Here is a 57671-nt window from a genome sequence, read left to right on the forward strand (position 1 = left end):
GACGGCACCGGGTTCCGGGTCCGGACCGCGATCGGCACCGGGCTGTTCGACTTCGGGCACGCCGACGGGCCCGCGGACCGCGCGCTGCTGCAGCACCCGCTGGGGGTGGCGGTGCTGCCCGACGGGTCGGTCGCCGTCTGCGACACCTACAACGGCGCCCTCCGACGTTACGATCCGGCATCGAACGAGGTCGGCACGCTCGCCACCCACCTCGCCGAACCGTCCGGTGCGGCCGTGGTCGACGGGGAGCTGGTGGTGGTGGCCTCCGCCGCACACCGGCTGGAGCGGCCGGTGCCGCCCGGTGTCACCGCGAAACTCGTCGAAGGCGCATCGCAGCAGGTCACCCGCCCCGCCACCGAGATCGGCGGCGGCGAGGTGCAGCTCGCCGTGGTGTTCACCCCGCCGCCGGGCAGCAAGCTCGACGACCGCTACGGGCCCTCCACCCGGCTGGAGATCACCTCGACCCCGCCGGAACTGCTGGTCGAAGGCGCAGGCACCGGAACCGACCTGGAACGGCGGCTGGTGCTCGCCGACGGCATCGAGCACGGCGTGCTGCACGTCGTCGCGCAGGCCGCCAGCTGCACCGACGACCCCGCCGTCGAACACCCCACCTGCAACCTGACCAGGCAGGACTGGGGAGTGCCGGTGCGCGTTGCGCCGGGTGGCCCACAGCGGCTGCCGCTGGTGCTGGGCGGGATGGACGCAGGCGCCTGAGCGGCCCCCTGCGCGGCGGGCGCGTCGGGGCGGGCACGTAAACTTTTCGGGTGACCGATGCCAAGCTCGAGATCCAGATGCTGCATGACCGGGTCATGGTGCGGGTCTCTGCGGAATCCGGCGAACGCCGCAGCAGCGGCGGCATCGTGATTCCGGCGACCGCCCAGGTGGCCAAGCGGCTGCTCTGGGGCGAGGTCTTCGGGGTGGGCAGCCACGTGCGGGCCGTGAAGGTCGGCGACCAGGTGCTGTTCAACCCCGAGGAGCAGTTCGAGGTCGAAGTGCAGGGCCAGCCCTACCTGGTGATGCGGGAGCGCGACCTGCACGCCGTGGCCAGCGAGCAGATCGAACAGGGCACCGGCCTGTACCTGTGAGCCACTGATCCACCGCGAGCCGCGACCGGCACCCCTCCCAGGTGCCGCCGCTGTCGGGGTGAGGCGGGCAAGGCGTCCTTGACGGACGGCCCCGGCGCCTGTTCGCTGATGTACCCCACCGCACGACCGAACCGATGAAGGGGAAGCGGTGCCGGAAAACTACGACGTCTCATCCGGGGACGATCCGAACCGGAAACCGGCGGGCGATGCCCCCGGACCGGCGGAGCGGCCCGGCGCATCGGGCGGGTCCGCCGCGGACGCCACGCGGCCGAGCACCCCGGTCCCAGGAGCACCGGCGGAGTCCGCCGCGGAGCGGACCGCGCAGATCTCCGCGGAGCAGCTCGCCGCGGCCGGATCCGCATCGGCCCAGTCCGGATCGGCGCAGTCCGGATCGGCGCAGTCCGCATCGGCCCAGTCCGGATCGGCGCAGTCCGGGTCAGCTCAGCCCGGATCAGCCCAGTCCACGTCGACGAGCTCGACGGCGGAGTCGGCTCGGTCCGGTAGCTCGGCGGACGCCGTCGACCCGGCCGAGCGCGGCACCCGCCCGCTGTCCCAGCAGGCGGCCGCCGACGGCACGCAGCGCCTCGGCCAGGAGCCGCCGGAGGACGACGCCGAGCGCACCCAGACCATCCCGAAGGTCCCCGCCGAGAGCGGCGGCACCTACGCCTCGCCCACGGACTTCCTCGGCGCCCCCGGTTTCCTCGGCTCGTCCGAGACGACGAGCGTGCACCCGGCGGTGAGCGGCCAGGAGCCGACGGTGCAGGCCGCGGGCGGCTCGTTCGCCCCGCCGCCCACCCAGCAGATCTCGTACCCCGAGGTCGACTCGGAGCGCACCCAGAACATCCCGAAGGTCCCCGTCGACGCGAACTCGCCGTCGGCCGCCGGATTCGCGGGCGGGATCGGCGGCGGCTTCGCCGAGGACCCGCCGGAGCAGAGCGGCCCCAAGGACCGCCGCAAGCTGATCCGCGGCGGCATCGTGGCCGGGATCGCCGCCGGTGTCCTGCTGCTGCTCTACGTGGGCGACCTGACGTTCAGCAGCGGCACCGTGCCGCGCGGCACCACCGTCGCCGACGTGCACGTCGGGGGCCTCACCCCGGCCGCGGCGGAGCGCAAGCTGCGCGAGGAGCTCGGCCCGAACCTGCAGCAGCCGGTGCAGCTGCAGGCCGGGGACGCCACCGCCACCATCTCCCCGGAGCAGTCCGGGCTGACGATGGACTGGCCGGCCACCATCGAGCAGGCCGGGTCGCAGCCGCTGAACCCGTTCACCCGGATCGCCTCGCTGTTCACCAGCCGCGAGATCTCCCCGGTCAGCCACGGCGACGAGCAGCAGGTCGTGGCCGCGCTGGAGCAGGTCAAGCCGCGCCTGGAGCGCCCGGCCTCCGAAGGCACCATCAAGTTCGAGGGCACCACCCCGGTCGCGGTCGAGCCGGTCACCGGTCGTTCGGTGGACGTGCAGGTCGCCGCCGACCAGGTGATGGCCGACTGGGCGAAGGGCGGCGCGGTCCAGGTGCCGTTCACCGAGCAGGCGGTGCGCACCACCTCCGACGGCGTGCACCAGGCGCTGCGGAACGTGGCCGAGCCCGCGGTGTCCGGCCCGATCGCGATCAAGGGCGAGGGCCACGACGCCGCGCTCGCGCCGGAGACGGTCGCCGCCGCGCTGCGCTTCGAGTCGGACGGCAAGGGCGGGCTCCGCTCGCACCTCGACCTGCCGACGGTGATCGGCGGGGTCGAGCCGCAGCTGCTCGACACGATGAAGCCGGCCAAGGACGCCGAAGTGGCCCTCGAAGGCGGCCGCCCCGTGGTGCGCCCCTCGCTGGAGGGCCGCGGTGTGAACTGGGACAAGAGCTTCGAGAAGCTGCTGGACGTGGCCCGCAAGAAGCAGGACCGCACGCTGCAGGCCGTCTACGAGCAGCAGCCGCCCGCGTTCAGCACCGACCAGGCCAACGGCCTCGGCATCAAGGAAGTCATCAGCGAGTTCCAGACCGGCGGCTTCGAAACGGCCTCCGGGGTGAACATCCGGCGCACCGCCGAGCAGGTCAACGGCGCGGTGATCAAGCCGGGCGAGACGTTCAGCCTCAACGGCCACACCGGTCCGCGCGGCACCGCGCAGGGCTACGTGGAGTCCGGGATCATCGAGGACGGCCGTCCGGCGAAGGCGGTCGGCGGCGGCATCTCGCAGTTCGCGACCACGCTGTTCAACGCCTCGTACTTCGCGGGCGTGCAGGACGTGGAGCACAAGGAGCACAGCTACTACATCAGCCGCTACCCGGCGGGCCGCGAGGCCACGGTGTTCCAGAACCCGGACGGCAGCAGCGTCATCGACGTGAAGTTCAAGAACACCCTCGACAGCGGCATCATGATCACCACGGAGTGGACGCCGTCGTCGATCACGGTGAAGTTCTGGGGCACCAAGCAGTACGACGTGGGTTCCGAGACCGGTCCGCGCACCAACGAGAAGCCCCCGCACGAGAAGATCGTGCCGCCGGGCGAGCCGTGCAGCCCCAGCAAGGGCAACGGCGGCTTCACCGTCACCGACACCCGCACGTTGACCGACGTGCGCAACGGGAACGTGAAGAAGGAGAAGCCGAGCAAGACGGTCTACAACCCGCAGCCGATCATCCACTGCGGCGCACCGCCGGCCCCCTGATCGCAGCACCGACGAGGCCCCTCCCGGTTCCGGGAGGGGCCTCGTCCGCGTTCGGAGGCATCGATCGCGCCGCGGCCGGGCACCCGGCGGGGGAACGACGAACCCGACACTGGGAGCCATCGATGCGAGCCACCGTGATCCGCGGCGCGGGCGACGTGCACGTGGAAGAGGTACCGGACGCGGCGCTGCGGGAGCCGACGGACGCGGTCGTGCGGGTGGTGCTGACCTGCGTGTGCGGCAGCGACCTGTGGCCGTACAAGGGCATGGAGCGCGACGAGGACGGGAAGCGGATCGGCCACGAGTTCCTCGGCGTGGTCGAGGAGGTCGGGTCCGAGGTGCGCTCGGTGCGGCCGGGCGACCTGGTCGTCTCGCCGTTCACCTTCTCCGACGGCACCTGCGAGTTCTGCCGGGAGTCGCTGCAGACGTCCTGCCCGTCGGGCGGGGTGTACGGCGCCCCCGGCGAGGACGGTGCGCAGGGCGAGGCGGTGCGGGTGCCGCACGCGGACGGGACCTTGGTGCCGCTGCCGGTGCAGCAGGACGATCCGCTGCTGCCGTCACTGCTCACCCTGGCCGACGTGTTCCCGACGGGCCACCACGCCGCGGTGTCCGCCGGTGTGCGGCGGGGCGGTTCGGTGGCCGTGGTCGGCGACGGGGCCGTCGGCCTGTGCGGGGTGCTGGCGGCGGCCCGGCTCGGCGCCGACCAGCTGATCATCATGGGCAGGCACCAGGACCGCACCGAGCTGGCCCGCGAGTTCGGCGCGACCGACGTGGTGCCGGAGCGCGGCGACGAGGCCGTGCAGCGGGTGCGGGACCTGACCGGCGGCGAAGGGGTGCGCTCGGTGCTGGAGTGCGTGGGCACGGCCGAGTCGATGGCGACCGCGACCCGCCTGGTCCGCGACGGCGGCGCGATCGGCTACGTCGGCGTCCCGCAGGAGGGCGGCGGCCTGGACCTGCGGGAGCTGTTCATGCGCAACGTGCGGATCGGGGGTGGCGTGTGCCCGGCGCGCGCCTACGTCGAGGAGCTGCTGCCGGACGTGCTCTCCGGCGCGGTCCGGCCGGGCCGGGTGTTCGACCACGTCACCGACCTGGACGGGGTGCCGGACGCCTACCGGGCGATGGCCGACCGGAAGGCGCTCAAGGCGCTGGTGCGGGTCTGACCGGGGGAACCGCCCGGTCGTGAGAACGGGCGCGGGCGCCCCCGCCACCGAAGGGGACGCCCGCGCCGGTCCAGCGCCGGATCAGAACACCGACTCGTCCAGCTCCATGATGGAGTTGTCCGCGTTCTCCACGATCTTGCGGCGGCCGGTCAGCTCCGGCAGCACGTTCTTCGCGAAGAAGCGGGCCACCGCGACCTTGCCCTGGTAGAAGGGCTGGTCCTTCGCCGAGGCGCCCGCGTCCAGCGCGGCGAGCGCGATCTCGGCCTGGCGCAGCAGCAGCCAGCCGATGAGCAGGTCGCCCATGCTCATCAGCACGGTGACGGCGTGCTGGCCGACCTTGTAGATGTTGTTCACGTCCTCCTGCGCGGAGGTCAGGAAGCCGAAGACCGCGCCCAGGGTGCCCTGCGCGTCGTCCAGCGCCTTCGCGACCAGCGCGCGCTCCTCCTTGAGCCGGTCGTCCGCGCCCTCGGCCTCCAGCGACTTCTGCACCTCGGCGGCGAGGTGGCCCAGCGCTGCGCCGTTGTTGCGGACGATCTTGCGGAAGAAGAAGTCCTGCGCCTGGATCGCGGTGGTGCCCTCGTACAGGCTGTCGATCTTGGCGTCCCGGATGTACTGCTCGATCGGGTAGTCCTGCAGGTAGCCGGAGCCGCCGAGGGTCTGCAGCGACAGCGTCAGGTTCTCGTACGCCCGCTCCGAGCCGACGCCCTTCACGATCGGCAGCAGCAGGTCGTTGACCTGCTCGGCCAGCGTCACGTCCTCGCCGGTGGACTTGCCCTGGGCGATCTGGTCCTGGTAGGTCGCCGTGTACAGGTACACCGCGCGCAGGCCCTCCGCGTACGCCTTCTGCAGCAGCAGGATGCGGCGCACGTCGGGGTGGTTGGTGATGGTGACGCGCGGGGCGGTCTTGTCGGTGGCCCTGGTCAGGTCGGCGCCCTGCACGCGCTCCTTGGCGTACTCCAGCGCGTTGAGGTAACCGGTGGACAGGGTGGCGATGGCCTTGGTGCCGACCATCATCCGGGCGTACTCGATGACCTGGAACATCTGCGCGATGCCGTCGTGCACCTCGCCGAGCAGCCAGCCCTGCGCGGGCGTGCCGTGCTGGCCGAAGGTCAGCTCGCAGGTGGCGGAGGCGTTCAGGCCCATCTTGTGCTCGACGTTGGTGACGAAGGCGCCGTTGCGCTCGCCCGGCTCACCGGTGGTGGCGTCGAAGTGGAACTTGGGCACCAGGAACAGGCTGAGGCCCTTGGTGCCGGGCTTGCTCTCCACGCCGTCGCCCTCGGGGCGGGCCAGCACCATGTGCATGATGTTCTCGGTCATGTCCTGGTCGGCGGAGGTGATGAACCGCTTCACGCCGTCGAGGTGCCAGCTGCCGTCGGCCTGCTTGACGGCCTTGGTGCGGCCGGAGCCGACGTCGGAACCCGCGTCCGGCTCGGTCAGCACCATGGTGGCGCCCCAGCCGCGCTCGATCATCAGCTCGGCCCAGGCGCGCTGCTCCTCGGTGCCGTTCTTGTGCACGATCCCGGCGAACTGCGGACCCGCCATGTACATGTACACGGCCGGGTTGGCGCCGAGGATCAGCTCGGAGGTCGCCCACTGCACGGTCGGCGGGATGCCGTAGCCGCCGATCTCGTCGGCCAGGCCCAGCCGCCACCACTCGCCGTCCTGGATCTGCTGGTAGGACTTCTTGAACGACTCCGGCAGCGTGACCGAGTGGGTCTTCGGGTCGAACTTCGCCGGAGTGCGGTCGCCCTCCGCGAAGGACTCGGCGAGCGGTCCGGTGGCGAGCGCGTTGAGCTCGCTGAGCACACCGCGCACGGTGTCCTCGTCGGACTGCTCGAACGCCCCGGTGCCGAGCCGGTCCTGCACCTTGAAGAGCTCGAACAGGTTGAATTCGAGGTCGCGGACGTTGCTCTTGTAGTGGCCCATTTCGCAGGCTCCCTCTCCGCACTGATGATCCGAGCCGGCCCCGCTCTCCGGACATGGCCTTACTCGTCGGTAACTCCAGAGTATTACCCCGCAGTAACTTCTGTCGAGCGGGTGGGCCGGAAACCACCGGGAAGGCCCTGTGACATGCGTCGAACCGGGCATCTCGCCCGACGCGCGGCCGATCGCGCAACCCGGACGGCTTCACACGATCGCGTGGGACCCGCGAGCCCGACCTGCCCGGATCTCCACCTCGACATCCAATGGAGGGACCCACGCACCGGGCGCACCCACGCGCGCCGCGCCCGGCGAGCCCGATTCGCGGAGGTCGGCATGGATCGAAGAACAGCCCCCTACGGCGTGGCGGCGGCCGCGCTCGTCGCGCTCCTCGCAGGCTGCTCCGGCGGCGGCGACCACCAGGGCCAGGGCGGCCAGGAGGGCGAGGTGCCACCGGCACCGCCCGCCCAGCAGCAGCAACAGCAGCCGGAGCAGCAGCCGCCGGCCGCACCGGACCCCGCGGCCGCGAAGGCCGCGCTGCAGCAGCAGATCGACGAGGCCCTGAAGCAGAGCCCGATCACCTTCGACGCCGACAGCGCGAAGCTCACCCAGCAGGGCGAGCAGACCGCGACGAAGGCCGCCGAACTGGCAAAGTCGGCACCGCAGGAGCTGAAGTTCACCGTCACCGGCTACGTCGCCGACACCGGCAACCCGTCGCCGACCGACCAAGAGCTGTCCCAGCAGCGCGCGCAGGCCGTAGCCGACAAGTTCACCGAGGCAGGCGTGCCCCAGGAACGCCTGGAGGTCGTCGGCAAGGGCACCGCGGAAGGCGGCACCGAGCAGGACCGGCACGCGACGATCAGCGTCCAGTAGCGGCGACGATCGACCAGGAACGGGAGGGACGCCCGCCGGCTCCCTCCCGTTCGCGCGTCCGCACCCGGCTCAGCCGCGCGGAGCGTACATGATCACGGCGACGCCGACCAGGCACAGCGCCGCACCCGCCAGGTCCCAGCGATCCGGCCGGAACCCGTCCAGCAGCACGCCCCACGCCAGCGAACCCGCCACGAACACCCCGCCGTAGGCGGCGAGGATGCGGCCGAAGTTCGCGTCCGGCTGCAAGGTGGCGACGAACCCGTAGGCGCCCAGCGCGAGCACGCCGGCGCCCATCCACAGCAGGCCCTTGTGCTCGCGCACCCCCTGCCAGACCAGCCAGGCACCACCGATCTCGGCGACGGCGGCGAGCGCGAACAGCACGATCGAACGGAGCACGGTCACCCGGGCACGCTAGCCCGGACCGGCAGCGCCGCTCCGCGCGACCGCGGCCGGGTCAGGAGGGGCGGACGACCAGTTCGGTGAGGTGGGCGTCGGCGGTGGCGCGCACCGCGGTGCAGACCGGGCCCGCGACCGACTCCGGCGTCAGGAAGCGCTCCGGCCGGTACTCGCCGCCCTCGGCGGCGACGATGCCGCGCTGCATGTCCGTGTCCACGCGGCCGGGGAACACCGAGGTCACCCGGACGCCGTTCACGGCCTCCTCGGCGCGCAGCACGTCGGCGAAGGCGCGCAGCGCGAACTTGCTCGCCGCGTAGGAACCCCAGTTCGGCTTGGCGTTCAGCCCCGAACCCGAGTTGATCAGCACCACGTGCCCGGCGGACGCGCGCAGCGCGGGCAGCAGCAGGCGGGTGAGCTCGGTGACCGCGAACAGGTTCAGCTCGAACGTCCGCCGCCACGAGTCCACCGACACGTCCGACACCGCGCCGAGCTCCACCAGACCCGCGCTGTGCACCAGCACGTCCAGCCGCGCCACGTCCTGCACCGCCGCCGCCACCGCGTCCGGATCGGTCAGCTCCACCGGCCACGGGCGGGCCCCGTCGATCTCCGCCGCCAACTCCTGCAGCGCAGCGCCGTCCCGGCCGCCGAGCAGCACGTCGTGGGTCTCGGACAGGGCGCGGGCGGTGGCCGCCCCGATGCCGCGGGAAGCACCCGTGACCAGGGCGATCGGACGTTCAGACATGGTCTGAATCGTATCCGTCGCACGCGCGCGCACGATGGCCCGGGCGCCCGGTGGGCGGGCATGCCGGGGGAGAGCGCAACGAGGGCCTCCCGTGTTCGGAAGGCCCCCGCGCTCGCGGATGCGATCAGCGCACGCCGATCGCACCACCGTCCTCGCGCCACACCACCGCCACCGACGGCCGCGGCTGCGAGGTGCCGCCGTCCGGCCAGTGCGACGTGGGGTGCTGGGCGTCCTCGGCGTCCTCACCGGGGTGCTGCACGTTGACCGTGACCAGGTCGTCGAGGACCACCGGCCCGCAGGTCTCCGCGCCCACCGGCACGGTCAGGAACTGCTTCACCTTGCCGCGCTCCGGCCCGTCCACCGGCACCGCGAACAGCCCGTCGTTCGAGCCGAGCTCGTTGCCGTCGGTGGTGATCCACAGGTTCCCGAACCGGTCGAAGGTGACGTTGTCCGGGCAGGAGATCGGGCTGACCTGCGCCTTGTCGAAGCCGCCGAAGTAGGTGCCCGGATCGTTCGGGTCGCCGCACACCAGCAGCAGGTTCCAGCGGAACCGGGTGCCCGCGGTGTCGTCGGCGAACTCCAGGATGTGCCCGTGCTTGTTGCCGACCCGCGGGTTGGCCTCGTCGACCGGGGCGTTGTCCGCGGAGCCGCGGTTGCTGTTGTTCGTCAGCGCGCAGTACACGCGGCCGTTCACCGGGTTCGGCTCGATGTCCTCCGGCCGGTCCATCTTCGTCGCGCCGAGCGCGTCGGCGGCGAGCCGGGTGAACACGTAGACCTCTTCCGCGGTGAAGCCGGGCACGAAGGACTCGTTCCCGCTGACCAGCTTCAACCACTCACCGGTGCCGTCGAAGCGGCCGTCGGCGGGCAGCGCGCCCGAACCGTCGACCTCCTCGGCCGGGCTGTTGCCGCGGAACCGCGCCACGTAGAGCGTGCCGTCGTCGAGCAGCGCCGAGTTGTGCCGCCTCGCGTGCGCGCTGCGGCCCGGCTTGTACCGGCCGTTCGAGACGAACTTGTAGATGTACTCGAAGCGCTCGTCGTCCCCGGAGTAGGCGACCACCCGGCCGTCCTCGGCGATCTGGATGGTGGCGCCCTCGTGCTTGAACCGGCCCAGCGCGGTGTGCTTGACCGGGGTGGACGTCGGGTCGTTCGGGTCGATCTCCACGACCCAGCCGAAGCGGTGCGGCTCGTTCGGCTCCTGCGACACGTCCCAGCGGCGGTCGAAGCGCTCCCACTTGCGGTCGGTCTCGCCGGTGCCGATGACGTAGCGCCGGTAGCGCTCCGCCGCGACCGGCTCGGTGATCAGCTCGGAGTGGCCGAAGTACTGGTGGAAGTTCTCCTCGCCGGACAGGATCGTGCCCCACGGGGTGACGCCGCCCGCGCAGTTGTTCTGGGTGCCGAGCACCCGGGTGCCGGTGGGGTCGGCGGAGGTCTTGAGGAAGTCGCTGCCCGCGGCCGGACCGCGCACCTCGAACTCGGTGTTCAGCGTGATGCGGCGGTTGTACCGGCCGCGCCGGGCGACCAGGCCCTCGCCGCGCTCCTTCGCGACCTCCACGACGGACAGGCCGTGCGCGGCCCAGGCGATGCGGGCCTGCTCCTCGGTGGGGTTCTCCTCGTCGTAGTCCGGGAACATGTGCGACTCGGTGGTGTACTCGTGGTTGACCACGAGCAGCCCGCGCCTGCCGCTGCCGTCCAGCGGGACGAACCCGGCGAAGTCGTTGTTGTAGCCGAACTGCTGCTCCTGCGCCGCCGCCGACTGGTGGTGGAAGTCGAACTCGGGGGCGCCGTCGACGAGCGGATCGCCCCAGCGGATCACGATGCCCTGCGCGTAGCCCTCGGGGACCGTGATGCGGTCCTCCTGGTTCGGCGCGACCGGCGCGAAGTCGGTCCCCGGCACCGGCCGGCCGGTGGGGTGCGCGGCCTGCGCGGGAGCCGCCGCGGCCGTGCCGGACAGCGCGGAAGCGCCACCGATGGCCAGCGCCAGCACGCCGCCCGCCTTGAGCGCGCCGCGGCGGTCGAGGACGCTCGCCACGACGTCGCCGAAGTAGCCGTTGCCCGAGGTGTTCGGCGCGTCGTGCGCGCAGGCGTTGCCGCAGCGGTACTTGCAGGTGGCCGACGCCCGGCGCGCGGAGTGGTTCGACAGCAGTGGCAGCGGGACGACCCGCCCGCCGTCCGGTCGGGTGGACACACGGACCTCCAGGTGTCAGTCAGGAACACCTGGACGCTATGCCGATCAGGCGAGGTCCCCTGGACGTGCAGGTGAACAGCACCCGAACTCATGACGCTCGGTCGTCGGACACCCGTTGGAGCCCTTCCACCGCACCGCTGGACCGCGGCACCCCATCACCCTCCGCAAGGGGAATCCGGCGGCACGGCCCGCGACGCGAGCGGACCGCGCGCCCCCCCGCGGGGGTGCGAGCGGTCCGCTGCTCAGCCGGTGGTCAGAACTCCTCGCCGACGACGGCCGCCTCGGCCGGGACGCGGTGCGGATCGGTCCGCTTGCGCAGGTCCACCAGCAGCAGGCCCGCCGAAACCACGCACAGCACCGCTGCCACCGCGAACGGCGCGTGCGGCGAACCGAACCAGTCCGCCACGTGCCCGACCAGCGTCGCCGCGACCGCGCCGCCGAACCAGCGGCAGAAGTTGTAACCGGCGCTGGCCACCGAGCGCGGCGCGTCGCTGACACTCATCGCGGTCCCGGTGAACAGCGTGTTCAGCAGCCCGGAGGCGATACCGCTGAGGATCACCGCCACCACCACGACCGGCTTCGACCCGACCGCCATCACCAGCAGCAGCACCGCGTACAGCAGCACCGCGAGCACCGTGCCGCCCGCGTCACCGAACCGGGCGGCGAGCTTCGGCGCGAGCGTCACGCCCGCCACCGCCACGCACAGGCCCCAGCCGAAGAACACCAGGCCGACCGCGATCGCCCCGAACTCCAGCACGAACGGCGCCCACGCGAGCACCACGAAGAACGCGGCCGTGTAGAACGCGGACCCCAGCGCGGTGCGCAGCAGGCCGCCGTGCCCGAGGGCGCGCAGCGGGTCGAGCAGCCGCACCTTCGGCCGCGTCGCCGGGTCCTTGTCGTCGGCGGGCAGGAAGCCCGCCGAGAGCACCAGCGCGATCGCCATCAGCACCGCGGTGCCCGCGAACGGCCCGCGCCAGGAGATGTCGCCCAGCAGGGCGCCGAGCAGCGGCCCGGTGGACAGGCCGATGCCGAGCGCCGCCTCGTAGAGCAGGATCGCGGCCTGCTGGCCGCCGCTGGCCGCGCCGACGATCACCGACAGCGCGGTGGCGATGAAGAACGCGTTGCCCAGGCCCCACACCGCGCGCAGCGCCACCAGCTGCCCGATGGAACCGGCGACCGCGCAGGCCAGCGTGGCCAGCACGATCAGCACCAGTCCGGTGACGACGGTGCGCTTCGGCCCGAAGCGGGCGCTGAACGCGCCGGTCACGAGCATCGCCACCACCTGCACGCCCAGGTAGGACGAGAACAGCAGGGTGACCTGCTCGGGTCCGGCGTTCAGGGCTTGGGCGATGGACAGCAGGATCGGGTCGACCAGGCCGATGCCCATGAAAGCGATGACCGCGGCGAACGCGGTGATCCACACCGCTTTCGGCTGGCCCTTGAAGACGTCCAGCAACCGGACGTCGTGCGTGCCGCTCATCGGCCGCCACTCCTCAGCATCTCGGGGTGAGCCGTTCCGCCTCGCGCGTGCCGCCCACCGGGTAGTTCGTTCGCAATGCTAACTTTCTGGTGGTTCTCCGGCCAGCCGTCATGAGCAGGCACACAGCCCGGACGGCTCCATCCGCAGCAGTGCGACGCCGCGACCGGAGCAACCCGCCCGGCGCGCCACCGCCGCACCACTCCTGCACCACCGCCGCACCACCGAGCGGGACGCACCCGCGCCTCGGCTCCTACGATCGGCGACGTGACTCCCGCAGCCGTGCTCTTCGACCTCGACGGCGTCCTCGTCGACTCCGAACAACTCTGGGACCGGATCCGCCGCGACGTCGTCGCCGCCCACGGCGGCCGGTGGACCGACGACGCGACCCGGGCCATGCAGGGCATGAGCACCCCGGAGTGGGCCCGCTACCTCGTCGACGACCTCGGCGCGCAGCTCACCGCCGACGACGCCGCCGAGCGGGTCATCGCCGAGATGGCCCGCGTCTACGCCGCGGACGCGCCCGTGCTGCCCGGCGCCGCCGACACCCTGCGGCGCGTCGCCGAGCGGTTCCCCACCGCCATCGCCAGCTCCGCACCGCCGCGGATCATCCAGGCGTTCCTGGACAGCACCGGCCTCACCGTCGGCGCCACCCTCTCCAGCGAGCAGGTCGGCAGGGGCAAACCCGCGCCCGACGTGTACCTGGAGGCCGCGCGGCTGCTCGGCACCTCCGCCGCCGACTGCGCCGCCGTCGAGGACTCCAGCAACGGGCTGCGCGCCGCCACCGCCTCCGGAGCCACCGTGTTCGCGGTGCCCAACGCGCACTTCCCGCCCGCCGAGGACGCCCTCGCTGGCGCGCACCGCGTGCTCGGCGACATCACCGAACTCCCCGCCGCCCTCGACGAACTCGGCTGACCACCGGCCGAGCGCCCGCGGCCGAACGGAGCAACTCCACTCCCGACCCGTTGACCCTGCCCCTGGGACACGCCGTTGAGTGCTCTCGGGAGAACACCGAGGGATGAGGGGCAGGACATGGATCTCAAGCGGAGCGCGGCCCGGAGTGCGGCCGCGCTGATCGCGGCGGGCCTCGCGGGCTCGCTGCTGGCGGTACCGGCGTCGGCCGAGAACACCGCGCCGGAGCTGGAGTGGGGGCCGTGCCCGGCGGACGTGGTGACCGACCCGCTACCGGTGCAGTGCGCCGTGGTGCCGGTGCCGGTGGACTACTCCGACCCGGACGGCGCGCAGCTCGACCTCACGATCTCGCGGCTGGCCAGCCAGCACCCCGAGCAGCGGCGCGGCGTGCTGCTGCTCAACCCCGGCGGGCCCGGCGGCTCCGGGCTGTCCTTCGGCGCCGATCTGGCGAGCCGGGGTCTGCCCGCGAGCGTGCTGGACTCCTACGACCTGATCGGGATGGACACCAGGGGAGTGGGCCACTCCTCCCCGGTGAGCTGCGGCTTCACCGACGAGCAGGCGCGCTACGGGAACATCCCGCCGTACGCGGCGGACGACGCCGCGGTCACCGAGCGGGCCGAGGAGGTGCGCGTCATCGCAGAGCAGTGCGACCAGCACGACGACGGGCGGCTGAGCAGCCTCACCACCGCGAACATGGCGCGCGACCTGGACCGGATCCGGGCCGCGCTCGGCGAGGAGCAGGCGAGCTTCTACGGCGCGTCCTACGGTTCCGCGCTGGGCGCCGCGTACGCCTCGATGTTCCCGGAGCGGGCCGACCGGGTGGTGCTGGACAGCAACATCGGCGACACCGCGCTGGACCGGGACGGGATGCGCCGGTTCGCGCTCGGCGCCGAGCAGGCCTTCCCGGACTTCGCGGCGTGGGTCGCGCAGCGCGGCGACTCCTACGGCCTCGGCGGCACGCCGGAGGAGGTGCGGCGCACCTACTTCGACCTCGCCGAACGCCTCGACGCCCACCCGTTCGCCGGGGTGGACGGGGCGCAGTTCCGGCTGGCCACCTTCGTCGGGCTGTACGCCGAATCGACCTACGGCCGGACCGCGCAGCTCTGGCAGTCGCTGCGCGACTCCGACGAGGGCGCGGTGCGCGCGCAGCAACTCGCCGGGTCGGACACCTCGGCGTTGGACAACTCGCTGTCGGTGTTCCTCGCGGTGACCTGCAACGACGTCCCCTGGCCGGAGGACGTCGAGACCTACCGGCGCGACGTGGCCGCGGACCGGGCGGAGTTCCCGCTGTTCGGCGCGGCCGCCGCGAACGTGCTGCCCTGCGCGTTCTGGGCGCACGAGCCCGCCGAACCGCGGGTGCCGGTCCGCGCCGACGGGCCGGAGAACGTGCTCATCGTGCAGAACCGCCGCGACCCGGTCACCCCGCACCGCGGCGGCGAGCTGCTCCGGGAGAAGTTCGGCGACCGCGCACGGCTGGTCAGCGCCGACGAGGCCGGGCACGGCGCCTACGTGCTCGGCGGCAACGCCTGCGTGCTGGACGTGACCACCGCGTTCCTCGTGGACGGGGAGCGCCCGGCCCAGGACCTGTCCTGCCCGGCCGCCGGCTGATCGTCCCCGGTCCGGCCGGGCGGGTGGACCGCCAGGCCGGATCAGGCGGTGTTCAAGCGGTCCAGGCGTTCCCGGGCCGCGGTGGACACCTGCTCGTCGGGGTGGGCGGCGGCGACGACGCCGAGCACCACGTCGGCCCGCGCGTCCCCGGTCCGGGCGATCCCGTCGAGGACCGCCAGCTGGTCCGGGGTGGTGCGGGTCCGGAAGTCGGCGAGGAACGCGGCCGAGTCCTCGCGCGCGGTCACCGCCATCGCGTCCAGCGCCACCACCAGCTCGTCCCCGTCGCGCAGCTCCACGTCCCGCTCGGTCGGCCGCACCCGCAGCCACATCCGGGCGGCGGGCCCGCACACCGGGTCCTCGCGCAGCCCGCGCACCGCGGCCACGCCTTCGTCGCCGGTGTGCTCCAGCAGCCACAGCGCGCCGAGCCGCACCTCGGGGTCGTCGACGCGGCGCAGCAGGTCGGCGAGTTCCACGGCGGCCGCCGCCCGGCCGCGGAGCCCGACCCAGCCCGCGACGACCTCGCCCACCACGTCCGGCGGGCCGCCCGGCAGCGCGAGCACCACCACCTCGGCGGGCAGCGCCACCGCCTCCTCCAGCGTCGGGGCGATGAACCCGTACCCGCGCAGCGAGCCGTGCGCGGCCCACACGCCCAGCGGCAGCAGCTCCACCACCGTCCGGTCCGCCGAGCCGGGCGCGAACGCCTCGATCCGCTCCAGCAGTTCCGGCAGCTCGGTGCGGTAGCGGCGCAGCACGCCCAGCGGTTCCCAGAGCCGCAGCACCCGGTCCACCACGCGCGCCACCGCGGGCCGCGCGTCGGCCCGGTCGGTGATCGCGTGCAGCACCAGGCCCACCACCTGCTCGACCGGCACCGCGCCGGTGTCGGTGTAGAGCGCGCTGAGCACCGCCTGCACCAGTTCCGGGAACGCGTCCTCGCCGTCGAGCAGCCCGTCCAGCAGCTCGGCGTCCGCCCCGGCGACCTCGTCGAGCAGCACGAACGACTGCCACAGCCGCGTCCACAGCACGCCCGGTTCGGCCAGCAGCGGGGTGCTGATCGCGCTGCGCACCACCCGGCCGTCGAGGATCCGCACCAGGTGCGCGCGGTCCGCCCACGCCGCGGTGGCCGGTGCCAGGTCCGGCTCGCAGTCGAGCGCCGCGGCCAGTTCCGCCCCGTCGCCGAGCTCGCGGCCGGTGCCGGCCCAGCGCAGCAGCGCCGCCATCCGCGCGATGATCGGAGTGCCCGCCGCTTCGGCGTCCGGCGTCGCACCGTCGGGGATGCGCATCGGTGGCAGCCAGTGCACCGGGACGGGCAGCGGTTCCCGGTCGGCCCGTTCTTCGACGGTGCGCAGCACGGCCCGGTCCAGCTCGATCTCGCCGTCGTCCACCGCGGCGACGAACCGGGCGAACGCGCCTTTCGCGCCGAGGTCGACGCCGTGCTCCCGAGCGGCCAGCGACCAGAACTTCTCCGGCCCCCACTCGGCCGGTTCGGCCATCGCCGCCAGGAAGGCGGGCCGGGCCTCGTCGATCGCCGCGTGCAGCGCGGACACCGGGTCGCTGCCGGCCATCAGCAGCCGTTCCCCGGCGAGGAAGTCCACCCACTCGTGCAGCAGCTCCGGCACCGCCGCCCAGCGGGGCAGCACCAGGTGCCGGGGCACCACCTCGGTGAGCACCCGCACCAGGTCGGGCGCGGTCCAGCGGGCGAGCAGCCCGTCCCGCGCGCACTTGTCCCGCAGCAGCACGCCGAGCAGGTCGGGCGCGTCGGGGCGCGCACCGAACCGCTCGGACAGCGCGGCGGCGGAGGCGGCGAAGCCGTCCACCTCACCGTGCAGGAAAACGGTGCGCATCAGTTCGCCCTTCGCCGCGACCGGTACCGGATGTGCATCGAGGGTAGGGAGCGGACGTTGATCACTCCGGCAGCGCGTGCCCCGGCGTGTCGGCCCGGTGCGCCCGGTGTTCGCCCGCGGCGCGGTCGTCCGAGGTCACGGCGATCGGACGAGCGGCGGAAAACCGATTGTTCACCCACCCGGGCCGCACTAGCGTTCGCCGCATGCGGATCCGGGAGTTCGTCGAGGCCGACTGGCCCGAGGTGTGGCCGATCCTCCGCGAGGTGGCGCGCGGGCGAGACGTTCTGCTACGAGCGGGACCTGTCCGCCGAGCAGGCCCGCGAGCTCTGGCTGGAACGGCCGCCGGGCCGCACCACCGTCGCCGAGGTCGACGGGCGGGTGCTGGGCACCGCCAAGATGGGGCCGAACCGGGCAGGACCGGGCGCGCACGTGTCCACCGCGAGCTTCATGGTCGCCGCGGAGGCGCGCGGCCGAGGCGTCGGCGGCGGGCTGTGCGGGGATGCTCTGTCCTGGGCGCGCGGCGCCGGCTACGCGGGGATGCAGTTCAACGCGGTCGTCGAGTCGAACCGCTCGGCCGTCGCGCTCTACGAGCGGCTCGGCTTCGCGGTGATCGGCACCGTGCCCGGCGCGTTCGAGCACCCCGAGCTGGGCCGGATCGGCCTGCACGTCATGTACTGCCCGTTCTGAGCCCCGGTTCTGATCCCTCGTTCTGATCCAGGAGTGCTCGTGCCCGCCGAACGTCCCGCCCCGCCGACGACCGGCGCCGAACGACCGATGCTGCGCGCCTACCTGGACTTCCACCGGGCGACGCTGGCCATCAAGTGCGACGGCCTCGCGGACGAGGAGCTGCGCAGGCGGGCGTCCCCGCCGTCCGAGCTGAGCCTGCTCGGCCTGCTGCGACACCTGGCCGAGGTCGAGCGGGCCTGGTTCCGCCGCACCATCGCGGGCGAGGCCGTCCCGCTGGTGTGGTCCGCCGACGGCGACTTCCAGGCCGCCTACGACCCGAGCGGGTGCACCGGGGCGGAGGCGTTCGCCGCGTGGCGCGCCGAGGTCGAGCACTCCCGCCGCATCGAGCGCGAAGCCGAGTCCCTCGACGTCGTGGCCCGCGACCCGCGCTCCGGCACCGACGTCTCGCTGCGCCTGGTGCTGCTGCACCTGATCCACGAGTACGCCCGGCACAACGGCCACGCCGACCTCCTCCGCGAAGCGATCGACGGCACCACCGGCGCCTGACCGGCCATTCCGGAACGCCGCTCGCGAGCGAGGTGTCCTCGTTATCGTCCGCTGCATGGCGAATCCGCACGCGCAGGAGCCCTGGTCGGCCCGGTTCGACTGGGGGCCGGTCGGCGCCGAGACCTTGGCCGGAGCGTCCGACCTGGTCGCCGTCGTCGACGTGCTGTCCTTCACCACCGCGCTGACCGTCGCGGTCGACCGGGGGATCGAGGTCTTCCCCTTCCGCTGGCGGGACGAGCGCGCCGAGCGGTTCGCGCAGGAGCGCGACGCCGTGCTGGCCGTGGGCCGGTCGGCGGCGCGGCCGGGGCGGATCAGCCTCTCCGCCGGGACCATCCGAGCCGCCGGCCCGGTCCGCAGGCTCGTCCTCCCGTCGCCGAACGGATCGACGATCGCGCAGGACGTCGCCGCGACCGGCACGACCCTGATCGGCGTCAGCCTGCGCAACGCCACCGCCGCCGCGGAGTGGACGAGGAACCGGCTCGCCGCGGTGCGCGGAGCGTCCGTGTCGGTCATCGCCGCTGGTGAGCGCTGGCCGGACGGTTCGTTGCGCCCTGCCGTCGAGGACCTCTGGGGTGCCGGTGCCTACCTCGCCGCGCTCGACGCGCAGGGCTTCGGGTCGTTCGCACCCGAGGCGTTCTCCGCGGCCGCCGCCCACCGCGCGGTCGCCGGTGACCTGCCGGCGCGGTTGCGCGCGAGCGCGAGCGGGCGGGAACTCGTCGACGGGGGCTTCGCCGACGACGTCGAGATCGCCGCCGAGGTCGATGCGAGCACCGCGGTGCCCCTCCTCCGCGAGGAGAGCTTCACCGCGGCCTGATCCGGCCGCCGCCGGTGCGGCACGCCCTATTCCGGGGCCATGTCGACGAAGCGGCTGTAGTGCAGCTGGTGGGCGACGGTGATGGTGGCCTGGGGGCCGGCGCGGTGCTTGGCCAGGATCAGGTCGGCCTCGCCCATCCGGGGGTCGTCGCGTTCGAACGCGTCCGGCCGGTTGATCAGGATCACCATGTCCGCGTCCTGCTCCAGGGAACCGGATTCACGCAGGTCCGAGAGCTGCGGGCGCTTGTCGGTGCGCTGTTCGGGACCTCGGTTCAGCTGGGAGATCGCGACGACGGGGACTTCCAGCTCCTTGGCGAGCAGCTTGAGGTTTCGGGAGAACTCCGAGACCTCCTGCTGCCGGGATTCGACGCGCTTGCCGGAGGTCATCAGCTGCAGGTAGTCCACGACGACCAGCTGGATGTCGGCGCGCTGCTTGAGCCGCCGGGCCTTCGCCCGGATCTCCATCATGGTGAGGTTCGGCGAGTCGTCCACGTACAGCGGCGCTTCGCTGATCTCGCTCATCCGCCGCGCGAGCCGCGTCCAGTCGTCGTCGGTCATGCGGCCACCGCGCATGTCGCCGAGCCGGATGCGGGCCTCCGCGGAGAGCATGCGCATCACGATCTCGGTCTTGCCCATTTCCAGCGAGAAGATGACGCTGGCCAGGCCGTGCTTGATCGACGCGGTGCGGGCGAAGTCCAGGCCCAGCGTGGAGTTGTGCGTGGGCACCATGCCGCGGCCCGCGAGGTACAGGTGGTCGGGGGCGTCGACCTCGACGCAGCGCACCGGCACGCTCGGCACTTCGCGGAGGGCGACGATGCGGCGCGGCGGCTCGACGCGGTCCTGCCTGGCTTCCTTGTGCTCCGAGTTCTTCGCGGGCAGCCGGAACACCTCGTCCGGTCCGCTGTCGAACACGATCGCCACCCGGTCGAAACCGCCGGGTGCGGAGTCGGCGATCCGGGCGCCGCAGGTGTAGCCGAGGCCGAGCAGCAGCTCCCGCACCCGCACCGACAGCGGCTCGCTGATCTCCAGCCGCAGCCTGCCGTCGGCATCGACGGAACCGGCGGCGTCGAGCAGCCCGGCCAGCAGCGCGCGGCGCTGCTCCTCGCTGGCGCGCAGGTACGCGGGCGGCAGGTCGTGGTCGTCCCAGGAACCGAACCGGGCGAGCGCGGCGGGGATGTCCACGCCGAACTCGGGCTTCGGGGCGTCCGGCTCCGCGGCGCCCTCCTCGGCCGGGTATTCGACGACGGCGCCGACGGTGGTGACCTCGGCGTCCGCGGGTTCGGCGGCGTGCGCGAGACCGGCCTGCTCCAGCAGTTCCGGCGCGCCGCGCACCTGCCCGGACTCGTCGCCCGCGGCGAGCCACACGCCGAGCGCGTACGGCGCGACGGGCAGCTCGCGCTGCGGCAGCCGGAGGCCGGTGTGCGCGGGGAGTTCGTGGTCGGTGCCTGCGGCGGCGAGTTCGGCGGTGGTGCGGACCTGACCGTCGGAGAGCCGCCACTGGTGCTGGGCGTCGGCGACGAGGACACCGCCGTCGGAGAACTCGACTTCGAAGCAGGGGCGGTCGGTGAGCACCTCGGTCGCGCGCACCACCCGGATGGGCTGCCCGGACAGCCCGATCAGCTCGTCGCCGACGGCGACCTCGCCCATCGTGGTCCAGCCGCCGGGGGTGGGCAGCGGGGTGTCCAGCGCGAGCGCCTTGCCGACACCTGGTCGCGCCGCGACGATGATCATCTGTCCGCCGTGCAGCCCGTTGGTGACCTCGTCGAGGTCGACGAAACCGGTGGGGATGCCCTGGGACTCGCCGCCGCGGGAGGCGATGGCGTCGATCTCGTCCATCGTCGGCTGCAGCAGGTCCTCCAGCGCGGCGTAGTCCTCGCTGGTGCGGCGCTCGGTGACGTCGTAGATGGCGGCCTGCGCCCGGTCCACGACCTCTTCGATCGCGGAGCCCTCGGCACCGTGGTAGCCGAGCTGCACGATCCGGGTGCCCGCTTCGACCAGGCGCCGCAGCACCGCCTTCTCCGCGACGATCTCGGCGTAGTAGCCGGCGTTCGCCGCGGTCGGCACGCTGGCGATCAGCGTGTGCATGTAGGGGGCGCCGCCGATGCGCTGCAGCTCCTGGCGGCGTTCGAGCTCGGCGGAGACGGTGATCGCGTCCGCGGGTTCGCCGCGGCCGTACAGGTCGAGGACGCAGTTGTAGATGGACTGGTGCGCGGGCCGGTAGAAGTCGTTCGGGGTCAGCACCTCGACGACGTCGGCGATGGCGTCCTTGCTGAGCATCATGCCGCCGAGCACGGACTGCTCCGCGGCCAAGTCCTGCGGGGGCTGGCGTTCGAAGCCGGAGTCCCCGTTCGACGCGGGCTGTGCGCCTCGTTCGTCTGCCAACGCCACGGGTACCCGTCACCTCCGACACCGTCACCCGCCACCGCTGCGGGCGGCCTTATTGGTCGCGCGATCCACGACGGCGTCCCCGGTGCGGGAGCCGGCCGGAACGCACCGGCCGATCACGATCCGTCACGCGCGGGCGCGTGGGGGAAGCTAGATCGCTCGCATGGACCAGGCAAACCGAGCTGTGGACAACTATCGGGACAACCTGTGGACAGCTGGGGACAAGTCGCGGATACCTGTGTACAACTCGGCGGAACAGATGGGGACAACCTGGGGACAACCGACCAAGATCATCCGAAAAGCACAGGTCAGCCCTTGTGGACTGCTTGTGGAGAAATCTGTTGAAAAACCCGCGGCGTGTCGCGGGGAAACTGCTCGTTCGGCGTGTCGAAGTCGACGGCGCACGAACGAGTTCCGTCACCGTCAAGCTGGCGAACGGGTGATCATCGCCGCCCGCCGGACAGCGGAACCCACCGGCGCCGAACGCTCCAGCGCGGCGGCCGGACGCATCGGCGGAAGCCCGGGAAGCCCGGACTCCCGCCGAACGAACGCGTACCGGGTCAGCTCGCGGCCGACACCTGGACGTTCACCGACGCCTTGACGTCGGGGTGCAGCCGGACGTCGACCCCGTGCTTGCCGAGGGCCTTGATGTGACCGCGCAGGTCCACCGTGCGCTTGTCCAGGTTCGGGCCACCGGCCTTGCGCACCGCTGCCACGACATCGGCGGCGGTGATCGAACCGAACAGCTTGCCCTGCGCCGAGACCTTGGCGTTCAGCGTGACCGGACCGAGGTCCTGCAGCTGCGCCTTCAGCTCCTGGGCGTGCTCCAGGTCGCGGACCCGGCGCGCCTCCTGGGTGCGGCGGATCGTCTCGATCTGCTTCTGCGCGCCCTTGGTGGCGACGATGGCCAGGCCGCGCGGCAGCAGCAGGTTGCGCGCGTAGCCGTCCTTGACCTCGACGATGTCACCCGACTCGCCCAGGCCGGTCACGTCAGCAGTCAGAATGATCTTCACGACGTGTCTCCTTCTAGCGTCTCTCACGAGACCGCGGACATCCGGGACCGCGCGCCGGAGCAGCGCGGGCCGGACGAGCGGTCTCGAATCAGCGGGCGGTCGAGGTGTAGGGCAGCAGCGCCATCTCGCGGGCGTTCTTCACCGCGATGGCGACGTCGCGCTGGTGCTGGCTGCAGTTGCCGGTCACCCGACGGGCGCGGATCTTGCCGCGGTCCGAGATGTACTTGCGCAGCAGCGTCGTGTCCTTGTAGTCGATGCTCTGCGCAGCGCGGTCCTTGCAGAACACGCAGACCTTCTTCTTAGGCTTGCGCACAGGCGCCTTGGCCATGGTCTTCCTCCTGGAAAGCTAATTCGAGTCGAGTGAGCGCGCGGGCGTCAGAACGGCGGTTCGTCGCTGAACCCGCCGCCGGAAGAACCGGCGGGGGGAGCCGAACCCCACGGGTCGTCGGCAGGCGCGGACTGGCCGCCGCCACCACCGAAACCACCGCCGCCGCCGCCACCGCGGCTGACCTTGTTCACCTTGGCGGTCGCGTACCTCAGGGAGGGCCCGATCTCGTCGACCTCGAGCTCGACGACGGTGCGCTTCTCGCCTTCCTTCGTCTCGAAGGAACGCTGGCGCAACCTGCCCTGCGCAACGACCCGCATGCCGCGGGTCAGCGTCTCGGCCACGTTCTCCGCGGCCTGGCGCCAGATGTTGCAACGCAGGAACAGCGCTTCGCCGTCCTTCCACTCGCCGGACTGGCGGTCGAAGGTGCGCGGCGTCGAGGCGATCGTGAAGTTCGCCACGGCTGCACCGGAAGGTGTGAAGCGCAGCTCCGGGTCGGCGGTGAGGTTGCCGACCACCGTGATTACCGTTTCACCGGCCATCGCCTGGACTCCGTCCTTGACATGCGGGGTCTCTTGAAATGCGGGTCACCTGAAGTGCGGATCGCCGCCAACGGACCGGACTGATCCGGTCGCGGTCGCTCAGGCCGAGGCCTCGGAGCGGTTGGCGTGCTTGGTCGCCTTCGCGGCCGCGCGGGCCACGCGGGCCTCCTTGCGCGGTTCGGCGACGCGCCGCTGCACCTTGGTGCGCAGGATCGTCTCGTTCAGGTTCAGCTGGCGGTCCAGCTCCTTGATCGAGGCGGGCTCGCTGTTGATGTCCACGACGACGTAGATGCCCTCGGCCTGCTTCTCGATCTCGAAGGCGAGCCGGCGACGGCCCCACACATCGAGCTTCTCGACGCTGCCACCGTCGTTGCGGATGACCTTGAGGAAGTTTTCCAGGGACTGAGGCACGGTGCGCTCGTCCAGGCTCGGGTCGAGGATGACCATGAGCTCGTAATGACGCATGAAGACCACTCACCTCCTGTGGACTCACGGCCACGGACTTTCCGTGGCAGGAGGGTCCTTCACGAACCCGGCAAGGCTAGCAACCAGGTCCGACGGTCCGGTGAGGTGGGTACCACCGCGCCGCGGGCGATCAGGTGCGGCGCGAGCGGCTCGCCGCCGCCGATCAGGCGCGGCGCAGCACCCAGGTGCGGACCAGGGCCGCGGTGACCCCGGCGAGCGAGATCGCGGCGATGAGCACCGGCAACGCCACCCGGTCGCCCTGGCTCATCGGCAGCGCCTCGGCCTTGCCCGCGGCCCGGACCTCGTCGCGCGCCGCCTGCTCGGCCTGCTCGCGCTCCTTCGCGGCGGCCTGTTCCCGCAGGTCGCCGATGTTCGGCGAGAAGCCGGGGGCGGCGCCGAACTGGGCCTGCGCCCACGGCGGCAGCTGGCCGGGCAGGCCGGGCGCGCCCGTGGCGTAGCCGGGCGGCGCGACCAGCACGGGGGCGCCGGTCGGGTACCCGGGCACACCGGGAGCGGTGGTGCCGGGCGCCGGCTGCACGCCGGTGCTCGGCGGCGCGGGCGCCGTGTTCGTCGGCGGTGCGGGCTGCTCGCTGGGGTCCGGTTCGGGCGCGGGCGGCGGCGGGGCGGGCTTCTCGTGCCCGGTGACGCTCGCGCCGAGGCAGCCGAGGGCGGCGAGGTTGCGGACGTGCTTGCTCACCTCGGCGCCGCGGCCCTGCAGCGCGGCCAGGCCGTCGATGCGCGGGGTGAACTCCTGGGCGAGGGTCTTGCCGGAGAACTTCTGCTTCTCCTCGGTGACGGTGCCCAGTGTGATCGACCCGCCGCTCTTGAACTCCTGCACGGCCTGGTCGGCGACGTCGAAGCCGAACGGGAAGACGAGCAGCGTCCCCTGCCGCACCTTCGCGTCCAGCGTGTTCGGCGAGGCGAGGATGGTCTGGCCGTACTCGCTCGATTCGGTGGTGCCCGCGCACTGGTCGAGGACGACGGAACCCGCGGCGCTCGCGGTCCCCGCGCCGAGCAGGCTGCTCGCGGTGACGAAGGCACCGACGGTCCCGGCGGCCAGCACCCGGCCGAAACCGGTGCGCGCCGCACGGCGCAGCAGCGGATTCACCTGCGGTTTCGTGCCTTCGCCTGGACGCATGGCTTCGTCACTCATGGTTCCTCCCCGCTGCACGGCCCCGTGATCCCCGTTCACCACTTCTAAGGAAAATAACGTGTCCCGCTGGCAAGTGGTGACGGCCCGCACACGAAAACTTCGCCAAATCCGCATCTTGGGAAACCTGAACGATTGAGAACCCGATTGCGCCACCGCTTCGGAGCAGCGCCGGACGGGTCGGGCGGGCCCGCCGCGCGGCACGGGCCGACCGGCGGGTGACTACCCTGCGGACATGCTCATCGGTGCTCATGTCCGGGACGACGATCCGATCACCGCGGCCCAGGAGCGGGGCGCGGACGTCGTGCAGTTCTTCCTGTCCGACCCGCAGGGCTGGAAGGCCCCGAAGCCGCACCCGCAGGCCGCGGAGCTGCGCGACGGCGAGCTCGCGGTGTTCATCCACTCGCCGTACGTGATCAACGTGGCGTCGTTGAACAACCGCATCCGCATCCCGTCCCGCAAGGCCGTGGCGCAGCAGGCGAAGGCGGCCGCCGAGGTCGGTGCCCGCGGCCTGGTGGTGCACGGCGGGCACGTCACCAAGGACGACGACCCGGCCGAGGGCATCGCGAACTGGCGCAAGCTGTTCGAGCGCCAGGCCAACGAGGGCGGGTTCGCGGTGCCGGTGCTGATCGAGAACACCGCGGGCGGGGCGAACGCGATGGCGCGCCGCTTCGACGTGCTCTCCCGGTTGTGGGACGCGGTCGGCGAGTTCGGCGCCGGGTTCTGCCTGGACACCTGCCACGCGCACGCGGCGGGCGAGGAGCTGCCGGGCATCGCGGAGCGGGTCAAGGGCATCACCGGGCGGATCGACCTGGTGCACCTCAACGACTCCCGCGACGCGTTCGGCTCCTCCCGGGACCGGCACGCGAACATCGGCGCGGGCGAGATCGACCCGGACGTGCTGGTCGCGGTGTGCGAGACCGCCGGGGCGCCGGTCGTGGTGGAGACCCCCGGCGACGGGCAGGCCGCGGACATCGGCTTCCTGCGGGACAAGGTGCGCGGGTGATCCGCACCGGCGGCTAGGGTCGGCGCGGACAGCGAGGGCCCGGCAGGGAGGACGCCGATGCGCGAGCAGCTCGCCGGTTCCCGGCCCGTTCCGGGCCGCGCGGGGCGGCGCCTCACCGCCGGGACGCTCGCGCTGCTGTGCCTGCTCACCGCGCTGGCGCTGGCCGCGGGCTGGGCGAACAAGGCCCGCTGCACCGGACCCGAGTTCGACCAGTGGGGCCGTTCGGAACCGGCCTACCAGGAACGCGCGTACTCGGAGGTCTGCTACTCCGACGTGCAGAACCTGTGGGTGGGCCGGGACATCGACCGGCACGTCTTCCCGTACGTGCACGGCGGCATCGACGAGGACGGTTCGCTGCACGGCGGCGTCGTCGAGTACCCGGTGCTGTCCGGCCTGCTGATCTGGCTGGGCGCGCTGGCCGTGCACACCGACGCCGGGTTCCTCGCCGCGTCGGCGCTGCTGATGGCGCCGTTCGGGGTGGCGGTGGCGTGGTGGCTGGGCCGGCTGAGCGGGCACCGGGCGCTGCTGTGGGCGTTGAGCCCGCCGCTGGTGCTGTACGCGTTCCACAACTGGGACCTGCCGGTGGTGGCGTGCGCGGTGGCCGCGGTGTTCGTGGTGCACCGCGGGGGAGCGCCGTTGCGCACCCGCGGCGTCTGGGGCGCGGTGCTGCTGGGAGCCGGGTTCGCGTTCAAGGTCTACCCGGGGTTGTTCGTGCTGCCGCTGGCGCTGCACGTGCTCACCGGTGGCCGCGGTGGTGCGGAGCTGCCCGCCGGGAGGCGGTGCGACGTGCGCGGCGCGCTGGCGGTGCTCGGCGCCGCGGCGGGGACCGTGGTGCTGGTGAACCTGCCGTTCGCGCTGGCCGGTTTCGAGGGCTGGTGGGCGTCGTTCGAGTTCCAGTCCGCGCGGAAGGTGGACCTGAGCACGAACTCCATCTGGTACTGGGGTTCCCGCGGCTTCGCCGACGCCGACGGGTTCCAGCAGGTGATGGGCGTGGTCTCGCCGGTGGCGGTGCTGCTGTCGTTCGCGGCGGCGTGCGCGGCGGGCGAGTGGCTGCGGCGGCGCACCGGCACCTACCCGTGGATCCAGGTGTCGGCGGCGGTGCTGTGCGGATTCCTGCTGCTGCACAAGGTGCACTCGCCGCAGTACGTGCTGTGGCTGCTGCCGTTCTTCGTGCTGCTGCGGGTGCGCTGGGGCTGGGTGGTGGCGTACCTGCTGGCGGACCTCGCGATGGGCATCAGCATCTTCCGCTGGCTGGGCGAGGGCGGCGGGATCGGCGACGGGTTCACCGCCCAAGCCCTGATGATCGGGGTGTGGGGGCGCGCCGCGCTGCTGGTCGGCCTGTTCCCGGCGTTCCTCCGGTCGACGTCCACGGTGGACGAGGACGAGTCGCCGCCGGAGTCCGATGTGGAGCGGACGGTTCAGCTCGCGCGTTCGCCGCGCTGAACCCCGGGCCCGACGGTCCGCAGCCAGCCGCCGATCCGGCGCGCGGCGCCGCGCGGCCAGGGCAGCACGACGCGGTCCGGGGCATCGTCGAGGAATCCGCCGGACGGGTCGTCCACCGCGTCCACCCCGTGCGAGCCCGCGGGGCCGAGCGCACGGCGCACCCGGTCCGCGGCCGGGTGCAGCACCTCGTGCACCACGAGCGCGCACAACGCGACCACCAGCAGGTCGCGGACCAGCACCGCGCCCAGGAACCAGCCCTCCGGCAGCCCCTTGTTGCCGGTGCCCAGGTAGTAGTACATCCGCGGCGCCCACATCGCCGCGTCCACGACCATCCAGCTCAGCAGCCACCGCCAGCGCGGCACCGCGAGCACCGCCAGCGGCACCAGCCACAACGAGTACTGCGGGCTCCACACCTTGTTCGTCAGCAGGAACGCGGCGACCACCAGGAAGCACAGCTGCACCAGCCGGGGTCGCACCGGCGCGGCCAGCGCGAGCCAGCCGATCGCGGCGCAGGCCAGCACGAACAGCCCCAGCGCCACCGAGTTGAGCACCATCGGCGACTGCCCCGCGGCGAGCTGCCCGTCGAACCCGGCCCAGCCGGTGAAGTGGGCGAGCGCGTTGTACAGCGAATCCGGATCGGCCCCGCGCGTGGTGTTGAGCCGGTAGAACTCGCCCCAGCCGACCGGGTACAGCAGCAGGATCGGCAGGTTCACCACCAGCCAGGCGACCGCGGCCCCGGCGAGCGCGCGTCCACCGTCGCGCAGGCGTCCCGCCCGCAGGCACAGCACGAGCAGCGGACCGAGCAGCAGCAGCGGGTACAGCTTCGCCGCGCCGCCGAGCCCGATCAGCACCCCGGCGAGCCACGGTCGTCGCTTCGCCCAGGCCAGCAGCCCGGTGGTGGCGAGCGCGGCGCTGATGGCGTCGAAGTTGGTGAAGGCGTGCACGAACACCAGCGGGCTCAGCGCGACCAGCGCCGCGTCCCAGGTGCGGCGCGCGGCGAGCCGCATCGCGGACCACACCACGACGAGCCAGGCCGCGGTGAGCCAGAACGCGGTGACGTTGAAGTACAGGACGGTGATCATCACCGGGGGCAGCCAGCCCAGCGCGGACAGCGTCGACCAGCCATCGGTGATCTTCGCGTTGATCCACTGGAACACCCCGGTGACCACCGGGTACTCCATGTAGTGCTGCTCTTCCGGCGGTGTCCCGGGCGCTGCGGTCCACGGCGTCTTGTACGGGAACACCCCGTCGGGGGCGAGGTCGCCCATGCCGAAGCGGGGGATGATGTCGGAGTAGCACATCGCCGTGTACTGGCGGTTCGCCCGCCAGTCCAGCTGGGTGCCCTGCGAGGTGTCGTAGGTCTGCAGGCAGGGCGCCTTGAACAACCAGGCCGCGGCGAGCGTGATCATCGCCAGCAGCAGCAGCACGCGCAGCGGGGTCCAGAACCACTGCCTGCCGACCTGCGCGTGCCTGCCCAGCGGGCCGCCGAAGGGGCGGGAGGCCGCCGCGGCGACCGGTTCGGTCCAGGTCGGTGCGATCCGGTCCGCCGCGTCCAGCGAGTCGCCGTCCACTGCCGCGCTCACCTTGTCGGGCTCCTCGGGCTCGGGACCGGCGTGCTCGGGCTTCGTGGACACGCCCGGATGCTACGACGTGCGGACGGTTCTCCCACGCCCGCACCGGGCGGCGTCGCGCGCCGCCCGGTGCGGGCCGGGATCATTCTCCGTCGCGTCCGCGGGTCGGTCCGACGGCGTTGCCGCCGGGCCCGTCATCGTCGTCGTCGCCCTGCCCCGGCGGGCAGCCGAACAAGCCGCAGTTGTCGGACGGGTCGGAACCCTCGGACTCGCTCTCCGACGTCTCGCTCTCGCTGGTGGTCGGCTGTTCGGACGTGGGCGGCGGCAGCTCCGAGGTCGTCGGCGGCGGCGGGGGTTCGCTCGTCGTCGTCGGCTGCGGCGGGAGCTTCTGCTCGAACTGGCCGATCGGGCTGGCCTTCGGGAACTGCTCCACCGGCAGGTTCTTGTGGTACTCGTTCATGAATTCCTGCCAGATGTCGCCGGGCAGGCCACTGCCGTAGATGATCTTCCCGTTGGACTGCTCCACCGGCACCGGCTTGCCGTCCTCGTCGGCGAGCATGCCGACCGCGGTGGACAGCTGCGGCGTGGCGCCGATCATCCACGCGTTCTGGTTCTTCTCGGTGTCGAAGTACTGGTGGGTACCGGTCTTCGCGGCCACCGGCCGGTCCTTGTCCAGCGGCAGCTTCGAGTGCTCGGCCACGCCGATCATCGACTGGATGACGTTCGCGGCGAGGTTCTTGCTCTCCGAGGCGCTGTCGGAGAAGGCCGGCTTGGACGGCTCCGGCGCGAACTCCTCGGTCTTCACCGCGTTCTGGATCTTCGAGACGAACTGCGGGTGGACCTGCTTGCCCTCGTTCGCGAAGGTCGCGTACGAGGCCGCCATGTCGATCGCCCGCACCGGGTAGGCGCCCAGCGCGATACCGGCGTCGACGCCGCCGTCCTTGTTCTGCAGCGTCGGCGCGCCGCTGTACTCGGCCGGCACACCTGCCTGAATCGCGGCCTCCCGCACCGACTTGGTTCCGAACTTCGCGGCCATGTTCACGAACACGGTGTTCACCGACTTGTTCATGGCCTCGCGGACACCGCAGTGCTTCGGGTCGTCGCACACCGAGCCCGGCGCGTTGCCGAACGTGGTGCCCAGGATCGGCTGGTGGTCGCTGCCGTCGTAGTACTCGCCGATGCCGTAGTCCTTCTCCAGACCGGCCATCACCACGAACGGCTTGAACGAGGAGCCCGGCGGCTGCGGCGAGGCGGCGTAGTCGAAGTACACCTGGTCACCGCCGCCGTAGTAGGCCCGGACCCCACCGGTCTTCGGGTCGACCGCGACCAGCGAGGTGCGCAGGTTCTCCGGCTGGCCCTGCGTCACCTTCCGGACCGCGTCCTCGGCCATCCGCTGCGCGTTCGAGTCGATGTTCGTGGTGATCGTGTAGCCGCCGAGGGTCAGCGCCTGCTCGTTGTAGCCCTCGCGCTCCAGCTCGGCGAGGACCTGCTTGCGGATGTGCAGCTGGGAGGCGCTGCCCTCCGGCTTGCTCTTCCACGCATCGCGCTCCCGGGTCACGGGCAGCGTCATGCCGTCGCGGACGTCCTTGGTCACGAAGTTGTTCTTCAGCATCTGGTCGGCCACGTACTCCCAGCGCCACTGCCCCTGCTCCGGGTCGACCCGCGGGTCGTTGTCGGTGGGGCGCTGCACCATGCCGGCCAGGACCGCGGCCTCGCTCGGGTCCAGGTCCTTCGGCAGCTTGCCGAAGTAGGCCTCCGCCGCGGTGTGGATGCCGTAGGCACCGCGGCCGTAGTACGCGGTGTTCAGGTAGGCCTTGAGGATGTCGTCCTTCGACTGCTGGTTGGTCACCTTGTAGGCGACGACGACTTCCTTGACCTTACGGGTGATCGAGTACTCGTCCTGGTCCAGCGCCAGCTTCACGTACTGCTGGGTCAGCGTGGAACCACCACCGGCGCCACCGCCGATCTGGTTGTACACCGCGACCAGGATGCCTCGGATGGAGAAGCCCGGGTTGGTGTAGAAGGACGCGTCCTCCGCGGCGACCGTCGCATCGAGCATCGGCTTCGCGACCTCGGCCCGCAGGTCCCGGATCATCGTCTTGGAACCCGCCTCGGGTTCCACCCGGGTCAGCTCCTTGCCGTCCGCGGAGTTGATGATGATCGTCTGCTCGGTGCGGCTGGCGATCTCCTCCGGGTTCGGGACCTCCCACATGGTGTAGCCCCAGGCGAACGTCCCGATGCCGAGCAGCAGCATCACCCCGGCGGCCACGTAGCAGGTGCGGCGGATGCGCCGCCAGATCTTCTTCCGCTTCGCCTTGCGGGCGCTCAACTCGTCGTCCGGGTCGAGCGGCTCGTCGTCGGGGCCGAATCCGTCGTCACCATGTCCGCGGTTCCCGTAGCCGTCGTCGTACCCGTCGTCGTAGTCGTCGTAGCGGCCGTCGTCGGAGTACGCGTCGTTCGTCGAGTAGTAGTCGTACGAGCTCTGCGTGGCCTCGTGGGTGAGCAGCTGCGGCTCGCGCGGCGCATCACCGTTCGCGCCACCGGCGGCTCCGGCCGCGCCCGCCGCTCCCGCTCCTGCCGCGCCCGCTGCGCCGGCACCTGCCGCGCCACCGCCCGCGGCGGCGGCCGCACCGCCGAGCGCGGCCGCACCGGCCACGCCGCCGACGACTCCACCGGCCACGGCACCACCGCGGCCGCGACCGCGGCCCTGGTCCTTGCCGTCCCCGGGGGTCTGCGGGATGTTCTCGGTCGGCCGCTCACCGGGCGGGACCGCACCGGGTGCGGGCCTGCCGCCGGGCTGCGGGACCTGCCGGGTGCTCTGGCCACCGGGCGGCGGCGGGGGCACCTGGCGGGTGGGCTGCTGGCCGGGTCGCTGCGGCGGACCGAACTGCTGGGTGTGCTGCTCGTCCGGGGTCGCGGGACCGCCCTGCTGCGCGGCTCCCTGCTGGCCCGGAGCCTGCTGTCCCGGGCCCTGCTGGCCTGGTCCCTGCTGACCCGGAGCCTGTTGACCTGCACCGGGCTGGCGCTGGGTGCGCTGGTCCGCGGCGGGCGGCGGCTGCTTGGTGAACGAGGTCGGCAGGTCGAGCTTGCGACCACCGCCGGAGTCGGCGGCGCGCTTCCCGGTCGGGGCGTCGTCCTCGTCGTCGAACGACGGCACCCACGCCCCGGTCTTCTCGGACGGCGCCTCGGCGTCCTGGTCACCGCGCGGGCCCTCGCCCGGCCAGTTCGGCTGGTCGCCGCCCTGCCGCGCGCGGCCCTGCGGGGGCTGCTGCTGGCGCGTCCCCTCACCGGGCCACGGACCCGCGCCCGGACCGGGCGGCGGCCCGGCGGGGCGCTGCTGGCCCGGGTTCTGCGGGCCCGGGTTCTGCGGCGGCGGGTTCTGCGGAGCGCCCGGCGGCGGACCCGGCGGACGCTGCTGCGCCCCCGGACGCTGCCCACCGGGCGGCTGGTTCGCGGGGTTCTGCGGTCCGGCAGGCCGACCGCCCGGCGGAGTACCGCCCGGGGGCGGTGGGCCCTGCGGACGCGGACCCTGCTGCCGGGACGAGGGGGGCGTGGCCCGGTCGTCGGGGGGACCGGGGTTGCGACCGTCGGGCTGCCGGGAGTGGCGGCCACGAGCTGGGTCGTCACGCTCGTCGTTCACGAGTTGGCCTCCAGGACAGGCGTCGTGCGACGCCAGGTGATGCATTCACGTCGGGGTGGCCCCGCTTCGCGCGGGGCGGTGCTGCTCGTTCTCACGGCCGGTTCACTCGGCCGCAGTCTTGCGCCGGGGGCGGCGGTTGTTCAAGTCACCGGTTCCGAGGACGTACGACTGCACCAGGTGGTTCCAACTGCACGTCCGACAGACTTCGACGACGTGCACGGTGAACTCCGCGATCGAGGCCGCCAACCGTTCCAGCTCATCGGGACCGCGGGCGGACCCCGATGCGTGCTTCAGTTCTTCGCCGAAGATCCACGACACCAGCGTGAGCGGTTCCTTCCGGCACACCGGACAGGTCACTTCGCTGGGCTCGCCGTGGTACTTCGCCGCCCGCAACAGGTACGGGTTCGCGTCGCAGACCTCCATCACCCCGACTCGGCCAGCGTGGACCTGCGCCAGCAGCGACCTGCGCTGCAACGCGTAATCCACCACTTGCCGTTGGGTCCGCACGAGGAACAGGGTACGTGTCCGGTGCCGGTGCTCCATGCGCCGTTAGGGGCAGCGCCCGTTTCCGTCGCGTGACCTGCGGTGTCGTGAGCAGCGTGGTTGGTCTCTACCTGCGCTGACCGGGGAAGCGCCGAAGATATACTCCTTTCTCGGGCAAGTACGGCTGGGGACGGCTCGGGCGCGGGAGGTGCGGATGCGCGAACTCGCCATGCCCGGCTTCCCGCAGCGGGCCCGGCGCACCGGGTCGGAACTGCGACGATCTCCGCACGGCGACCGAGGTGGCCGGGGAGCTCGCTGCGGGATGTTCTACCGGACGGCCGGGACGCCACCGCACCCCGGGTTGATCTTGAAATCCGGCGGCACCGATGGTCTCGGGACCAAACGGACCGCTCGCGCGCTGCGTGCCGGGCCGCGCCGCCGGAACGTGACCGGCCCCACGTCGCTGATCGGACCATTCGGGCGCAGCGCGGCGAACTCGCCGGATCCGCGGGAACAGCGCGTCCGGTCCGGTGGTTGTCGAAGAGGACACCGGTGCACGTCCCGGGAGTCGCGGGCAGCGGGAGCCCGCGGTGACCGGTCGACACCGGTCGTCGGCTTGCCCAGGCGGGGGACGCCGACGTCGCCGCACCCCCGCCGCGACCCGCGCGCAGCATCCGCGCGACGGGCCACTCCCAGACCACGGCCCGGCCGGGCCTGATCCGGCCGATCCGGCTGCTCGCGCGACCCCGGGAACCCCGGGGCACCGGCGAGCGGGAAGAAGGACGACGACACATGACCTACAAGGAGGACCCTGCCATGAGCACAGACCGCCGCGAGGGCGCGGTTCGAGTGGCGATCGCCGGCGTGGGCAACTGCGCGGCATCGCTGGTGCAGGGCGTCCAGTACTACGCCGACGCCGACCCGGACACCCGGGTTCCCGGCCTGATGCACGTCCAGTTCGGCGACTACCACGTGCGCGACGTGCAGTTCGTGGCCGCGTTCGACGTGGACGCCAAGAAGGTCGGCAGGGACCTCTCCGAGGCCATCGTGGCCAGCGAGAACAACACCATCAAGATCGCCGACGTCCCGCCGCTGGGCGTCCCGGTGCAGCGCGGCCACACCCTCGACGGGCTCGGCCGGTTCTACCGCGAGGTGATCGACGAGTCCGACGAGGCCCCGGTCGACGTGGCGCAGGCGCTGCGCGACGCCGAGGTCGACGTGCTGGTGTCCTACCTGCCGGTCGGCTCCGACGACGCGGGCAAGTTCTACGCGCAGGCCGCGCTGGACGCCGGGGTGGCGTTCGTGAACGCGCTGCCCGTGTTCATCGCCTCCGACCCGGAGTGGGCCGCGAAGTTCACCGAGGCGGGCGTGCCGATCGTCGGCGACGACATCAAGTCGCAGGTCGGCGCCACCATCACGCACCGCGTGCTGACGAAGCTGTTCGAGGACCGCGGCGTGCACGTGGACCGCACGATGCAGCTCAACGTCGGCGGCAACATGGACTTCCTGAACATGAAGGAGCTCGAGCGCCTCGAGTCCAAGAAGAAGTCCAAGACCCAGTCGGTCACCTCGCAGGTCGACCGCGATCTGGGCAAGCGGAACGTGCACATCGGCCCGTCGGACCACGTGCCGTGGCTGGACGACCGCAAGTGGGCCTACATCCGGTTGGAGGGGCGCGCGTTCGGCGACGTGCCGCTGAACCTGGAGTACAAGCTGGAGGTGTGGGACTCGCCGAACTCGGCGGGGATCATCATCGACGCGCTGCGCGCCGCCAAGATCGCGAAGGACCGCGGCATCGGCGGCCCGATCCTGTCCGCGTCCTCGTACTTCATGAAGTCGCCGCCGGAGCAGTACTCGGACTCGGCGGCCTACCAGGCCGTGGAGGACTTCATCTCGGGCGACGTCGAGAGCTGACGCGACGGTCCCCGCCAGGCCTCGGGCCCGGCGGGGACGTTCAGCGCTGGAGCTGCTGCTCGGCGCGGGAGAGCACGGCGTGCGCGGTGGCGTTGCCGTTGGTGGTCACCCAGGAGACCCGCAGGTTCGGCCGGACCCTGGTGGGCCCGATCCGCATCGGCCAGCTGGCCATCCGGCGGGCCTGCTGGGCGATGGCCTCGCCGTTGCCGTTCGGGTGGTCGGCGACCAGTGCGAACTCGTCGCCGCCGTAGCGGGCGACGGTGTGCTCGTCGGACATACCCTGCCGCAGGCGGCCCGCGAGGGTGCCGAGCAGCTCGTCGCCCCTGGCGAAGCCGTGCTCGGTGTTGAACGCGGCCAGCCGGTGCACGTCGAGCAGCACCAGCGTGGTGAGCATCCCGCGGGTGCGGGCGCGCACCAGGGACTGCTCCAGGCGGTCCAGCAGCAGCGCCCGGCCGGGGAGCCCGGTCAGCGGGTCGAGCAGGCCGCGGCTGTGCGAGACGTCGGTCTGCACGGCCTGCAGCAGGATCAGCACGCGCCGCTTCCCCTGGGCGCGCACCGCGTGGTAGTCGGCCCACAGCCGCGTGGGGTGACCGCCGCGCTCGACGACCATCGGGGTGGACAGCGGCGAACCCGCGCGCAGCACCTGCCCGGCCAGCTCGGACCAGTCCGGCATCGCGGCACCGGTGTCGTCGCGCACCTTCCAGCCGCTGGGTCTCGCACCGGTGAGCAGATCGGACTTCGTCAGTTGCATGAGGTCCGCGGCGACGTCGTTGGTGGCGAGCACCTGGCCGCGCTCGTCCGTGAGCAGCACGCCCACGGTCAATCCGGTGATCAGCTCGTCCCAGATCGGCGGCAGCTGGGATGGCGCGGTCACGTCCAGGACACTCATTCGGCCCCTCCTCCCCACCAAACGGAGCAGTCAACTGGACTCTCCTCTGCAGAGAGGTCTGAATTCAAGAGCATCACTACCACCCGTAATGGTGGTATTTACCGAGCGCGAATAACGCTGCGTCAGCAACTACCCGGGTCAAGTCCGAAGCGCCACCCGATGCGGGAAACGACGGGTCCATAAGGCGGATGATCTTCGACTGCGGTGCGCCCTGCGAGCCGCTCCGGTTCCGCCGGGCTCCGGCCCGATCAAGGGCTGCCTCTACGCTGGGCGACGGCCGTCGGCGCTCGGCGGCACCCCCGCATCGATGACCAGGACGGTGACCCTCGTGGCGGTGAGCGGACCGGATGACGCGACGCGACGACCCTTCGGCGAGGTGATCCGCGACCTCGCCAGGGAGAACCGCAGGCTGCTGATCGCGATCGGCGTCGCCGAACTGCTCGCCGTGCTGCTGGTCTCCACGATCAGCCCGCACGACCACATCGACGGCGAGGTCTACCGGCTCGGCGCCCGCGCGTGGCTCCAGGGCAAGGACATGTACGGCCCGCTGCCCGCCACGCAGTCCGGGCTGAAGCTGCCGTTCATCTACCCGCCGTTCGCGGCGATCCTGTTCGCCCCGCTCGGACTGGTCTCCAAGCTGGTGGCCGTGTCGATCATCATGCTGGTGTCGCACGTGGCGCTGCTGGTGACGCTGTACCTGGTGCTCGGGGCCTCCACGTTCCTGCGCGGGCAGCGGGACCGGGTCGTGCTGTGGACGGGCGTGGTGCTGCCGCTGGCGACGCTGTCCGAACCGGTCATGGAGACGCTGACCTACGCGCAGATCAACCTGGTGCTGATGGCGCTGGTCGCGGTCGACTGCCTGTGGCGCACCGGGCCGGGGCAGAAGACGCCGTACCCGCGCGGGCTGCTGATCGGCATCGCCGCCGGGATCAAGCTCACCCCGGCCGCGTTCCTGCTGTTCTTCCTGCTGCGCAAGGACTTCAAGCCGATCGCGATGGCGGCGCTCGGCTTCGCCGGGACCGTCCTCATCGGACTCGTGCTGGCCTTCGACGGCACCAGGAAGTACTGGACGCAGGAGGTGATGGCCACCGGCAACGTGTCCTTCGGCCCCACCTTCACCGGCAACGCCTCGGTGTACGCGGGCAACCAGTCGCTGCGGTCGGCGCTGACGAAGCTCGGCGTCGGGAACGTGCCGATGGTGCTCGTGCTGGTGACGCTGGTGGTGCTGGCGCTGGCCGTCGCGGGCATGGTGCACGCGCTGCGGCAGCAGGACCTGCCGATGGCGGTGACGCTCAACGGGCTGCTGTCGCTGCTGATCTCGCCGATCTCCTGGTCGCACCACTGGGTGTGGGCGATTCCGGCGGTGGTGCTGCTGGCGGGTGCCGCGGTGCGGCGGGCCGACTGGGGACTGCTGATGATCTCCGGGCTGGCGGCCTCGCTGTGCACGCTCGGGCCGATGTGGAAGGTGCCGCAGGGCAAGGGGCGGGAACTGCACTGGAACCCGCTGGAGCACCTCGTCGGCAACGCGTACGTGTACCTGGGGCTGGCGCTGCTGGCCTACTACGCCTACGGCCTGTGGCGCACCCACCGGCTCGGGAAGCGGACCATCGAACCCGACGACGAACCCCGGGTGTCCTCCACTCCCGCCTGATCGCGCCAGCCCCGGAACGCGGAACGGCCGCCGGACCTCAGTGGTCCGGCGGCCGTTTCCCGTTGCGGTGGTGCGTCAGATGCGCTGGAACTCGACGGTGTCGTCGAGGCCGCGCGGCTGGGCGGCGATGCCCGGGATCGGAACCGTGTGCCCCTGCGCCGCGTTGATCGAGGGCGGAGCGCCGAGCACCGGCAGTTCGATGCCGACCGGCTCGGCGGCCCGCGGCTCCGGCGGCAGCGGGCTGGCCAGGATCCGGTCCCGCTCCGGAGTGGTGGCGTCGAGCTCGTCGAGCACCTCCACCTGCACCGGAACGTCCTCCGGGGTCGTGCTGAACCGGGGGATCGCCGCCAGGAACGACACGGTGGGCCGGTCGTCGGTCTGCGGACCGACCTCGGCCGGCGCCCCGGTGAGCCCGCCGGCGGTGGGACCGCTGAGCTGCCCGCCGCCGAACGCGTTCAGCTCACCGCCGAGCGGCAGCGGCGCCTGCAGCGGCGACCCGCCGTCGCGCTCCAGCGCGAGCGGACCGGACAGCGCGGGCGGCACCTGCGGGTGGTCCAGGTGCTCGCCCGGGACCTCCAGCGCCAGCTGGTCGGCGCGGGCCGCGGGCACGTGCGGCCGCTCGGCCAGCGCGGCCGCGAGCAGCGACGGCGGGACCTCGTGCAGCCGGACGTCCGGACCGGGCAGCTCACCGGAGGTGAGGTCCACGCCGGCGGCGTCCAGCAGTCCGGTGCCGAGCGCGGCGGGCGCGGCGGACCGCTCCGCCCCGTCCGCGCCGAGCGCGCCGCCCCACAGGGCGACGATGCCGTCCTCGGGGTCCACGGTGGCCGGGTCGGCCAGCGGGATGATCAGCTCGCCGGTCACCTCCGGCACCTGCGCCTCGGCCGGGAGGCCGGGGCCGCCGCGGACGATGTCGCCGATCGGGCCCGCCCAGCTCAGCGAGCGGTGGAAGCCCTCGGCGGGGGTGCGCACCTCGGCGCCGCGGCGGAGGCTGTGCCGTCCGTCGCCCGGCGCCGGCCGCGCGGTCGCCGGGTCGCCGACCCAGCCCGCGAGCTGCATGTCCGGCCGCGCCGGGTCCAGGTCGCGCAGGACCGGGATCTCCTGCGTCATGTCGTGCTCGACGGCGGGGAGCAGGTCGCGCACCGGGTCGATCTTCCCGGTGAGCACCAGTGCCCGGTAGCGGCCGGTGTCGGCGTTCCGGTACGACGCGAACGCTTCGCCCAGCTGCGGCCGGGAGCCGTCGGCGTCGAACGCGGGCAACACGGAATCTCCCCGTTCCGGATCTGCGGTGTCGAATCGGGTACCCAGGCTGCCGTGGTTCCCGTCTCCGGAAGGCCGGGACGGGCCGGTGCCTTCGGCTGCGGCCATCGTGGTTCCCACGGCCAGCACACCACCGGTGACCAGCGCGGCACGCACGCCGCGCTTCGCCCAAGTCTGCATGCGGTCTCCTTCGGATATTTCCCCGTTCGGGCGGGGAAAGCAATGGTTCGAGCGGCGCCGTCCTCGGATGCGTCGATCACGATCCGGCGGCGGTGGTACGAGTGCGTCGCAGAGCGCGGCGAGCGTCGCCGCGGCGCACCGCTCAGTCGGGGGTGGTGCCGGGGGACGGCGCGAAGGTGCCGTTGAGCACGGAATCCGATCGGCCGGGAGAGCTCAGCGCGGCGCGGTCGGCCGAGTCGGCGGGCAGCGGCCAGGTCATGCCGAGACCGCCGTTGCCCGCGCCGCCGTCGGAGGTGTGCCCGGTCGCGCCGCCCGTCGCGGGCGGCACCGGGACGGTCCCGTCCGGGGACCACGGCTCGCGGTGGCCGGGTTCGGCGGGCGCGCGGAAGCTCGCGTCGCCCGCGTGGTGCGCGGTGACCGGGGCCGGAGCATCGGCCGCTCCGGCAGCGGAGACCGCCGGTGCCCGCGGTGCCTCGGCCGCCGGAGCGGGCGGGTTCGGGAGCGGCTGCTCGACGGGGGCGGGTCCCGGGGACGGCAGCGGCGCGGGAGGCGCGGGCGTGCCCGGGGCGATGGCGTCCCGCAGCGGGGCGGTCAGCGCGCCGAGCCCGTCGGTGATCGGCCGGGTCAGCTCCGCCAGCGGCGGAACGGGGCGGTCGGCACCGGGGCCCGGGGTCAGCGCGCCGCGCACCGGGCGCAGCAGCGAGCCCGCGCCGTCCAGCGCGGTCGACACCGGTCGTGCCTCGGCCACCCGGCCGACGAGGTGGTGCGGGGCGAGTTCGTCGAGGGCGAACCGACCGGGGTCCGGACCGTCCACTTCGGAGGGACCCGGCCGCGGTGCGGTGCCGGAGTCGGAGTCGGAGTCCGGGATGTCCGCGGCGCGGGCCAGCGGTGCGGCGATGTGGTGCACGGCGGCGCTCACCCGGTGCGCGGCGGACGGCGCACCCTCGTCGGAGTCCGGCGTCGCGCGGTGCTCCGGCGCGATGGCGTCCCGCACGGGCGCGAGGTCGACGGTGCCGTCCGATGTGGACTCGTGCGCGCCTTCGGCGGCGGGCGGGTCGACCAGCGCGTCCGCGCCGGCGTTCCCGGCGAACCAGCCCACCGAACTGCCCGCGGCCGCGGCACCGGCGACGACCAGCGCGCGAGCCAGCAGCCGCCAACCGCGGCTACCGCCTGCTGTTCGGAGACTGTCCGGCATCTGGTCCGGTTCCACTTTCCGTCGGGGCTGCATGTCCGCTCAACGACCCTCCGTTCGACCGGCCCGGTTGGACCGTTCGGCGGCTTGATCGACGTGCACTGCCGACGGGCACTCTGTCAGCAGGTGGGCCGCAGAGGTAGTGATCTCGCGGAACACCCCCGTATCGGGTGACACGGCCCCGTCGGCGTCCGCGGATGCGTGATCGCGCCGACCCCACCGGGAACCGCATGGTCACGGCTACGGTGGCGTGGTGACCAACGCGAAGATCGCCCCAACGGAGGACGCCTCCGCCCACGTGCCGCGGGTACTGCGAGTGACGGCAGCCGTGTGCTGGCGCCTGCTGGTGGTGCTCGGCACGGTGTACGTGCTGAGCCTGGCGCTCGGCAGGCTCTACGTGGTGGTCATCCCGGTGGCCATCGCACTGCTGCTGGCGGCGCTGCTGGCCCCGGCGGTGTCCTGGCTGGCGCGGCGGCGGGTGCCGCGGGCGATCGCGACGGCCGTGGTGCTCGTCGGCGGCCTGGCGCTGGTCGGCGGCGTGCTCACCTTCGTGATCAACGCGTTCATCAACGGGTTCCCCGAGCTGCAGCGGGAGATCCTGCGCAGCCTCGGGCAGATCCGCGGCTGGCTGTTGCAGGGGCCGCTGCACCTGCGCGAGGAGCAGATCGACGAGTACCTGGGGCAGGCCGCCCGCTGGCTGCAGGAGAACCAGGCGGCGCTGACCAGCGGTGCGCTGTCCACGGCGTCCACGTTCGGCAACTTCCTCACCGGCCTGGTGCTGGCGCTGTTCACGCTGATCTTCTTCCTGCACGACGGCCGCCGGGTGTGGCTGTTCCTGATCGGCCTGGTGCCGTCGCACGTGCGGGGCCGGGTGGACGTGGCGGGCATCCGCGGGTTCGCCTCCCTGGTCGGGTACGTGCGGGCGACGGCGCTGGTCGCGGTCGCCGATGCGGTGGGCATCGGGATCGGGCTGACGATCATCGGGGTGCCGCTGGCGCTGCCGCTGTCCGCGCTGGTGTTCCTCGGCGGGTTCGTGCCGATCATCGGCGCGGTGGCCTCCGGTTCGGTCGCGGTGCTGGTGGCGTTGGTGACCAGCGGCTGGGTGAACGCGCTGCTGGTGGTGCTGGTCGTGCTGCTGGTCCAGCAGGTGGAGGGGCACATCCTGCAGCCGCTGCTGCTGGGCCGCGCGGTGCAGGTCCACGCGCTGGCGGTGGTGCTGGCGATCAGCGCCGGCGTGGTGGTCGGCGGAATCGTCGGGGCGCTGCTGGCGGTGCCGGTGGTGGCGGTGCTGAACTCGGCGATCCGTTCGCTGACCTCGGGCGAGGACGCGGAGACGCCGGTGACGGGAACCGATCCGCACGAGGCGGAACCACCGGCGAATCCGGAATCGGCCGGGAACGAGGCGGACGCGCAGCAGGCGAGCGGCGCGGGGAAGTCCACCGGCACGGGTTCGCACCGCGCGGCGGACGACGCGGGCGGGAAATCCGCGAACGGTGGTCCCGCGGACTCGCCTGGTCCCGATTCCGATTCCCGCTGACCGCGCGCGAACAACCGAAAATCGAAACGAGCCCGGGCCGGAAAGGGGTGTTTCCCCGCCGGCCCGGACCCGTTCCGGGAGATCCCGAAATCCCGTCGCGAATGCCGAGCGGAATCCGCGCTCAGGCGAACGTCACCGCATTCCGGCCCGACGATTTCGCCGTCAGCAACGCCGCATCCGCGGCCACCAGCAGATCCGGCAGCTCGTAGCCGAACCGCGTCGTCGTCGACACCCCCACGCTCACCGTCACCCCGGTCAGCTCGCGCGGCCGCCCCAGGGTGTCGCGGGTCGGCACCGACAGCGCCGCCACCGACAACCGGACCCGCTCGGCCACCGCGTGCGCCACCTCCGGGCAGGCGTGCGGGAGCAGCACCACGAACTCCTCGCCGCCGAACCGGCCGACCAGGTCCTCCTTGCGCACGCTGTCCCGCAGCATCACCGCGACCGCCGCCAGCACCGCGTCCCCCGCGAGGTGCCCCACCTCGTCGTTGACCCGCTTGAAGTGGTCCAGGTCCAGCAGCAGCAGCGCGGCACCGCGGTCCCGGGCGCTCGCCCGCCGCAACTCCGCCCGCGCGATCCGGTCCCAGTGCAGCGCGTTCGCCAGCCCGGTCTTGCCGTCGCGCTGCGCCGACCGCCGCCAGTGCGGCAGCTGGCCCGCCAGGTCCAGCAGCGCCAGCATCGGCCCGCCCAGCACCGCGACCTCCGGCTGCTGCAGCACCGCCATCCCCAGCACGCCGCCGAAGCAGGCCGCCACGATGCCCAGCAGCACGTCGATCGGCTCGCCCACCACGTCCTCGCGCGACGCCCCCGGATCGCGCAGCCGCAGCCCGATCCCCACCAGCAGCGCCCGCACCGCCAGCAGCGTCGTCCCGGCCAGCACGATCACCGCCGGGTTCCACCGCGGGTCCTCCCAGCCGACGACCCAGCGGGCCGCGAACACCGCCAACGTCGTCGACGCCGTGACGAACAGCCAGCGGTGCGGGTCCGGCCGCGCCTCCAGCACCCCGTGCAGCGCCGGGCCGAGCAGCAGCAGGACCAGCAGGTTCGGCGGCAGCACCAGCCCGCCCGCCGCCAGGTAGGCCATGTGCACCGTCCACGGGTCGCGGCGCACCCCGCTGCGCAGGTGGATGGTCACCGAGGTCGCGATGATGACGGCGGCCGCGGTCCCGCCGAGCATGGCGAAGCGGAACCACTCGGTGGGCGTCGGCGGCGAGTTCAGCAGCACCACCGGGAGGACCAGGCCGATGGCGGCGGCCTGGGTGAGCAGCACGTGGATCAGTGCGGGTGCCCGGAGCCGCCACAAGGGCCACGGCGCCATGATTCCTCACGTCTCTTCCTCGCCCGGACGGGCGAGCGGTCCTTGATCCGGTCGACTTTTCCGAAAACGCGCGAATGGCGGTGTCCCGCTTCAGCCAAGTACCGGATCGGTTACTACTCCTGAGCCTGGCATAACTCGATCTTCCGGGGAAACCCGGCTCTCGGGTCCATTCGGGTAGATCCGCTCGGTGACGACAAACACCGAGCGTGTTCACCGATCGTCGGCTCACGGAACTCGATCGATACGGCAGGATGGTCGATCGGGAGGGAACAGCCGTGATGCCGAAGAACACCGCGCCGCAGAGCGTTCGGATCGCCGATGGGCGGTCGCCGTTGTGGCGCGCGCACAACTTCTTCCGATCAGTCGGACTCGTGTACGCGGTGCTGTGGTTCGCGATCCAGTTCCCCGCTTACCAGCGCCCCGCGCTCGCGGTGCTCGAGATCGTCATCATGATCGGCTGGACCGTGTTCACCGTGTGGCGGTTCCGGGTGCGGGACGGCCGGACGAACGCGCTGGTGCTCGTGGACCAGGTGCTGATCTCGGTGCTGTTCCTCGGCAACGAGCTGATCATGACCGAGGAGCAGATGCGGGAGCTCGCCCCGTCGGTGATCAGCATGTGGCAGCCGTCGATGGTGACGTTGGCCGGCGTGCAGTGGGGCTGGATCGGCGGCGGTATCTCCGGCGCGATCTCCGCGCTGATCAACTTCGCGATCCGGGACCTCTACACGCCGCTGATGTTCCAGGACGCGGTGCTGCTGATCGGCGCGGGCATGCTGTTCGGGCTGGCCGCGGACACCGCCCGGCGCTCCACCGAACGGCTCAGCCAGGCGTTGCGCGCGGAGGCCGCGACCGCCGAGCGGGAACGGCTGGCCCGCTCCATCCACGACAGCGTGCTGCAGGTGCTGGCGCGGGTGCGCAACCGCGGCGTGGAGCTCGGCGGGGAGGCCGCCGAGCTCGCCCACCTCGCCGGGGAGCAGGAGATCGCGCTGCGCTCGCTGGTCGCCACCGCCCCGCCCGAGCACGACGCGGAGGGCGAGGTCGACCTGGTCGCCCGCCTCCAGGTGCTGCGCACCGGCAAGGTGCAGGTGTCCGTCCCCGCCACCGACGTCCGGCTGCCCGAGCCGATGGGCTCCGACGTGCTGCTGATCGTGCGGGAGGCGCTGGAGAACGTGGAGCGGCACGCGGGCCCGGATGCGCGCGCTTGGGTCTTGCTCGAAGAGCTGCCGGACGAGATCGTGATCAGTGTCCGGGACGACGGCCCGGGCATCGCCGAGGGCAGGCTGGCCGAGGCAGCCGCGGAGGGCCGGATGGGCATCGCCCAGTCGATCCGCGGCCGGGTCCGGCACTTGGGCGGCACGATCTCCCTGGACACCACCCCGGGAGAAGGCACCGAGTGGGAGATCCGGTTACCGCACCCGCACTCGGCCCCCGCAGGGGCGGGCGGCCGCGCGCGATCGGTGGCCGAGAAGATGTTCCCCCGGCGGACGGCGCACCCGGCCCCGCTCGCCGCGGACGCGGAACGAGCGGACGACCGGGATGCCGACCCGGCACCGCGCGGAGGAGGAGAAGGATGACCGAGCCGCACGTGTCGGTGATGGTGGTGGACGACCATCCGATGTGGCGCGACGGGGTGTCCCGGGATCTCGCCGAACGCGGCTTCGAGATCCGGGCCACCAGCGGGGATGCCGTGTCCGCGCTGCGGATCGCCCGCACCGTGCGCCCCGACGTGGTGCTGATGGACCTGAACCTCGGCGACACCTCCGGCGTCGACGCGTCCCGGCAGATCACCCAGGAGATCCCCGGGACCCGGGTGCTGGTGCTGTCGGCCAGCGGGGAGCACAGCGACGTGCTGGAGGCGGTGAAGGCGGGCGCCTCCGGCTACCTGGTCAAGTCCGCCTCGGTGGACGAGCTGGTGGACGCGGTCCGCCGCACCGCCGCCGGGGACGCCGTGTTCACCGCGGGCCTCGCCGGGCTGGTGCTGGGCGAGTACCGGCGGATGGCGGTGTCGCCGGGCGCCGAATCGCAGGCCCCGCAGCTCACCGACCGCGAGACCGAGGTGCTGCGGCAGGTCGCGAAGGGCCTCACCGCGCGGCAGATCGCGAACAAGCTGGTCATCTCGCACCGCACCGTGGAGAACCACGTGCAGTCCACGCTCCGCAAGCTGCAGCTGCACAACCGGGTCGAGCTGGCCCGCTACGCCATCGAGCACGGCCTCGACGCCGACGGCGAAACGGGCGCCGAGCCCGGCTGACGCCCCGCGGGAAGCCCGCCCGCAAGATCCACCCCGATTCACCCGACCCGGCGACCACATCGGTCTCCGGGTCGTTTCGCGTCCAGCCCCCGAACGGCCTTCCCGCTGCACAACGCGCGGTTTCACCGCAGGTGACGGGCTGGGCGCCACCGGTCGCCCGAGCGGGTGCCGGCCGCGCACCGTGACGGGCGGGTGACGGACCGGTGACGCCGGGTCTGGCGTACTTCCGGCCAGCGGCGCAAGAGGCCGCGGTTCGAAAGTTCATCAACTCGATGAGGAGTACGACCGTGAACGTTTTCGAGATCTCCGAGCTGGAAGTGTCCGCCGAGCTGCTGCCGACGCGCGAGGCCCTCGGTTCCTTCAACTTCGCCGACCTGTACGCGACCAACACCGCGGTCGCCATCAGCGGTGAGGGCAACGCCGTGGCGGTCGCCAGCCAGGACATCGACCTCGGCCAGGAAGGCTGATCCAGCCGCTGACCAGGTCCTGATCCGGACCGCCCAGGTGACCCCGATGGGGGGATATCGGGGTCATCTCCCGCGGCGACGCCGCCGCGACCGTCTTGCACCCATCTCTACACCTTGGAGCACATCGTGAACTTCGAGACCTTCGCTGAGCTGCTGCCCGCCCGCGAGGCCCTGGGCAGCCTGAACTTGGCCGACGTCTACGCCACCAACACCGCGGTCGCCCTCAGCGGCGAGTGCAACGCCGTGGCGCTCGCCAACCAGGACATCGACCTCGGCCAGAAGTGACCCTTCCTGACCGAGTTCCCGGTCGCGCGCCGTTGAACACCGGCGGCGCGCGACCGGACACCACCTAGAAGGAGAAGACATGAACGAACTCGAGCTGGCCGACCAGTCGGCCGAGCTGCTGCCCCGCCGCGAGGCCACCAGCCTCGTCGACGTCACCACGGTCGTGCCGGTGAACGTCGGCGTCGCGGTCAGCCTCGGCGGCGACGCCGCGGCGATCGTCGGCCAGTACACGAACGTGGAGTAAAAGCGGATATCGGACGTGCCGGCCGGCCGGGGACGGGGTTTTCCCGTCCCCGGCCGGTTTTCCTGGAGGGGAACCATGTCAGAAACCACCCAGGTCGGGCCGGGTGCACCCGCCGAGCCCGCCTCGTCCACCCCGCGGAGCCGACGCCGCTCCGGCTCGCCCGCGACGCCCGCGCCGACCGGCCGCCGGGAGGCGCCACCAGCCGAGCCCCGGGCTCCCGGGTCCCCGACGGCCGGATCCCCGACATCCGGGGTGCCGACACCCGCAGCCCCGACGTCCGGATCCCGGGCAGGCGCACCCTGGACTCCGGTACCTCGGGCATCGGCACCCCGGGCTCCCGAACCCCGGGCTCCCGAACCCCGGGCTCCCGAACCGCGGACGCCCGAACCGCAGGCATCCGGACCGCAGACATCCGGACCCCCGGCACCGGAGCCGCAGGCACCCGAGCCCGCCGAGGTCGACGAGCACGCGGTCCCGCAGCTCGCCGCGGGCGTCTCGCTGTGCGGCCGCTACGAAGGCGCCGGGTACACCGATCCGCGCTTCCTCATCGCCCGCGCCGACGGGCAGATGGTGCTGGTGTCCGAGCTGCTCTACGAGGTGGCCACGCACATCGACGGCCGGCGCGACCTCCGGGAGATCGCCGCGCGGGTCAGCGCCGCCGCGGGCCGGGAGATCTCGCCGCTCGGCATCGGCTACCTGGTCGCCGAGAAGCTGCACGCGCTCGGCGTGGCCGCGCTGGACGAACCGGTGGGGAACGCGCCGCGCGCCGATCCGCTGCTGGCGCTGGCGCTGCGCGGCGTGCTGCTGCCCGCGAAGGTGGTGCGTCCGCTGGCCGCGGTGCTCGCGCCGCTGTTCCAACCGGTCCTGGTGGTGGCGGTGCTGGCCGGGATGCTCGTGGCGGACGTGGTGCTGGTGGCTTCCGGCTCGCTGGACCCGGCGTTCCACTCGGCGGTCGGCGATCCGCTGCAGGTGCTGCTCCTGATCGTGCTGCTGATCAGCTCCACGCTGTTCCACGAGACCGGGCACGCCGCGGCCTGCCACTACGGCGGTGGGCGGCCGGGGGCGATCGGCGTCGGCATCCTGCTGATCTTCCCGGCGTTCTTCACCAACGTCACCGACGCCTACCGGCTGACCCGGGCGGGCCGGCTGCGCACCGACCTGGGCGGGCTGTACTTCAACGCGATCTACATCCTGGCGGTGGCCGGGCTGTTCTGGGCGACGCACTTCCCGCCGCTGGCGGTGTTCATCGTGCTCAGCCACATGCAGATGCTGCAGCAGCTGCTGCCGCTGATCCGGATGGACGGCTACTACATCCTCGGCGATCTGGTGGGCGTGCCGAACCTGTTCGGGCTGGTGCGGCCGATGGTGCGCAAGGCGCTGGGCAAGCAGCAGCCGGGGGAATCCGCCGGGGAGGCGCTGCGCCCGCGGGTGCGGCTGCTGGTCACCTGCTGGGTGGCGGTGGTGGTGCCGGTGCTGTTCCTCGCGGTGCTGCTGCTGTTCGTGCGGATACCGCGGTACCTGGGCACGGCGTTGGAGCGCGGGCAGGACTACTGGCTCAGCGGGGCCGCCGGGTTCGCGAACGGTCATCCGCTGGCCGGGGTGCTGGCGGTGCTGTCCATGTTCGTGCTGCTGCTGCCGTGGCTCGGGGGCATCGCGTTCGCCGTCCGCACCAGCCGCAAGATCGGCGCCTGGTACCGCAAGAAGCACCCGCGGTACGTGCCGCGGCACCGCGCTCCGACGACCCGCGACCGGCTGGGTTTCCGCCTCTCGTGAGCGCCGCGGACCTCACCCCGGGTAATCGTGTAACGGCGCGCCGTCACCGCCACGACGCCACCGGTGACGGGTCATGCCTGCGTGTGGCCCGTCTTGGCCGGAACAAGGGGGGAACCATGAGCGAGGGACCTGCGCGCCCGATCCCGCTCCCGAGACCGCAAGCCGCACCGCGGCTGCAGCTGACCTTGCTGGGCGGGTGGTCGCTGCGGTGCGACGGTGCGGGAGTGGCCGTATCCAGCAACGGGCAGCGCCTGCTGGCCCTGCTGGCGCTGCGCGGGCGGACGCAGCGCGACCTCGTGGCGGGCACGCTGTGGCCGGGCAACGACGACCAGAGCGCGCTGGCGAACCTGCGGACCACGCTGTGGCGGGTGCGCAGGCGGGTGCAGGGGGCGATCGTCGGCGGCGGCCCCGAGATCGGGCTGGGCGAGCAGGTCTCGGTGGACGTGCACGAGCTGACGTCCACGGGGGAGCGGCTGCTGCGGCAGGAACCGGTGGCCGACTGGGCGGCGATCGGGCACACCCTCGCCCGGCAGGACCAGCTGCTGCCCGGCTGGTACGAGGACTGGGTGCTGGCCGAGCGGGAGCGCCTGCAGCAGCTGCAGGTGCACGCGCTGGAGATCGCCGCGGAACGGCTGGTGCAGTCGAGCCAGCTGGCGACCGCGCTGGAGGTGGCGCAGGCCGCGACCGTCGTCGAACCGTTCCGCGAGACCGCGCACTGCGCGGTGGTCGAGGTGCTGCTCAAGCAGTCGAACCCGGCGCAGGCGCTGCGCCACTACCGGCGGTACGAGCAACTGCTGGACCGGGAGCTGGGCATCGAGCCGTCGCGGCGGCTGCGGGAGCTGGTGCGCCCGGTGCTCGGCGACCACGTGCGGGCCTGACGGGGGAACCCGGGCACCCGTGCGGTGTCCGCGGGCGACGGGCTCCGCTGGGGATGGAGCTCGCCGCCCGGCGCGCCGGCCGCGCCCCGGTACTGCCCCGCCGGGAAGCGGCCGGTGACCGGGGTGGGGTGCGGCCGGCGCACCCCACCCCGGCGATGCCGTTCCGGACTACTGCAGGGTGGCGAACGCGGCTTCGCGGGCGCGCGCGGCGTTCGGCGCGTTCTTCGCCTCCTCGGCGGCCTTCTGGTACGCGACCAGCGGGTGCGCGGCGAGCGCGGCACCGACGGCGGGCACCGCGGCGGCGCCCATCGACAGGCTGCTGACGCCGAGCCCGGCGAGCACGCCCGCCAGCAGCGGGTCGGACGCGGCCTCGCCGCAGACGCCGACGGGCTTGCCGAGCCGGTGCCCGGCCTGCCCGATCAGCGCGACCAGCCGCAGCAGCGCGGGCTGCCACGGGTCGTTCAGCCCGGCGAGCGCGCCGGACATCCGGTCGGCGGCGAACACGTACTGCGCGAGGTCGTTGGTGCCGACGCTGACGAAGTCGACGGCGTCGAGCACTTCGTCCGCGGTGAGCGCGGCGGCCGGGACCTCGATCATCACCCCGGCCCGGCCGAGGCCCGCGGCCCGCACCCGGTCGGCGAACCAGGCCGCTTCGTCGGCGGTGGCGACCATCGGCGCCATCACGGAGACCTTCGCGCCGGAGTCCTGCTCGGCACCGGCGATGGCCTCCAGCTGCCGGTCCAGCACGCCGGGCCGCTCGAAGCAGACCCGCACCCCGCGCACGCCCAGCGCCGGGTTCGGCTCGGCGCCCATGTCCAGGAAGGACAGCGGCTTGTCCGCGCCCGCGTCGAGGGTCCGCACCACGACGGGCCTGCCCTCGAACGGGGAGAGCACGTCGGCGTAGGCGGCGCGCTGGGTGCGCACGTCGGGTTCCTCATCCGCGCCGAGGTAGCAGAACTCGGTGCGGAACAGGCCCACGCCCTGCGCCCCGGCGTCCACCGCGAGCCGCGCGTCGGCGGCGGAACCGACGTTGGCGACGACGGACACGGCGTGCCCGTCGGCCGTGCCGCCGGTCCCGTTCCAGTCGACGCCCTGCCCGCGCTCGGCGGCCTGGGTGCGCACCGGTTCACCGGAGGTTTCGACGCTGCCGGTGTCGCCGTCCACGAGCACGCCGACGACGGGCGCCGCGGCGAGGATGCCGCGGGCCGCCACGACGGCGGGGATGCCCAGCGCGCGGGCCAGGATCGCGGTGTGGCTGGTCGGCCCGCCTTCCTCGGTGACCAGCGCGAGCACCAGCCGCGGGTCGAGGTCGGCGGTGTCGGCGGGTGCGAGGTCGCGGGCGAGCAGCACGCTCGGCCGGTCCAGGTCGGGCACGCCGGGCGGGGTGGCGCCGAGCAGCTCGGCGATGACGCGGTCCCGCACGTCGTGGATGTCCCGGACGCGTTCGGCGAGGTAGCCGCCCGCGTTGCGCAGCGCGTCGGCGAAGCCGTTGGCGGCTTCGTGCACGGCGCGCGGCGCGGGGAGCGCGTTGTTGGTGACGAGTTGTTCGGCCTGCGACAGCAGCGCCGGGTCCAGCGCCATGGCGGCGGTGGTCTCCAGCACGGCCTTGGCTTCGCCACCGACGACTCCGGCGCGCTCGAAGAGCCGGTTCGCGACGGCTTCGGCGGCCGGGCGGATCCGGCGCGCTTCGGCCGCGGCGTCGGCGGGTGCCGGGGTCGCGGCCGGTTCGGGGAGGGCTTCGGCGACCCTGGCGACCGGGCCGGATGCTCGGCCGGAGCTGACTCCGACACCAGTGAACAGCGACATGGTCTAGACCATACCCTTCTCTTGCGGCCTCTCCTCGATCGTAGGCAGGGCTCATCCGATCGGCCTGGAAATGCCCCGCTGGAACGGGCACGCCAGGTGAATTCGCGCCCCGATACGTACCCGTACGGAGCAGCGATTCAGCTGACCGATGAGTAACCGATGAGTAGCCATACGGATTACGCCGGACCCCTTCGGCCGACAGAGTGTGCTCATGGCAACACAGCGCACAGCACGCACGATCGCAGGCCCCGTTTCCGACCTCGCCGAGCACACCGATCCGAGCAACCGGATCACCGCGCTGCTCGCCGAACCCGGGACCGAATTCGGCGTGCTCGGGGAGCAGCTTCGCGGTCCGGCCGCGCAGCGCGCAACGTCATCTGGGGAAACCACGACGAACACCGAAGGTGAAACCGTGAGCACTGGGGAACGCACCACACCGACCGGCGGCGTCCTCGCCGCGCCACCCGACCGACCGTCACCCATCGGCAGCAGACGGGCCCGACCGGCCGCGCCCGACCGGATTCCGCTCCTCGCGGCGATCCGCACCGGCGGCGCACCGATCCCCGGCGAGCCCGTCGACACCAGCTTCGCCGAACCCACGCAGACCCCGGCCGCGCACGCGGCCGGGGCTGCCCCGTCTTCGGGGGAGGTGCGCGACGACGCGGATCCCGACCGCGGCGCGCACCGTTCCGCTCGCGGACCGGCTTCCGCTCGCGAATCCGGGTCGGTCGGCGAATCCGGGTCGGTCGGCGCATCCGGGTCGGTCGGCGAGGCGGGTCCCTCCGACGGCTCCGGTGTTCCCGGCGGTTCCAGCCGCATGGTCGTCGAGCCCGACGCGGCGCGGGGAGGCACCGGCGGTGCCGCGCTGATCGGGATCGGCTTCGCCGTGCTCGCCGCGATCGCGCCCGCCGGGCCACTGCCCGCTGTCGCTGCCGCGGGGCTCGTCGCGGCGCTGGTGGTCGCGCTGCGCCGAGCCGAGGACGGCAGGCAGGACTTCGGGACCGGGCTGGCGCCGTCGCCCCGTTCCGCGTGGCCGGTGGGGGAGCGAGCCGCGGCGGCGTGACCGCGGTGCGGACACGGCGACATGTCAGCGTGCCGACATGTCGCCGTGTCGACACTGCGGTCACCGCACCGCCACGGCGACGCGGCTCCGCTGCAGGAGGGCGGCTCGACGGGAAGCGCGATCGGGAGCAGGGCCGGGAGCGGGGCCGAGGGAGCAGGGCCGGAAGCGGAGTCGAATCGAAGTCGAGCCGACTCGAAGCGAACTCCGGTCAGGCGGTCGCCCGATCAGGCAGTGCCCGATGGGCGATCTCCGCTGAGCAGCGCCCGGCGAGCGGTGCCCGACGGGCAGGGTCCGACGGACAGGGTCCGGTGAGCAGGTTCAGCGGCGCAGGTTCAACGGCGCAGGGGTCGATCGACGCGGCGTACCGCTCGGAGCGACGCCGAACCGGGACCGGACCGGGCAGGAGACGTGTCGAGCAGTCGCCGAATCGAGCGATCAACGAATCGAGACGGAGACATGTCGACAAATCGGCAACGCGACCCGCGATGGCCCACGACGACCCGGATCTCGTCCACCACCCGGCATTCGGCGCAACTCGAACCACCGAACATGGGAGCGCTCCCACCCTTTCGGGGGTAGTTCTCGACCAAGTGGCATCCGCGCGGCGCAGCCACGCGTCAGACTGGGTGAGTTGCTGCTCGCCGGTATCGCGCCACCGGCGATCACAACCCCCAGGAGCCGGCCGTGACGCCCCCCGTGCGGCCGGCCCTGGTCCACTTCCCCGGCCCGCGCCGCGCCCCGCGTCGGGAGGCTCTCCCGGTCAGCGGTCCCGCTTGATCCCCAGCGCGTTCAGGGCGCCCGCGACGGGCCCGGGCTTCTGCTCCGGCAGCAGTTCGGGGGCGTGCTCGCGCACCGCGCCGAGCACCTGCGACGCCGACGGGTTCACCGCCGTCCAGTCGCCCAGCACGACCGTCGGCACGGTCTCGTTGCCGTCGGCGATCGACCGGACCACCTCGGCCGCGCCCTGCTCCTGCCAGATGTCGACGTCCCGGTACTCCAAGCCTTCGCGCCGCAGTCCGGCCCGCAGCGACGTGCAGAACGGGCAACCCGGCCGGGTGTAGACGATCAGCTCCGCGGCGCCCATCGGCCGCACCTCCCTGCTCCGGTGATCCACTGGCCTTCGATCCCAGAACGCCACCGCCGCTCGGCTTATTCCTGATCACCGAAACGGGCGGTCCACCGGTCCGGCCGGTACGACCGGTTACGGTGCCCGGGACATCCCCGATCCGCGCCGCAGCGCAGCACCGGCGGCAGCACTCGATGGAGCCACCGCATGACGAGCCAGGGCACTCGGCGCGAACGCATCCGTGCGGCCACCGATCGGGAGATCCGCGAACACGCGCGGGCCCTGCTCATCGCGCAGGGGCGGGACGCGGTGACGTTGCGCGCCATCGCCCGCGAGCTCGGCATCACGGCGCCCGCGCTGTACCGCTACTACGACTCGCGGGAAGACCTGCTGCGGCGGCTCGGCGACGACATCTGCACCGACCTGGTGGACGAGCTCAACGACCGGCTGGGGCAGGTCGATCCGGCCGATTTCCGCGGGAAGCTCAACGCGGTCTGCCGCGGGTTCCGCAGCTGGGCGCTGGCACACCCCAAGGAGTTCGCGCTCGTGTTCGCGACGCGGACCGACGAGACCGCGGAGCCAGGCGGCGGTGCGGCGGGGGTCGAGCGATCGGACGACCGGTTCGGCACGGCGTTCATGAGCGTCATCGGGCCGCTGATGGCCGAGGCGACGACGCTGGTGCGGCACGACGCCGCTCCGGCGGACCTGCAGGCCGAGCTCTCCGCGAGCCGGCAGGAGCTCGCGCACGCCTTCGCCGCGGACGTCCCCGAGAGCGCGTACGACACCGATGCGGTGTTCGTGCTGCTGCGCTGGTGGGTGCGGTTGTACGGGCACGTGGCGCTGGAGGTGTTCGGGCGGTTCCCGTTCGCGCTGGTCAACTCGGACCGGTTGTACGAGTCGCAGCTCGACGAGCTGGCCGCGGAGATCGGCATCGGGTGATCCGGCGGTCCAGGACGCTGCGCGGCACGATCCGGTTGCCCGCCGGTCCGGGATCTCACTTCTGCTCGGCCGGGGACATCCTCGGCCGTCGTGGCGCGTCTTGAGGGTCGAGGAAGGCACGACGACCACCAGGAGGCACCACGTGCTCAGCACTGCGAAGTTCCGCCGCATCGCCACCGCGACCGCGCTCAGCGCCCTGGTCGGCGGGGGTGCGCTGCTCACCGCGGGCGCGGCCGCCGCCGTGGACGCCCCCGAGTACCCCTGGTGCACGCCGGGGGACCTGACCGTCTCGGCGGCGGAGGGCCACGCGCCGGACGACGGGCGGCTGTTCGCGATCACCTTCGAGGCGAGGCCGGGGGTGTCCTGCGAGGTCGAGGGCGCGCCGTCGTCCCTGATCTTCTTCGACGGCGAGGCGCAGCAGCCCGTCGAGGTGGTCAGCCCCGAGCCGGGTTCCGCGGAGCGGTACACGATCGACGAGCAGCACCCCGGCGTCGCCTACGTGTCGGCCCCGCCGGAGTCCTCCGACCCGACCCCGGTCACGACGGCCCAGCTCAACCTGCCCCAGGGCGGCGGGATCAACGTCGACTGGCCGAGCGCGATCGACGGCCCCCTCCACCTCGGCAACATCGGCCCCGCGGTGAGCTGACGAAGCCCCGCGGGCGGGTGCGCTCGCTCTTCCGGCGGCCGCCCCCGCTGAGCGGCGATCACCTGGCCACCTGCGGGTTCTCGGCGGCGTTCCCGCGAGGACGGCGTCGCCGCCCGTGGCGGAGACGCGATCCCGCAGCGAGAACGCCGCCGAGGTTCCGCCGGACCGGCCTCGGAGCGAACCGAGGTCGGTCCGGCGGAACGAGAGGAGCGGGGCCGGGGAACCGGGAGAGGGGATCGGTTCCCCGGCCGCGCCGTGTGACACCCCTATTTCCCGGTCCCCACCGGGGTCTCGGCGATTCGGACCGATCGGGCCGCATTCTTCGGGGTGGTGCGGATTCCGGTCCGAATCGGACAGGATCGTCGGCTCAGTAGCCGAAGTCCTGGGTCCAGGCCCAGCCGCCGGTGTCGACGCCGACGCCGATGGTCTTGAGCGAGCAGTTCAGGATGTTGCGCTTGTGGCCCGCGGAGTTCATCCAGGAATCCATGACCTGGTCGGCGCTGCGCTGTCCTTGCGCGATGTTCTCGGCGCCGGGGGACGGGTGGCCGGCCTTCTTGATCCGCTGGTCGAAGGTGACGCCGTCCGGCGTGGTGTGCGAGAAGTAGCCGCGAGCGGTCATGTCCGAGCTGTGGGCGTTGGCGGCCTCGGTGAGCCGCTGGTCTTCGGTGACCGGCCCGCAACCGGCGCTCGCCCGCTGTTCGTTCACCAGCTGGACGACGCGCTGCTGCTCTCCGGTGTCGGCGGCGAACGCGTGTGCCGGAACCGCGAGCCCGGCCCCGAGCGCCACCGCCGCGAGGCCCGACGCGATTACGGAACGTTGCGAATTGGTCCATGCCATGGGGCCGAAAGCTACCCAAGGCGAGTGAGATAGTTCCGTTATATGTGCGCCATAGCACAGATCAAGACACTATCCGTGCTCAAATTTCTGTCGATCTTTTAACCCACATGGGCGTAGGTCAATTCCTCTGATTCACCACGCGGCAGTGTCGGATCCACGAAGACCCGGAAATTGAAGGGCCCGCGCGACGGCGGCCCGCCCGACCGCGAGGTCGAGCGGGCCGCCGGTTCGGGAAGATCAGCCGAGGGTGCGGTCGTGCGCGCGCTGCGCGTCCTGCCGCGCGTCCTCCGCTCCCGTCGCGATCGGCGCGGTCAGCCACTGGCGGGGCAGCCCGAACGCCTCCACCAGCTCGACCGCGTGCGGCCGCAGGCCCTGGCAGAGCCCGTTCACCGCCTCGGTCACCGCCTTCGCGCGCCGCGGCGTGATCCGCTCGTGCTCCAGGAACCAGGCGCGGTCCTCCTCGATAGTGCTGAGCACGTAGAGGTCGCACACCCGCTCCAGCAGCCGCGCCGTCGAGGCGTCGCCGCACCGCTCGATGCCCTCGACGAACGCCTCCAGCACGACCCGGTCGATGTGCACCCGCGCGGCCCGCAGCACGTGGTCCTGCGCGTTGTTGAACACCGCGAACGGGTCGGCGTCCTTGCCCGCGGCGCGGCGCAGCCTGCGGGCGAGCCCGTCGAGCACGTGCCGCTCGCGCTCGTCGAACAGCTTCAGCTGCCAGCCGCGGTCGAACACCGCGTCCTCGTCGTCCCGCTGCGCCGCGTCGATCAGGCGCTGCACCAGCGACTTCGCCGCGGTGCGCTCGATGACGGTGCCGACGAACTGGTCGGCGACGAAGCGGGCCATGCCGACGGTGCCGAGCTCGTCGAACTGGTCCTTGTAGTCGGTGAGCAGCCCCTTCGCGACCAGCTGCAGCAGCACCGTGTTGTCGCCCTCGAAGGTGGTGAACACGTCGGTGTCCGCCTTGAGCTGCGGCAGCTGGTTCTCCGCCAGGTAGCCGGCGCCGCCGCAGGCCTCGCGCGCGGTCTGGATGGTGTGCGTCGCGTGCCAGGTGGTCACCGCCTTGAGCCCGGCCGCGCGGGACTCCAGCTCGCGCTGCGCGCGCTCGTCGCCGGAGGTCGAGACGTCGTGCAGCGTCTGCACCAGCTGCTCCTGCGCGAAGTGCAGCGCGTAGGACTTCGCCAGCGCCGGCAGCAGCTTGCGCTGGTGCGCGAGGTAGTCGAGCACCACGGTCTCCTCCGAGGTGCCCGGCCGGTCGAACTGCCTGCGCGCGGTGGCGTAGCGCAGCGCGATCTCCAGCGCGAGCTTCGCGGCGCTGCCCGCGGTCCCCGCCACCGAGATCCGGCCGCGGATGAGGGTGCCGAGCATCGTGAAGAACCGCTTGCCGGTGCTCTCGATCGGGCTGCGGTAGGTGCCGTCGGCGGCCACGTCGCCGTAGCGGTTGAGCAGCGACTCGCGCGGGACCCGCACCTGGTCGAAGGTGATCCGCCCGTTGTCGACGCCGTTGAGCCCGGCCTTGCGGCCGCAGTCGGACAGGTGCACGCCCGGCATCGGCGCGCCCTGCTCATCCCGGATCGGTACCAGCAGCGCGTGCACGCCGTGCTGCTCGCCACCGGTGATGAGCTGGGCGAACACCACCGCCATCCGCCCGTCGCGGGCGGCGTTGCCGATGTACTCCTTGCGCGCCGACTCGTGCGGGGTGTGCACGACGAATTCCTCGGTCGCCGGGTCGTAGGTGGCGGTGGTGCGCAGGTGCTGCACGTCCGAGCCGTGGCCGGTCTCGGTCATGGCGAAGCAGCCCGGCAGGTCCAGGTTCATGATCGAGGGCAGGTAGCGCTCGTGGTGGCGCTCGGTGCCGAGCGCCTGGACCGCACCGCCGAACAGGCCCCACTGCACGCCGGACTTGACCATGAGCGACAGGTTCCCGGCGAGCATCTCCAGCGAGACGACGGAGCCGCCGACGTCGCCCGCACCGCCCTGGGCGACGGGGAATCCGATCTCGGGGATGCCGCTCTTGACCAGCAGGTGCAGCTGTTCGAGGGTCTGCGCGCGGTGCGCCTCGGTGTCGAGGTGGTCGCCGGGCGGGAGTTCGGTGCCTTCCAGGGCTTCGCGCACCTTGGCGCGGACTCCCGCCCAGCGCCCGTCGAGCAGCGTCGCCAGTTCGGTCGCGTCGAACCGGTCGGGGGTCTTCGGGATGTCCATGCCAGCCTCCACAGGTCTGGTGCCGTCGGCGCCGAGCTTAGTTACTCGTCAGTAACTCGACCATGTGACCTCGCTCGCCACCACGCCCGTGACGCGGGCCGCGGTTCCCGATCCTGCCGAGGCGCCGCCGCGCACCACCGCGCCGACACGCCGGGCGGACGCGAAACGGCCCGCCCACCCGGGAACGGGGGAGCGGGCCGCTCGTGCGGAACGGGATCAGGCCACGACGTTGACCAGCCGGCCCGGCACCACGATCACCTTGCGCGGCTCCTTGCCGTCCAGCGCCGCGACCACCTTCTCGTCGGCCATCGCCACCGCGCGCACCTCGTCCTGGCCCGCCGACGCGGGCACCACGATGCGGGA

Annotated in this window: 49 protein-coding genes (2 of these 49 cut by a window edge); 25 read left to right on the top strand and 24 right to left on the bottom strand. The window is 72.6% G+C overall.

The window, feature by feature from the left end:
* From AC29IT_RS06595 to AC29IT_RS06610, 4 genes are all read left to right on the top strand, one after another.
* Positions 1–714 carry the 3' portion of an NHL domain-containing thioredoxin family protein gene (locus AC29IT_RS06595; RefSeq protein ID WP_488218147.1) on the top strand. 1188 nt of this gene lie to the left of the window's left edge, so 714 of the gene's 1902 nt are visible here — the last part of the coding sequence; its start codon lies beyond the left edge, outside the window; its stop codon occupies positions 712–714.
* Between the two features lie 50 nt (positions 715–764).
* Entirely contained in the window at positions 765–1085 is a 321-nt protein-coding gene (locus AC29IT_RS06600; RefSeq protein WP_224960526.1) for a GroES family chaperonin, read from the top strand.
* A gap of 148 nt (positions 1086–1233) precedes the next feature.
* Positions 1234–3732, top strand: coding sequence for a VanW family protein (locus AC29IT_RS06605; protein WP_488218148.1), 2499 nt, complete (start codon positions 1234–1236; stop codon positions 3730–3732).
* A gap of 122 nt (positions 3733–3854) precedes the next feature.
* Positions 3855–4889: a zinc-dependent alcohol dehydrogenase family protein gene (locus AC29IT_RS06610; RefSeq protein WP_358435116.1), complete on the top strand. Its 1035-nt coding sequence runs from the start codon at positions 3855–3857 to the stop codon at positions 4887–4889.
* Between the two features lie 81 nt (positions 4890–4970).
* On the opposite strand, the gene AC29IT_RS06615 is transcribed toward AC29IT_RS06610, so the two are convergent.
* Entirely contained in the window at positions 4971–6815 is a 1845-nt protein-coding gene (locus AC29IT_RS06615) for an acyl-CoA dehydrogenase (RefSeq protein WP_358435119.1), read from the bottom strand.
* Between the two features lie 330 nt (positions 6816–7145).
* On the opposite strand from AC29IT_RS06615, the gene AC29IT_RS06620 reads away from it, so the two are divergent.
* Positions 7146–7682, top strand: coding sequence for an OmpA family protein (locus tag AC29IT_RS06620; RefSeq protein WP_358435122.1), 537 nt, complete (start codon positions 7146–7148; stop codon positions 7680–7682).
* Positions 7683–7751: 69 nt separating this feature from the next.
* Here AC29IT_RS06620 and AC29IT_RS06625 read toward each other — a convergent pair whose 3' ends face one another.
* The 4 genes from AC29IT_RS06625 to AC29IT_RS06640 form a co-directional block, all read right to left on the bottom strand.
* Positions 7752–8084, bottom strand: a complete 333-nt coding sequence (locus tag AC29IT_RS06625) for a YnfA family protein (protein WP_224960536.1) — start codon at positions 8082–8084, stop codon at positions 7752–7754.
* Positions 8085–8136: 52 nt separating this feature from the next.
* The gene (locus tag AC29IT_RS06630) at positions 8137–8820 is read right to left on the bottom strand and encodes an SDR family oxidoreductase (protein WP_488218149.1); all 684 of its coding nucleotides are present in this window, start codon (positions 8818–8820) and stop codon (positions 8137–8139) included.
* A gap of 124 nt (positions 8821–8944) precedes the next feature.
* The gene (locus AC29IT_RS06635) at positions 8945–11005 is read right to left on the bottom strand and encodes a PhoX family protein (RefSeq protein WP_488218150.1); all 2061 of its coding nucleotides are present in this window, start codon (positions 11003–11005) and stop codon (positions 8945–8947) included.
* A 253-nt stretch (positions 11006–11258) separates the two neighbouring features.
* Entirely contained in the window at positions 11259–12485 is a 1227-nt protein-coding gene (locus AC29IT_RS06640; protein WP_358435131.1) for an MFS transporter, read from the bottom strand.
* 264 nt (positions 12486–12749) lie between these two features.
* On the opposite strand from AC29IT_RS06640, the gene AC29IT_RS06645 reads away from it, so the two are divergent.
* Entirely contained in the window at positions 12750–13397 is a 648-nt protein-coding gene (locus tag AC29IT_RS06645; RefSeq protein WP_358435134.1) for an HAD family hydrolase, read from the top strand.
* 117 nt (positions 13398–13514) lie between these two features.
* Positions 13515–15002 carry an alpha/beta hydrolase gene (locus AC29IT_RS06650; RefSeq protein WP_488218151.1) on the top strand — a complete coding sequence of 496 codons (1488 nt, stop codon included), beginning with the start codon at positions 13515–13517 and terminating at the stop codon, positions 15000–15002.
* A 41-nt stretch (positions 15003–15043) separates the two neighbouring features.
* Here AC29IT_RS06650 and AC29IT_RS06655 read toward each other — a convergent pair whose 3' ends face one another.
* The gene (locus AC29IT_RS06655; protein WP_488218152.1) at positions 15044–16843 is read right to left on the bottom strand and encodes a HEAT repeat domain-containing protein; all 1800 of its coding nucleotides are present in this window, start codon (positions 16841–16843) and stop codon (positions 15044–15046) included.
* Between the two features lie 30 nt (positions 16844–16873).
* Here AC29IT_RS06655 and AC29IT_RS06660 point away from each other — a divergent pair, with 30 nt between their 5' ends.
* Genes AC29IT_RS06660 through AC29IT_RS06670 form a run of 3 tightly spaced genes read left to right on the top strand, consistent with a single transcriptional unit; the run spans position 16874 to position 18890 of the window.
* Entirely contained in the window at positions 16874–17530 is a 657-nt protein-coding gene (locus AC29IT_RS06660) for an N-acetyltransferase family protein (protein ID WP_488218153.1), read from the top strand.
* Positions 17531–17569: 39 nt separating this feature from the next.
* Entirely contained in the window at positions 17570–18076 is a 507-nt protein-coding gene (locus AC29IT_RS06665; protein ID WP_488218154.1) for a DinB family protein, read from the top strand.
* A 55-nt stretch (positions 18077–18131) separates the two neighbouring features.
* Entirely contained in the window at positions 18132–18890 is a 759-nt protein-coding gene (locus AC29IT_RS06670; RefSeq protein WP_488218155.1) for a 2-phosphosulfolactate phosphatase, read from the top strand.
* Between the two features lie 26 nt (positions 18891–18916).
* On the opposite strand, the gene dnaB is transcribed toward AC29IT_RS06670, so the two are convergent.
* From dnaB to AC29IT_RS06700, 6 genes are all read right to left on the bottom strand, one after another.
* Positions 18917–21169 (bottom strand): replicative DNA helicase, encoded by a 2253-nt coding sequence (gene dnaB / locus AC29IT_RS06675; RefSeq protein WP_488218257.1) that lies wholly within the window; start codon positions 21167–21169, stop codon positions 18917–18919.
* 665 nt (positions 21170–21834) lie between these two features.
* Entirely contained in the window at positions 21835–22287 is a 453-nt protein-coding gene (gene rplI / locus AC29IT_RS06680; protein WP_358435151.1) for a 50S ribosomal protein L9, read from the bottom strand.
* Between the two features lie 88 nt (positions 22288–22375).
* A complete protein-coding gene (gene rpsR, locus AC29IT_RS06685; protein ID WP_184484100.1) occupies positions 22376–22615 on the bottom strand; it encodes a 30S ribosomal protein S18 in 240 nt (79 codons plus the stop codon).
* Positions 22616–22662: 47 nt separating this feature from the next.
* Positions 22663–23154 carry a single-stranded DNA-binding protein gene (locus AC29IT_RS06690; RefSeq protein WP_488218156.1) on the bottom strand — a complete coding sequence of 164 codons (492 nt, stop codon included), beginning with the start codon at positions 23152–23154 and terminating at the stop codon, positions 22663–22665.
* A gap of 99 nt (positions 23155–23253) precedes the next feature.
* Positions 23254–23619 carry a 30S ribosomal protein S6 gene (rpsF, locus tag AC29IT_RS06695; protein ID WP_224962174.1) on the bottom strand — a complete coding sequence of 122 codons (366 nt, stop codon included), beginning with the start codon at positions 23617–23619 and terminating at the stop codon, positions 23254–23256.
* A 163-nt stretch (positions 23620–23782) separates the two neighbouring features.
* Positions 23783–24772, bottom strand: a complete 990-nt coding sequence (locus AC29IT_RS06700; RefSeq protein ID WP_358435156.1) for a hypothetical protein — start codon at positions 24770–24772, stop codon at positions 23783–23785.
* 232 nt (positions 24773–25004) lie between these two features.
* On the opposite strand from AC29IT_RS06700, the gene AC29IT_RS06705 reads away from it, so the two are divergent.
* Together AC29IT_RS06705 and AC29IT_RS06710 are read left to right on the top strand one after the other, a co-directional pair.
* Positions 25005–25775 carry a deoxyribonuclease IV gene (locus tag AC29IT_RS06705; protein ID WP_488218157.1) on the top strand — a complete coding sequence of 257 codons (771 nt, stop codon included), beginning with the start codon at positions 25005–25007 and terminating at the stop codon, positions 25773–25775.
* Positions 25776–25832: 57 nt separating this feature from the next.
* Positions 25833–27218, top strand: a complete 1386-nt coding sequence (locus AC29IT_RS06710; RefSeq protein WP_488218158.1) for a glycosyltransferase family 87 protein — start codon at positions 25833–25835, stop codon at positions 27216–27218.
* Here the strand turns inward: AC29IT_RS06710 and AC29IT_RS06715 are convergent.
* From AC29IT_RS06715 to AC29IT_RS06725, 3 genes are all read right to left on the bottom strand, one after another.
* The gene (locus tag AC29IT_RS06715; protein ID WP_488218159.1) at positions 27194–28852 is read right to left on the bottom strand and encodes a glycosyltransferase family 87 protein; all 1659 of its coding nucleotides are present in this window, start codon (positions 28850–28852) and stop codon (positions 27194–27196) included. The genes AC29IT_RS06710 and AC29IT_RS06715 overlap by 25 nt on opposite strands.
* Before the next feature lie 79 nt (positions 28853–28931).
* Positions 28932–32429 carry a transglycosylase domain-containing protein gene (locus AC29IT_RS06720; RefSeq protein WP_488218160.1) on the bottom strand — a complete coding sequence of 1166 codons (3498 nt, stop codon included), beginning with the start codon at positions 32427–32429 and terminating at the stop codon, positions 28932–28934.
* A 102-nt stretch (positions 32430–32531) separates the two neighbouring features.
* Positions 32532–32936, bottom strand: a complete 405-nt coding sequence (locus AC29IT_RS06725) for a DUF5318 domain-containing protein (RefSeq protein ID WP_358435415.1) — start codon at positions 32934–32936, stop codon at positions 32532–32534.
* 792 nt (positions 32937–33728) lie between these two features.
* Here AC29IT_RS06725 and AC29IT_RS06730 point away from each other — a divergent pair.
* Positions 33729–34826 (top strand): inositol-3-phosphate synthase, encoded by a 1098-nt coding sequence (locus AC29IT_RS06730; RefSeq protein ID WP_488218161.1) that lies wholly within the window; start codon positions 33729–33731, stop codon positions 34824–34826.
* Positions 34827–34866: 40 nt separating this feature from the next.
* Here the strand turns inward: AC29IT_RS06730 and AC29IT_RS06735 are convergent, their stop codons facing one another.
* A complete protein-coding gene (locus AC29IT_RS06735; protein WP_358435167.1) occupies positions 34867–35715 on the bottom strand; it encodes a diguanylate cyclase domain-containing protein in 849 nt (282 codons plus the stop codon).
* Between the two features lie 334 nt (positions 35716–36049).
* Between AC29IT_RS06735 and AC29IT_RS06740 the strand changes: the two genes are divergently transcribed.
* Positions 36050–37366, top strand: coding sequence for a glycosyltransferase 87 family protein (locus tag AC29IT_RS06740; RefSeq protein ID WP_488218162.1), 1317 nt, complete (start codon positions 36050–36052; stop codon positions 37364–37366).
* A 75-nt stretch (positions 37367–37441) separates the two neighbouring features.
* On the opposite strand, the gene AC29IT_RS06745 is transcribed toward AC29IT_RS06740, so the two are convergent.
* Both AC29IT_RS06745 and AC29IT_RS06750 read right to left on the bottom strand, forming a co-directional pair.
* Positions 37442–38803, bottom strand: coding sequence for a hypothetical protein (locus AC29IT_RS06745; RefSeq protein ID WP_358435173.1), 1362 nt, complete (start codon positions 38801–38803; stop codon positions 37442–37444).
* Between the two features lie 142 nt (positions 38804–38945).
* The gene (locus AC29IT_RS06750) at positions 38946–39998 is read right to left on the bottom strand and encodes a hypothetical protein (protein ID WP_488218163.1); all 1053 of its coding nucleotides are present in this window, start codon (positions 39996–39998) and stop codon (positions 38946–38948) included.
* A gap of 250 nt (positions 39999–40248) precedes the next feature.
* On the opposite strand from AC29IT_RS06750, the gene AC29IT_RS06755 reads away from it, so the two are divergent.
* Entirely contained in the window at positions 40249–41532 is a 1284-nt protein-coding gene (locus AC29IT_RS06755; protein ID WP_488218164.1) for an AI-2E family transporter, read from the top strand.
* Positions 41533–41653: 121 nt separating this feature from the next.
* On the opposite strand, the gene AC29IT_RS06760 is transcribed toward AC29IT_RS06755, so the two are convergent.
* Positions 41654–42850: a GGDEF domain-containing protein gene (locus tag AC29IT_RS06760; RefSeq protein WP_488218165.1), complete on the bottom strand. Its 1197-nt coding sequence runs from the start codon at positions 42848–42850 to the stop codon at positions 41654–41656.
* 278 nt (positions 42851–43128) lie between these two features.
* Here AC29IT_RS06760 and macS point away from each other — a divergent pair, with 278 nt between their 5' ends.
* From macS to AC29IT_RS06795, 7 genes are all read left to right on the top strand, one after another.
* Positions 43129–44424, top strand: coding sequence for a MacS family sensor histidine kinase (gene macS / locus AC29IT_RS06765; RefSeq protein WP_488218166.1), 1296 nt, complete (start codon positions 43129–43131; stop codon positions 44422–44424).
* On the top strand, positions 44421–45101 hold the full coding sequence (locus AC29IT_RS06770) for a response regulator (RefSeq protein ID WP_358435189.1): 681 nt from the start codon (positions 44421–44423) through the stop codon (positions 45099–45101). The genes macS and AC29IT_RS06770 overlap by 4 nt, the downstream gene beginning before the upstream one ends.
* A gap of 287 nt (positions 45102–45388) precedes the next feature.
* On the top strand, positions 45389–45568 hold the full coding sequence (locus tag AC29IT_RS06775; RefSeq protein WP_488218167.1) for a hypothetical protein: 180 nt from the start codon (positions 45389–45391) through the stop codon (positions 45566–45568).
* A gap of 126 nt (positions 45569–45694) precedes the next feature.
* A complete protein-coding gene (locus AC29IT_RS06780; RefSeq protein WP_358435194.1) occupies positions 45695–45853 on the top strand; it encodes a hypothetical protein in 159 nt (52 codons plus the stop codon).
* 79 nt (positions 45854–45932) lie between these two features.
* Positions 45933–46097 (top strand): hypothetical protein, encoded by a 165-nt coding sequence (locus AC29IT_RS06785; RefSeq protein ID WP_358435196.1) that lies wholly within the window; start codon positions 45933–45935, stop codon positions 46095–46097.
* A gap of 252 nt (positions 46098–46349) precedes the next feature.
* Positions 46350–47870 carry a hypothetical protein gene (locus tag AC29IT_RS06790; RefSeq protein WP_488218168.1) on the top strand — a complete coding sequence of 507 codons (1521 nt, stop codon included), beginning with the start codon at positions 46350–46352 and terminating at the stop codon, positions 47868–47870.
* Positions 47871–47986: 116 nt separating this feature from the next.
* Positions 47987–48748: an AfsR/SARP family transcriptional regulator gene (locus AC29IT_RS06795; protein ID WP_358435202.1), complete on the top strand. Its 762-nt coding sequence runs from the start codon at positions 47987–47989 to the stop codon at positions 48746–48748.
* A gap of 168 nt (positions 48749–48916) precedes the next feature.
* Here the strand turns inward: AC29IT_RS06795 and AC29IT_RS06800 are convergent, their stop codons facing one another.
* Positions 48917–50554, bottom strand: a complete 1638-nt coding sequence (locus tag AC29IT_RS06800; RefSeq protein ID WP_488218169.1) for a phosphoenolpyruvate--protein phosphotransferase — start codon at positions 50552–50554, stop codon at positions 48917–48919.
* Between the two features lie 817 nt (positions 50555–51371).
* Between AC29IT_RS06800 and AC29IT_RS06805 the strand changes: the two genes are divergently transcribed.
* Positions 51372–51617 carry a hypothetical protein gene (locus AC29IT_RS06805; RefSeq protein ID WP_488218170.1) on the top strand — a complete coding sequence of 82 codons (246 nt, stop codon included), beginning with the start codon at positions 51372–51374 and terminating at the stop codon, positions 51615–51617.
* 760 nt (positions 51618–52377) lie between these two features.
* On the opposite strand, the gene AC29IT_RS06810 is transcribed toward AC29IT_RS06805, so the two are convergent.
* Positions 52378–52701, bottom strand: a complete 324-nt coding sequence (locus tag AC29IT_RS06810) for a mycoredoxin (RefSeq protein ID WP_358435211.1) — start codon at positions 52699–52701, stop codon at positions 52378–52380.
* Positions 52702–52890: 189 nt separating this feature from the next.
* Here AC29IT_RS06810 and AC29IT_RS06815 point away from each other — a divergent pair, with 189 nt between their 5' ends.
* Together AC29IT_RS06815 and AC29IT_RS06820 are read left to right on the top strand one after the other, a co-directional pair.
* Entirely contained in the window at positions 52891–53622 is a 732-nt protein-coding gene (locus tag AC29IT_RS06815; RefSeq protein ID WP_358435214.1) for a TetR/AcrR family transcriptional regulator, read from the top strand.
* 142 nt (positions 53623–53764) lie between these two features.
* On the top strand, positions 53765–54268 hold the full coding sequence (locus AC29IT_RS06820) for a DUF4232 domain-containing protein (protein WP_488218171.1): 504 nt from the start codon (positions 53765–53767) through the stop codon (positions 54266–54268).
* Positions 54269–54635: 367 nt separating this feature from the next.
* Here the strand turns inward: AC29IT_RS06820 and AC29IT_RS06825 are convergent, their stop codons facing one another.
* From AC29IT_RS06825 to leuS, 3 genes are all read right to left on the bottom strand, one after another.
* Positions 54636–55106 carry a CAP domain-containing protein gene (locus AC29IT_RS06825; protein ID WP_488218172.1) on the bottom strand — a complete coding sequence of 157 codons (471 nt, stop codon included), beginning with the start codon at positions 55104–55106 and terminating at the stop codon, positions 54636–54638.
* Positions 55107–55343: 237 nt separating this feature from the next.
* Positions 55344–57308, bottom strand: a complete 1965-nt coding sequence (locus tag AC29IT_RS06830; RefSeq protein WP_358435223.1) for an acyl-CoA dehydrogenase family protein — start codon at positions 57306–57308, stop codon at positions 55344–55346.
* 216 nt (positions 57309–57524) lie between these two features.
* On the bottom strand, positions 57525–57671 hold the final stretch of the coding sequence (gene leuS / locus AC29IT_RS06835; protein ID WP_488218173.1) for a leucine--tRNA ligase. 2769 nt of this gene lie beyond the right edge of the window; only the last 147 of its 2916 coding nucleotides appear in the window; its start codon lies beyond the right edge, outside the window; the stop codon is at positions 57525–57527.

It is taken from the genome of Saccharopolyspora sp. MMCC62, from assembly GCF_057736575.1.

Bases quoted from the DNA above. Each gene is read 5' to 3' on its own strand.
- AC29IT_RS06830 (WP_358435223.1), bottom strand. From the start codon at position 57,308: ATGGACATCCCGAAGACCCCCGACCGGTTCGACGCGACCGAACTGGCG.
- AC29IT_RS06785 (WP_358435196.1), top strand. From the start codon at position 45,933: ATGAACGAACTCGAGCTGGCCGACCAGTCGGCCGAGCTGCTGCCCCGC.
- AC29IT_RS06800 (WP_488218169.1), bottom strand. From the start codon at position 50,554: ATGTCGCTGTTCACTGGTGTCGGAGTCAGCTCCGGCCGAGCATCCGGC.
- AC29IT_RS06640 (WP_358435131.1), bottom strand. From the start codon at position 12,485: ATGAGCGGCACGCACGACGTCCGGTTGCTGGACGTCTTCAAGGGCCAG.
- AC29IT_RS06745 (WP_358435173.1), bottom strand. From the start codon at position 38,803: ATGCAGACTTGGGCGAAGCGCGGCGTGCGTGCCGCGCTGGTCACCGGT.
- AC29IT_RS06705 (WP_488218157.1), top strand. From the start codon at position 25,005: ATGCTCATCGGTGCTCATGTCCGGGACGACGATCCGATCACCGCGGCC.
- AC29IT_RS06750 (WP_488218163.1), bottom strand. From the start codon at position 39,998: ATGCCGGACAGTCTCCGAACAGCAGGCGGTAGCCGCGGTTGGCGGCTG.
- dnaB (WP_488218257.1), bottom strand. From the start codon at position 21,169: ATGATGCTCAGCAAGGACGCCATCGCCGACGTCGTCGAGGTGCTGACC.
- AC29IT_RS06795 (WP_358435202.1), top strand. From the start codon at position 47,987: ATGAGCGAGGGACCTGCGCGCCCGATCCCGCTCCCGAGACCGCAAGCC.
- AC29IT_RS06825 (WP_488218172.1), bottom strand. From the start codon at position 55,106: ATGGCATGGACCAATTCGCAACGTTCCGTAATCGCGTCGGGCCTCGCG.
- AC29IT_RS06815 (WP_358435214.1), top strand. From the start codon at position 52,891: ATGACGAGCCAGGGCACTCGGCGCGAACGCATCCGTGCGGCCACCGAT.
- AC29IT_RS06760 (WP_488218165.1), bottom strand. From the start codon at position 42,850: ATGGCGCCGTGGCCCTTGTGGCGGCTCCGGGCACCCGCACTGATCCAC.
- AC29IT_RS06730 (WP_488218161.1), top strand. From the start codon at position 33,729: ATGAGCACAGACCGCCGCGAGGGCGCGGTTCGAGTGGCGATCGCCGGC.
- AC29IT_RS06660 (WP_488218153.1), top strand. From the start codon at position 16,874: ATGTGCATCGAGGGTAGGGAGCGGACGTTGATCACTCCGGCAGCGCGT.
- AC29IT_RS06690 (WP_488218156.1), bottom strand. From the start codon at position 23,154: ATGGCCGGTGAAACGGTAATCACGGTGGTCGGCAACCTCACCGCCGAC.
- AC29IT_RS06610 (WP_358435116.1), top strand. From the start codon at position 3,855: ATGCGAGCCACCGTGATCCGCGGCGCGGGCGACGTGCACGTGGAAGAG.
- AC29IT_RS06650 (WP_488218151.1), top strand. From the start codon at position 13,515: ATGGATCTCAAGCGGAGCGCGGCCCGGAGTGCGGCCGCGCTGATCGCG.
- AC29IT_RS06615 (WP_358435119.1), bottom strand. From the start codon at position 6,815: ATGGGCCACTACAAGAGCAACGTCCGCGACCTCGAATTCAACCTGTTC.
- rpsF (WP_224962174.1), bottom strand. From the start codon at position 23,619: ATGCGTCATTACGAGCTCATGGTCATCCTCGACCCGAGCCTGGACGAG.
- AC29IT_RS06670 (WP_488218155.1), top strand. From the start codon at position 18,132: ATGGCGAATCCGCACGCGCAGGAGCCCTGGTCGGCCCGGTTCGACTGG.
- AC29IT_RS06735 (WP_358435167.1), bottom strand. From the start codon at position 35,715: ATGAGTGTCCTGGACGTGACCGCGCCATCCCAGCTGCCGCCGATCTGG.
- macS (WP_488218166.1), top strand. From the start codon at position 43,129: ATGCCGAAGAACACCGCGCCGCAGAGCGTTCGGATCGCCGATGGGCGG.
- rpsR (WP_184484100.1), bottom strand. From the start codon at position 22,615: ATGGCCAAGGCGCCTGTGCGCAAGCCTAAGAAGAAGGTCTGCGTGTTC.
- AC29IT_RS06630 (WP_488218149.1), bottom strand. From the start codon at position 8,820: ATGTCTGAACGTCCGATCGCCCTGGTCACGGGTGCTTCCCGCGGCATC.
- AC29IT_RS06620 (WP_358435122.1), top strand. From the start codon at position 7,146: ATGGATCGAAGAACAGCCCCCTACGGCGTGGCGGCGGCCGCGCTCGTC.
- AC29IT_RS06710 (WP_488218158.1), top strand. From the start codon at position 25,833: ATGCGCGAGCAGCTCGCCGGTTCCCGGCCCGTTCCGGGCCGCGCGGGG.
- AC29IT_RS06655 (WP_488218152.1), bottom strand. From the start codon at position 16,843: ATGCGCACCGTTTTCCTGCACGGTGAGGTGGACGGCTTCGCCGCCTCC.
- AC29IT_RS06770 (WP_358435189.1), top strand. From the start codon at position 44,421: ATGACCGAGCCGCACGTGTCGGTGATGGTGGTGGACGACCATCCGATG.
- AC29IT_RS06700 (WP_358435156.1), bottom strand. From the start codon at position 24,772: ATGAGTGACGAAGCCATGCGTCCAGGCGAAGGCACGAAACCGCAGGTG.
- AC29IT_RS06810 (WP_358435211.1), bottom strand. From the start codon at position 52,701: ATGGGCGCCGCGGAGCTGATCGTCTACACCCGGCCGGGTTGCCCGTTC.
- AC29IT_RS06805 (WP_488218170.1), top strand. From the start codon at position 51,372: ATGGTCGTCGAGCCCGACGCGGCGCGGGGAGGCACCGGCGGTGCCGCG.